The organism is Arthrobacter sp. K410C (genome assembly GCF_059090105.1).
In genome coordinates, this window is sequence record NZ_JBNHFJ010000022.1 from 1 (window position 1) to 42,282 (window position 42,282).

Consider the following 42,282-nt stretch of genomic DNA (forward strand, 5'->3'; position numbering starts at 1 on the left):
CGCGAGCTTGCGAGGGCTGGGAGCCGGTGGATGGGCCCACGCCCGCGAGGGCCCCGGCGCGAGCTTGCGATGGCTGGGAGCCGGTGGATGGGCCCACGCCGGCGAGGGCCCCGGCGCGAGCTTGCGATGGCTGGGAGCCGGTGGGGACTACTTGATCCAGCGCAGGTTGTACTGGTACCGGTGCGGCTGGCCCTTGTTCACGTGGATGCCTGCCGCCACCGAGAAGCAGGTCAGGGCGATCCAGATCAGCGTGGCAATGACGGCGAAGATGTTGCCGATGACGGGGATGAATACCAGGATGTTCGCCACCACGGCCGCAATGGTGGGTGGCAGGCTGAAGTTCAGGGCTTCCTTGGACTCCTGCGCCGTGAACGGCCCGCGGTCGCGGAAGATCAGGAAGATCAGCAGCGCAGGTACGCAACCGAGGATTCCGCCGAAGTGCGCCAGGGTGGCCCATTGCCTGTCCTCGCCTGCCGTCAGGGGCAGCGCGTTCGCCGGGACGCCATGGTATTCGGAGCGGCCTGCGCCGCCCTGGCTGTCCCTGTGATCACGGGTGTTTTCTGCCACAGTCTGTTTCCTTCGAGAGTGCAAATAGTGCGGAATGCCGGTGCTGCCTTGCTGCGGCCGCGGACAGTGCCGCAGGACCTGCAGTACCAAGAATACTGGCTATCCGGGACATGGCTCCCCATTCAGGGCACCGTGAGGAAGTCGATCACTTCCTCAACGCGGCCCAGCAGCGACGCCTCAAGGTCAGCGTAGCTGCGGACGGCACCCAGCAGCTTCTGCCACCCCAGCCCGATGTCCTCCTTCGTGGCGTGCGGCCAGCCGAAGGCCGCCAGCACGCCGGTCTTCCAGTCCTGGCCCCGGGGCACTACGGGCCACTGCTCGATCCCCAGGACAGCGGGCCTGATGGCCTGCCACACATCCACGTACGGGTGGCCCACGATCAGGACGTTCCCCGCGGCGCCGGGGGACGCCATCACGGCGTCGGCAATGCGGGACTCCTTCGAGTCCGGCACCAGGTGGTCCACGAGCACGCCCAGCCGCCGTCCCGGCCCGGGCCGGAAATCGGCCACCGCTCCGGCGAGGTCGTCAATGCCGTGCAGGGGTTCGACGACGATGCCCTCCACTCGAAGGTCGTCTCCCCAGACCTTCTCCACCAGTTCGGCGTCGTGCTTGCCTTCCACCCAGATGCGGCTGGCTTTGGCCACCTGGGCACGCTGGCCCGTGACCCGGACCGAGCCCGACGCCGTCCTGCCGGCTCCGGCGCCGGCAGCGGCACGCGGTGCCGGCGGCATCAGGCGGATGGCCTGGCCCTCCAGGAGGAAGCCGAAGCCGAGCCGGAACGTCCGTGACTTTCCCCGCCGGTCTTCCAGCGCCACCACGTGCATGCCGCCTGACTTTTCCACCCGCGTCACGGCACCAACCCACCCGGACTGCACGTCCTCCAGGACCATGCCGCGTTCAACGGGGACTTCGGGAAGTTGGGTGCGGACGGGGCCGGACATCTCCCGGGGCCCCCAGTTCTGGTAATCCATGGATCGACTCCGCCTAGCGCTAGATCAGTGCCGCCGGAATTTCGCCCGGAGCGGTACCAATGCTAACAACGGGGCGAGTCATAATAGACTGTTAGCACTTAGGCATGTCGAGTGCTAACCCTGATGGTTTTCCCTGATGTTTGTTGCACAGGGTGGCGCTGCCGCCCTGACCCTGGATTGGAGGTGGAGTGTGAGCGAGCCACGCAAACTGGAAGTGCTGCGGGCAATCGTGGAGGACTACGTCCACTCCCGCGAGCCCGTGGGTTCCAAGGCGCTGGTGGAAAGGCATCATCTCGGCGTATCCAGTGCAACAATCCGCAACGACATGGCAGCCCTGGAAGACGAAGGGCTCATCACCGCACCGCACACCAGTGCGGGCAGGATTCCCACGGACAAGGGCTACCGCCTGTTCGTTGACCAGATCTCGGCTGTGAAGCCGCTGTCCCAGGCTGAACGCCGCGCCATCCAGTCGCTGCTCGAAGGCTCCGACGACCTCGATGATGTCCTGGACCGGACCGTCCGGCTGCTGTCGCAACTGACCAACCAGGTGGCGGTGGTCCAGTATCCCCATCTGAGCCGGGCCCTGATCCGCCACATCGAATTCGTCCTGCTGGCACCGCGGAAAGTGCTGGTGGTTTTGATCGCCAACAGCGGCAAGGTGGAGCAGCGGGTCATCGACGTCGGCCAGGACCTCGGTGACGACGCCCTCGCCGCGCTCCGGACCCAGTTCCTCGGTTCCCTCGCCGGAACCCCGCTGGGCCAGTTAGGGCAGTCCCTGCCCGGCGTCGTCTCCGCCGTCGGCCCGGCGCAGCGGCCGGCTGCGCAGGCACTGGCCCACGGGCTGGAGCTCCTGGCGCACAGCAGCCGCGAGGAGCGCATGGTCATGGCGGGCACGGCGAACCTTGCCCGGTCCAACGTGGATTTCCCGCTCAGCATCGGACCTGTCCTGGAAGCCCTGGAGGAACAGGTGGTGATGCTGCGCCTGCTGAGCGAAATGGCGCAGGACCACCGTGGCGTGGCAGTCAGCATCGGGCGTGAGAACCCGTACGACGGCCTTGCCGAAGCTTCCGTGGTGGCCACCGGCTACGGTCCGGACAGCGCAGCGAAAATAGGCGTGCTGGGGCCCACGCGCATGGACTATCCCACCACTATGGCCGCCGTCAGGGCTGTTGCCCGCTACCTATCCCGGATTCTGGGGCCCTGAGCGGGGCGCCGGTTGCCCTGGCAGCCGGTCCGCGGAAGGACACCCCCACTGCATGCAGTCAACAAGGAAGAGATACGAACTTTGAGCAGCCACTACGACGTCCTTGGAGTCTCACCGGAGGCCACCGGAGAAGAAATCAAAAAGGCCTACCGCAAGCTGGCCCGTACCCTGCACCCGGACGTCAACCCGGGCGAGGAGGCCGCTGACCGCTTCAAGGCAGTGACCCATGCGTACGAAGTCCTCTCGGACCCCCAGAAGCGGCGCGTCTACGACACCACCGGCAACGAGAACGGCACGGACAACGGGTTCGGCGGCGGCAGCTACGCCGGGCAGGGCTTCGCATTCCAGGACATCTTCGACACCTTCTTCGGTGCCGGCGGCTCCACCGGTCCGGCCTCACGCGTCCGACGCGGCCAGGACGCCCTCATCAGCGTCCGGATCGACCTCCGTGACGCCGTGTTTGGCGTCAACAAGAAGCTCGAGGTGGATACGGCGGTCACCTGCCCCACCTGCGAAGGCTCCTGCTGCCAGCCCGGCACTCATCCGGAGCGCTGCGACATCTGCGGCGGCAGCGGCCAGGTCCAACGGGCAGTCCGTTCCATCCTCGGCCAGGTCATGACGGCTGCCCCCTGCGGCAGCTGCGAAGGATTCGGCACCGTCATCAGGGATCCCTGCAACGAGTGCAGCGGCCAGGGCCGCATCCGGAGCCGCCGTTCACTGACCATCAAGGTTCCTGCCGGCGTCGCCACCGGAACACGCATCCAGCTGTCCGGGCAGGGTGAGGCGGGACCCGCCGGTGGACCTTCCGGCGACCTCTACGTGGAGATCCGGGTCAACAACGATCCCACTTATGTCCGGGACGGGGACGACCTCCACGCCACCTTGAACATTCCCATGACGGCGGCCGCCCTTGGCACCGAGGTCAGCCTGGAAACCTTCGACGGCACGCAGGAAATCGACGTTAAGCCCGGCACCCAATCCGGTGAAATCATTACGCTTCGCGGTTTGGGCGTCACCCACCTTCGCGGGTATGGCCGTGGCGACCTCAAGGTCCACCTGCAGGTGGAGACTCCCGCCAAGCTCGATGCCGCCCAGGAAGACCTGCTGCGGCAGTTGGCCAAGCTCCGGGGTGAGCAGATCACTGACGGCAAGCTGGCTGCGAGCGGCGGCATGTTCGCCAAGCTTCGGGACCGCCTCGGTAACCTGTAGCGGTGAGCAACCCCGTCTTCTTCACCGCCGCCGGGTCCCTGGATGGAATGTCGCCGGGCGGCCGCTTCGTCCTGGAAGGGGCCGAGGCCAGGCATGCCGTCGCTGTCAAACGGCTTGAACCGGGCGAAGCCGTCGATATTGTCGACGGCGCCGGCACCAGGATGACAGGGCGGGTCGCCGCTGCTGCGCCGGCGGCCCTCGAGGTGGAGTGCGCGTCCGTAACCGTCGAACAGCGGCCGGACGTCCGGCTGGTGCTCGTCCAGGCCCTGGCAAAGGGCGACCGGGACGAGCTGGCCATCGAAACGGCCACCGAGCTGGGGGTCGACGCCGTGATCCCATGGCAGTCCGAGCGGTCCATCGTGCGGTGGAAAGGTGACCGCGCAGCGAAAGCCCACGCCAAATGGCAGTCGGTGGTGACCGCCGCCGCCAAGCAGGCACGGCGGTCCTGGGTGCCGGAGGTCCGCCCCGCCGTCGACACCGCCGCGCTTTCCGCAGCCGTCGAGGCCGCGGACCTGGCGGTCATCCTGCACGAGGACGCCGTCCGTCCGCTGCGCACCGTCCTTGAGGGTTGGCAGGCCGGCGGCGGGGGAGCGGAACACCGCGAGGTGCTCCTGATCGTAGGACCCGAGGGCGGGATCAGTCCCCGCGAAGTCACCCGGCTCTGCGACAAAGGCGCCGTGACCGCACTGCTGGGGCACCACGTCCTGCGGTCATCCACGGCAGGGCCGGCCGCCGTCGTGCTGGCCAGCGACATCCTAGGCCGCTGGACGGCTACCGCACCTTGAAGGCGCGGGTGTCCTCGAACTGGTCCGGACGGCCCCCGGTTCCGGCCTGCGCCACCCGCAGCTCGTAGTCACCGGCCGGCATGGTCAGGGCCAGGGTGAAAACCCCCGCCTGGCCCTGCTCGGGCGAGGCTGTTGTCTCCCCGGTGAGGAAGGGCTCCGTGCTGCCGTTGGTTCCGGACCGCAGGATTTGCCAGCGGAGCTTGCCGCCGGCGGTTGTGCTTCGTCCGGTGATCTTGACGCTGCCTCCGGGTACTTCCACGTTTTCCTGCGGATCGATAATCCAGACGGGCGCCACCAGGCCCGTGCTCCGGGTCATCAGTGCGCCGAGCGGGATGTGGTCGAACGCCAGGTAGTCCGTATGCCCGTCCACCAGGATTCGGACCCGGATCTGCTGCCCGGAGTCGATCAGGCCTGAGCTGGCGGCGGCGGCGGTTGCCGTGTAGACCAACTGCTGGATGGCCCGGGCGGCCATCTCCGCATCGAGGTTGCTGTTGAAGGCGTCCTCGGAGACGTCCACGGTGATGACGTCTTTACCCGAAATGGAGGTGGCGAGCGTGCCGGGGTTCTGCCAGGGCGTGAAGAAGTCGGGGTCGAGCGGCTTGTCCGACATCATGGAGCGCAGGGCCCGCGTCACGGGATTTTCCTGGTCCGGCACGTCCCGGAATTCGCGGTACAGGAAGACGTCGCTGCCGCTGCGGCCAATCCAGTACACCGGTGCCTTGTTCGAGGACTGGGTGGTTTCCAGCGGCGCACTCGTGGACGGCGCCTGTGCCGTGCCGGTGGCGATGGGATCGGTGGCCAGTGTGCCCGTGGGCGTCGGCCCGGCCTCGGCGATGCAGCCTGTCATGACCGGGACAGCTGCCAGGACTCCGGCCAGCAGGAGACCGCGCATGCGGCCCACGGCACGGCCCGCCCTCAGGGGCGCAGCGGATTCCGGCACGTTCGTCCTGTCCTTTCCTAACGTGGAGGGCCGATCCCCGGGCGGCCTGGTCATCCAGTTGCAGCTGGATTTCCAGCATGGCACACCCTGCAGGACCTGCCGGCCGCCAGCCCTCGCCTGCGCCCAACTGAAACGGGAACGATATGAGGCCGATATGAAGTTGATACCTAATGACGGAACTGGGTCATTCTTCGTCCATGCGACCGGTTCCCGTATCCGGCGCCGGCGGCTGCTGGCGTAATATGGAAAGACAATCTGTACCGACCTTGAGGGGACCACAGGCCAGCAGGCCATCACTATGACTGAATCAGCGAACGGAAAGCGCCGGTCCACCGGAGAGGGCAGCAGCGGGGAGTTCCCCCACTCCCTCCCGGGCATCCGGACTGAGGTGGTCCTTTTCGACAACTCCGATCAGATGGTCCAGTCGCTCGGCAGCCACGATGAGGCGCTGCGGTACATCGAGGAGCAGTTTCCGGACGTCAACTTCCACGTCCGCGGCAACGAGCTTTCCATCAGCGGACCCATCCATGACGTACCCCGGATCATGCGGCTGCTCCACGAAGTCCGCGGACTCGTGGCGCGCGGCACCATCATCAGCCCGGCGGTGCTGCAGCAGCTGGTGGCCCTGCTGCGCACCCAATCGTTGCAGAACCCTGTGGAGGTGCTCACCCACGACATCCTCTCCAGCCGCGGCAGGACAATCCGGCCGAAAACCCTGAACCAGAAAACCTACGTTGACGCCATCGACGACAACACGGTGATTTTCGGCATCGGACCTGCCGGCACCGGGAAGACCTACCTGGCCATGGCCAAGGCGGTCCAGGCCCTGCAGCAAAAAGAGGTTACCCGCATCATCCTGACCCGTCCGGCAGTGGAAGCCGGGGAACGCCTGGGGTTCCTGCCCGGGACGCTGAGCGACAAGATCGATCCGTACCTGCGCCCGCTCTACGACGCCCTCCACGACATGATGGACCCGGAGTCCATCCCCCGCTTGATGGCGGCCGGAACGATCGAAGTGGCGCCCCTGGCCTATATGCGCGGGCGCACCCTCAACGACGCGTTCATCATCCTTGATGAGGCGCAGAACACCACGCCCGAACAGATGAAGATGTTCCTGACACGCCTGGGCTTCGGATCCAAGATGGTGGTTACCGGAGACGTCACGCAGGTGGACCTTCCGTTCGGCACCCGGTCCGGGCTCCGAATCGTGGAGGACATCCTGCAGGGCATCGAGGGCGTCAACTTCTCGGTTTTGGATGCCGCCGACGTCGTCCGCCACCGCCTGGTTGGCGACATTGTCAACGCCTACAGCATCTGGGACGACGCCCAGAGGGCCCGCGCCAAACATTCAGCAGTTAAGGAAAAACGGGGGGAACGCGCTTGAGCATCGAGGTGAACAACGAGTCCGGGGTCCAGGTGGACGAAGCGGAACTCGTTGCATTGTCCCGGTACATCTTTGAACAGCTCTACATCCACCCGCAGGCGGAACTGTCCATCCTGTTGGTGGATGAGCCTGCGATGGAAAAGCTCCACCTTGAGCTGATGGACGAACCCGGTTCCACAGATGTCCTGTCCGTGCCCATGGATGAACTCACCCCCGGAACACCTGACCGGCCCACGCCGCAGGGCATGCTGGGCGATATTGCCATATGCCCGCAGGTGGCAAAAGTCCAGGCCAGGAACGCAGGCCACCAGCTCCAGGATGAGATGCTGCTGCTGACAACCCACGGCATCCTCCACCTGCTGGGCTACGACCATGCAGAACCCGAGGAGAAGGCCGAAATGTTCGGGCTCCAGCGGGAACTCCTGTCCGGCTTCACCGGCAAAGAAGCACCCGCCGAGACCACCCAGTGACGCCTCTGCTCCTGGTCGCGATGGCCCTGCTTTTCCTGGGTGTCGCGGCGGTGCTGACGGCCGCCGAAGCCGCTTTCAATTTCCTTCCGCGCCATGACGCGGAGGAAGCGCTCCTTCGGAGCCGGAGCACCGCGATGCGCCGCATCCTTGCCCAGCCGGTTGCCCACATCCGTGCGCTGCGGTTCTGGCGGATCTGGTTCGAAATGGCCTCCGCCGTGGCTGTTGCCGTCCTGCTCTACAGCCTGCTGGACAACATCTGGCTTGCCGGGCTGGCGGCCACGGGCATCATGGCGCTGCTCGGATTCGTCATCGTGGGCGTTTCGCCCCGCCAGCTCGGACGGCTGCACTCCGCGGCCGTGGTCCGGTTCACGGCCCCCACGATCCGGTTCCTGACCTGGATCCTGGGGCCCATCCCTGGTTGGCTCGTGGCCCTGGGCAGCTCGGCCGCGCCCGGCGCGCCCGGCGGTGACGAGGCGTTCTTCAGCGAGCAGGAGTTCCGTGAACTGGTGGAGCGCGCCAGCGAATCGGACATGATTGAGGACACCGAAGCCGAGATGATCCAGTCGGTGTTCGACTTCGGCGACACGCTGGTGCGCGCCGTCATGGTCCCCAGGACGGACATCGTCAGCATCGAATCCGGATCGAGCCTGCACCAGGCCATGTCCCTGTTCCTCCGGTCCGGCTACTCGAGGATTCCCGTGATCGGCGAGGACACGGACCATATTCTCGGCATCATCTACCTGAAGGACGTGGCCGCCGCCGTCCATGGACTCGCCCCGGACGCGGAACCGCCCCTGGTGGACTCGCTGGCCCGCGAGGTCCGGTACGTCCCCGAGTCCAAACCCGTGAGCGACCTGCTGCGCGAACTGCAGAAGGAATCCACCCATGTCGCCATCGTCATCGACGAATACGGCGGCACCGCCGGCCTGGTCACCCTCGAGGACCTGATCGAGGAAATCGTGGGTGAAATTGTGGACGAGTACGACACGGAAAGCGCCGAAGCCGTTGAGCTTGGAGACGGTTCCTACCGGGTCAGCGCACGGATGAGCATCGATGACCTGGGCGAGCTCTTCGACATCGAGCTGGACGACGACGAAGTGGACACCGTGGGCGGCCTCCTTGCCAAGGCGCTGGGCCGCGTCCCCATCGTGGGAAGCCAGGTTGAAGTCCACGGCGTTTCACTCCGGGCCGACCGGCTGGAAGGCCGGCGCAACCGCGTCAGCCACATCATTGCGGCGCCGGTGCCAAGAGTAGACACTGACTTTGAAGACCTCCTCGAAGAGGCGGACACAACCCAGCAGGGAGTTCCACGTGAGCAAGAAAAATAAGGCAGCACCGGAAGACTTCGGAGGCTTCCACGCAGGATTCTCAGTCCTGGTGGGCCGGCCCAATGCCGGAAAGTCCACCCTGACGAACGCCCTGGTGGGGAAGAAAGTGGCCATCACCTCCGCGAAGCCGCAAACCACCCGCCACACCATCCGCGGCATTGTGCACCGGGACGATGCCCAGCTGATCCTGGTGGACACCCCGGGCCTGCACCGCCCGCGTACCCTCCTTGGAAAGCGCCTGAACGACCTCGTCGCGGACACCCTCGCTGAGGTTGACGCCATTGGGTTCTGCCTGCCGGCCAATGAAAAGATCGGCCCCGGCGATAAATTTATCGCCGCCCAGCTGGCGGCGGTGGGCCGCAAGCCGGTCATCGCCATCGTCACCAAGGCGGACCTGGTGGACCGCCAGGCACTGACCGAGCAGCTCCTTGCCGTGGCGGAACTCGGCCGCGAAGTCCTGGGGGAGGAGGGCTGGAAGGACATCGTGCCGGTCTCCGCCACGGACGGTTTCCAGGTGGATACTGTCGCTGACGTCCTGATCAGCCACATGCCGCCGTCGCCTCCGCTGTATCCCGATGGCGAGCTCACGGACGAACCGGAAGCGGTGATGGTCGCCGAACTCATCCGGGAAGCCGCGCTCGAGGGCGTGCGGGACGAGTTGCCCCACTCCCTGGCCGTGGTGGTCGAAGAGATCGTTCCGCGGGAGGACCGGCCTGACGACAACCCGCTCCTGGATGTGCGCGTGAACCTGTATGTGGAGCGCCCTTCGCAGAAGGCCATCATCATCGGCAAGGGCGGCAGCAGGCTTCGCGAGGTGGGCACCAACGCGCGCAAGGGGATCGAGGCGCTGCTCGGCACGCGGATCTACCTCGACCTCCACGTCAAGGTGGCCAAGGACTGGCAGCGCGACCCGAAACAACTGGTCAAACTCGGTTTCTGATCCGGCCTGTGCCGCCGCGGCCGGGCGGACGCCCGGCGTTTTCCCAGACTGGACCACTAAAATGGGCCGGATTTTGAATTTAGAGGAAGGTTCACCACGTGGTTCGAGGCCGCGATATACGCGACAACGAAGCTGATGCGCCAGCGGGAACAGGACCCGTATCCCGGCACGCGCACGATAGCGCCTTAGGGACCGCACGGCATCTTGGCCCACTCCGCGGCATGCCCGTCTGGCTCAAGATCGTCACCGGTGTCCTGTCAGTGGCCATCATCTGCGGCCTGGCTTTCGCCGGATTCTGGTACCTGCGCCTCCACAACAACATTTCCAAGGCGCCCTTGAACGCCGGCGGAGGCAACAGCGAGATGGTCAGCGACGCGACGGGCAGGATGCAGATCCTCATCCTGGGCTCGGACACACGGGACGGCAAGAACGCCGAGTACGGCGAAGCCGACCTTTCCGCGGGGTACGGCAAATCGGACGTCATGATGCTGATGGACATCTCGGAAGACAACAAACGAGTCAGCGTCATTAGTTTCCCGCGCGACCTGCTGGTGGACATTCCCAAGTGCAAGGACGAGAAGACCGGCCAGGAACACCCTGCCCGGAGCGGCATCATGATCAACGAGGCCATGACGGAAGCCGGCATCGGCTGCGCTGTGGACACTGTCAACAAGATCACCGGCCTGGAAGTGGACCATTTCATGATGGCCGACTTCAACGCCGTGAAGGAACTGTCCAACGCTGTGGGCGGCGTGGAAGTCTGCATCAGCGACGCCGTGTACGACCCTGACTCCCGGCTGCGGCTGCCTGCTGGCACCTCGATGGTCCAGGGCGAGCAGGCACTTGCCTTCCTGCGCACCCGGCATGCCTTTGCCGACGGCGGCGACCTGGGCCGCATCAAGGCGCAGCAGGGCTTCCTCTCGTCGCTGACCCGGAAGATCAAGGACGACGGCACCCTGTCCGATCCCGGCAAGATGCTGAAGATCGCCGACGTCGTGACCCAGAACCTGACGGTGGATGAAGGCCTGGCTTCCGTGCCCACCCTGCTGACCATCGGCAACCGGCTCAAGGACATCGATATCAGCAAGGTGGCGTTCGTCGCCGTCCCCACCACACCGGCGGACCTTGATCCGAACAGGCTCCAGATCGCCGAACCAGCCGGCTCCCAGCTCTTCGCTGCGCTCCGGCAGGACGTGGACCTGACCGACCCCACCGCGCCCGCCACGCCAGCGCCCGGCGAAAGTGCACCGCCGTCGGCCGCCCCCACCGAAACGGTTCCGGCGCCGCCACCATACGACAAGGCGCTGCAGCCGGTGACGGTGGCCAACGGCACCGGTGTCCCCGGCCGTGCCCAGGAAATCGTGCAGGCCCTGGTCTCCGGTGGGTTCACGCAGGCCGCCCAGTTCGAAAACGCAGCCGTGGAACAATCCGTGGTCTACTACGGTTCTGACTTCGCCGATGTTGCCGCCGACGTCGCCGCACTGCTGGGCATCCCGGCGGGCCAGCTGGTTCCCGCCCCCGGTGTCTCAGGAGTGCAGGTCTACCTTGGCACGGACTTTACCTCGGGCACCACCTACGGGTCCGGGGCGGGGGCCGCGCTGCCCGACGATATCGTCAACCAGACGGCTGGCGACGCGACATGCCAGCAGGCCAACCCGTACCTGATCGTCCAGGAGTAAATCCTCCATATAACCGAAAGCGGGGCGCCACCCACCAGGGTGGCGCCCCGCTTTCGGCTAGGGCAGCGTCCCGGGAGACCTACCAGATGCTGACCCGCTCCGCAGGCGGCATCCACATGCCGTCCTGTTCAGTGACGTCGAACGCCTCGTGGAACGCGTCCAGGTTTTTCGCAATGGCGTTCGTCCGGAACTCGTTCGGGGAGTGGGGGTCCGTGGCAAGCCGGCGGACGGCCTCTTCCTGCCGGATCACCTGGCGCCAACCGGCCGCCCAGGAGGCGAAGAAGCGCTGCGGGCCGGTGAGGCCGTCCAGGACTTCCGGTTCCCTGCCGTCCAGGCTGATCAGGTACGCCTTGTAGGCGATGGCCAGGCCTGCCAGGTCGCCGATGTTCTCGCCCAGGGTGAGCCGCCCGTTCACGTGATGCCCGGGGGCGGCCGACGGCGACAAGGCATCGTACTGGGCTACCAGCTTGGCCGTGAGCTGTTCGAAGGCCTGCCGGTCCTCGTCCGTCCACCAGTTCCGAAGGGTGCCGCCGCCGTCGAACTGCGAACCCTGGTCATCGAAGCCGTGGCCGATCTCGTGGCCGATCACTGCGCCGATGCCTCCGTAATTAACGGCGTCATCGGCGTCGGCGGTGAAGAACGGCGGCTGCAGGATCGCGGCGGGGAAAACGATCTCGTTCATCATCGGGTGGTAGTAGGCGTTGACCGTCTGCGGGGTCATCAGCCACTTGTTGCGGTCCACCGGCTTGCCCACCTCATCAAGGTGGCGGTCGACGTCGGCGTTGTGCGCCCGCTCCACGTTGCCGAGCAGGTCGGCAGGATCGATCTCCACGGCGGAATAATCGATCCATTCGTCAGGGAAGCCAATCTTTGCCCGGAAGCCTTCGAGCTTCCGCAGTGCCTCGGCCTTCGTGGCCTCACCCATCCAGCCCACCCCCGTGATACTGCGGCGGTAGGCCTCGATCAGGTTGGCGACCAGGGTCTGCATCCGGGCCTTGTGCGTCTCCGGGAAGTGCCGGGCCACATAGATCTGGCCCACGGCCTCGCCCAGGGCAGCCTCCACCACGGCCACTCCGCGCTTCCACCGGTCCTTGTTGCGGGGCGTGCCGCTGATGGTAGTGCCGTAGAACGCGAAATTCGCGTCAACGAAAGCGGACGACAAGTAGGGTGCAGCGGCACTGATCACGCGCATGGCGAGCCATTCCTGCCACACGGACAACGGTTCGGAGTCCAGGAGCCCGGCGGCACCTTCAAAGAAGGGCGGCGTGCTCACCACGATCTCCTGCCGCTTGTCCCCGTCGATGCCCGCCGCCTCAAACCAGGTGGCAAGGTGGGGGAACAGGGCTGACGCTTCATCCGCGCTCTTCAGGTTGTAGGTCTTCTGCGGATTCCGCAGCGTGACGTTGTCCCAGTGGTGTGCCGCGAGCTTCGTTTCGAGCTCCACCACCCGTCCCGCCGCGGCTTCCGCGTCTGCCACGCCGGCAAGGCCGAACATGGTCTGCACATGCGACCGGTACGCGGACACCATGGGCGCGAATTTGTCTTCACGGTAGTAGGACTCGTCCGGAAGCCCCAGGCCGCCCTGGCCGGTGTACAGCAGGACGCGGTCCGGATTCCCGGCGTCGGGGGCCGGGTAGATATAAAAGAGGCCACCCACGTCCGAGCGGAACAGCCGCCCTGCCAGTGCAACGAGGTCGGCGGCGGAGGCAGTGGCGAAGACGTCCGCAATCCGCTGCCGGATGGGTTCCATCCCCTTGGCCTCCACGGTTTCCTCATCCATGAAGCTGCTGTAGAGGCCACCAATCTTGCGCTCGATCCCGCTGGCCGAACCGGCCTTGGCCGCCGCTTCCTCGATGATGTCCCGGACGGCTATCTCGGAACCGTCCCGCAAGGCGGTGAATGTGCCCTCGAGTGGGCGGTCGTCGGGAATTTCGGTGGCCTTCAGCCAGGCGCCGTTGACGTGCTGGTACAGGTCATCCTGCGGCCGGACCGTGTGATCTATGGTGGAAAGGTCGATCCCCGAAATGGGCACTGAAACTCCTTTGCTGCAGGCTCCATATCCGGCTCCAGCGCCGGAGAGGTCTGCATGGTGGACTTTACGGACGGTAGTGCCCTTTCATCTTACGCACGCGTGCTACGCTCAGAATGTGCGTGCAGAGCTCCTTCTCCTTAGCTGCCGCGGCGAGGCCCCAGACGCGATCTAGCGCAAGGCCATCCCTCGCTGCGGAGTTTGTGTTGCCCGGCCACCCTTTCAATGAAGATCTCCAGAAAAGGCCCCACGTAATGCGAAACGCACAAAAGCCCTCAGGAATGCCTGCCCACCGGTACACGCCGTTCCAGGACCTGATCAAAGTCGAACTGCCGGACCGCACCTGGCCGGACAAAGTCATCACGAAGGCTCCGCGCTGGTGCGCAGTTGACCTGCGCGACGGCAACCAGGCCCTGATTGACCCCATGAGCCCGGCACGCAAGATGAAGATGTTCGACCTGCTGGTCCGCATGGGCTACAAGGAAATCGAGGTCGGTTTCCCGTCCGCATCCCAGACTGACTTCGACTTCGTCCGCCAGCTGATCGAGGGCAACCACATCCCGGACGACGTCACCATCCAGGTCCTGACGCAGGCCCGCGAGCACCTGATCGAGCGGACGTACGAATCCCTGGTCGGCGCCAAGCAGGCAATCGTCCACCTGTACAACTCCACCTCGGTCCTGCAGCGCCGCGTGGTGTTCAACCAGGACGAAGACGGCATCCTGGACATCGCGCTGCAGGGTGCGCGGCTGTGCAAGAAGTACGAGGAAACCCTGGGTGATACCCACGTCACCTACGAGTACTCGCCGGAGTCCTTCACGGGAACAGAGCTGGAGTACGCAGTCCGCGTCTGCAACGCCGTCGCCGACGTCTTCGAAGCCTCGGCAGACCGCCAGGTCATCATCAACCTGCCCGCCACCGTGGAAATGGCCACGCCCAACGTGTACGCGGATTCCATCGAGTGGATGAGCCGCCACCTGCACCCCCGCGAGGGCATCATCCTGTCCCTGCACCCGCACAACGACCGCGGCACCGGCGTGGCCGCCGCCGAACTGGGATACATGGCCGGCGCGGACCGTATCGAAGGCTGCCTCTTCGGCAACGGCGAGCGGACCGGCAACGTGGACCTGGTCACCCTGGGCCTGAACCTGCTCGTCCAGGGCATCGACCCGATGATTGACTTCTCCGACATCGACGACATCCGCCGCACCGTGGAGTATTGCAACCAGCTGCCCGTTCCGGAACGGTCCCCGTACGGTGGCGACCTCGTTTTCACGGCGTTCTCCGGCTCCCACCAGGACGCCATCAAGAAGGGCTTCGAGGCCCTGGAACGTGATGCAGCTGCCGCCGGAAAGGACGTGGCGGACTTCACCTGGCAGGTTCCGTACCTGCCCATCGACCCCAAGGACCTGGGCCGCAGCTACGAGGCCGTCATCCGCGTGAACTCCCAGTCCGGCAAGGGCGGCGTGGCCTACCTGCTCAAGAACGAGCACAGCCTGGACCTGCCGCGCCGCGCGCAGATCGAGTTCTCCGGCGTCATCCAGCGGCGCACCGATACCGTGGGCGGCGAGGTGAGCGGCGCCCAGCTGTGGCAGATCTTCCAGGACGAGTACCTGCCCTCCGGCAAGGCTGACGGGCAGTGGGGGCGCTACGCGCTCGGTGCCGTCAAGACCGAAACGGACGACGACGGCGGCATGACCCTGCACGCCTCCCTCACCATCGACGGTGTGCAGGTCAGCCGCACCGGCACCGGAAACGGTCCCATCGCGGCGCTGCTGAGCATCCTGCATGAGGATGGCGTGGATGTCCGCGTCTTGGACTACAGCGAGCACGCACTCTCCGAGGGCGGCAACGCCCTGGCCGCCGCGTATGTCGAGGCGGCAGTGGGGGACCGGGTCCTGTGGGGCGTGGGCATCGATGCCAACACCAGCATGTCCGCTTTGAAGGCTGTCATCTCCGCCGTGAACCGCGCCATCCGGGACGCACAGGCCTGACACCTGCCAGCCGTGCCGCCGGGACATCTGCCCGGCGGCACGGCTGTGCCCGGTGGGATGCGAAGCCAAGAGGATGGGAAGATAAAGCGTGGCCCAACACTCTTTCGCCTCCCGCGCGTACCGGGATGACGCCGTCGTGCTCCGCACGCACAAGCTGGGCGAGGCGGACCGCATCATCACCCTCTTGACCAAGCATCACGGCCAGGTCCGTGCGGTGGCCAAGGGCGTGCGGCGCACCAGCAGCCGGTTCGGGGCGAGGCTGGAACCGTTCATGGTGGCGGATCTGCAGCTGGTCTCGGGGCGCACCCTGGACATCGTCACCCAGGCCGTGGCCAAGGGAGCGTACGGGGGGAGCATCGCGGCCGATTACGGCCGGTACACGGTTGCTGCTGCCATGACCGAAACCGCGGAGAAGCTGACGGACGTGGATGGCGAGTCCGGCACCGCCCAGTACAACCTGCTGGTCGGCGCCCTGGCCGCCCTCAGCCGGGATGAACACGCACCGGGCCTGATCCTCGATTCCTACCTGCTGCGGGCGCTGGCCACGGGCGGCTGGGCGCCCAGCTTCACCGAATGTGCCCGCTGCGGACTGCCTGGCCCCCACACCGCGTTCGCGGCCCCCCTGGGCGGGATGGTCTGCAGCGGTTGCAGGCCTCCCGGCTCACCTGCGCCGGCCCCCGAAACTGTCGTCCTGCTGGCAGCGCTGCTGACGGGCGACTGGGGCACGGCGGATGCATCCCTGCCAGTGCACCGCAAGGAGGCCGCGGGCCTGGTCGCGGCCTACCTGCAGTGGCATCTCGAACGAGTCCTCAAATCCCTCAAACATGTGGAGCGAAGCTGACAGTGGCCCTGGGAAAAAAGAACAACGTATCCCGCAAGCGCACCCACCCGGTGGTGGCGCCGTACCCGCATCCTTCCGGGGCCGTGGCGCCGTCCATTCCGGCGGAATTCATCCCCCGCCACGTCGCCATCGTCATGGACGGCAACGGCCGCTGGGCGAACCAGCGCGGACTGCCGCGCATCGAGGGCCACAAAGCCGGCGAACCGGCGCTGCTGGACGTCATGGCCGGCGCCATCGAACTGGGCATTGAATACGTCAGCGTCTACGCCTTCTCCACGGAGAACTGGCGGCGGTCGCCGGAGGAAGTCCGCTTCCTGATGGGATTCAACAAGGATGTGCTGCGGCGCCAGCGGAACCAGCTGGACGAGTGGGGGGTGCGGGTCCGATGGTCCGGCCGGCGGCCCAGGCTCTGGGGATCTGTCATCCGGGAACTCGAGGAGGCCGAGGAATACACTGCGGCCAACAGCACGTGCACGTTGACCATGTGTGTCAATTACGGCGGCCGCGCGGAAATTACTGATGCGGTGTCCGCCATCGCGGCCGACGTCGCCGCCGGACGGTTGAAGCCTAACGCCATCACCGAACGGACCATCCAGAAGTACCTGGACGAGCCGGACCTGCCGGACGTGGACCTCTTCCTCCGCAGCTCCGGGGAACAGCGTTTGTCCAACTTCATGCTCTGGCAGTCCGCCTATGCCGAGTTTGTCTTCATGGATACGCTGTGGCCCGACGTCGACCGGCGCACGCTATGGGCTGCCGTGGAAGAGTATGCCCGGCGGGACCGCCGCTACGGGGGCGCAGTCGACGCTGCCCGGCCCGTGGACGCCGTAACCCGGGACCAGGCCTGAACACTCAAAGCCCGGGGCGGCCCTCGGCGGGGTAGCCGCTGAGCCGCGCGGGGGAGGGTCCCGGCGCCGGGACGGGGCACCGCACGAGGGTCGCGACGACGTCGCCCTCGTCATCGGGTGCCAGCGGCAGCGTTCGCTGCTGGAACGGGGGGCCAAGGATATCCGCTGTCCACTCGCCGCTGGGTTCCCCGACGGCGTGATGTTCCGCCGTCATGGATGCGGCCCGGGCGGGATTGGCGGAAGGGGAGCGCCGCCATAGGCGGACAGCCAGCGGGCCAGCCTGCCGTAAGCGTCCGCACGCACCGCGGCGGGTGAGAGGAAGACATCGTGCAGCGCGCCGTCGATCCGCTCGATCGTCACCGTCCGGCCGAGCGTGAGGGCCCGGGCGCTGATGGTGTTGACGTCAAGGACCGCGTCCGTGCGGCGCATCTCCTCGGACCAAAAGAGCCCGTTCGCGCTGCCGCGGGAGAGCAGGACCAGGATGGGCACCTCGATGTTCAGCCCGCGCGCCACCTTGGCGTGCCCGGCCAGCACCGCACTGAGCCAGCCGGCGCGGACAGGGAAGGCCATGGGCGGACGGTACCGTTCATCGAGGGGCCATTCGCCTTCAGCCGCGCTGCTGATCGTGCGCCAGTAGAAGCCGCGCTCGGGCAGCCGCAGTACGGCTTCGGGCCGGATCCGGGCCACCGGGCCCACCATGCCGGAGGCTGCCCGCCGCACCAGGCTGTTGCCGTGCATTTCCAGCCAGGGGCTGTTCAGGATCAGGTGCGACACGCTCCCGGGCCGCCTGCTGGCCCACAGCACGGCCACGAGGCCGCCGGTGGAATGACCCATCAGGGTCAACGGCCCCGCCGCACCCTCCCGGCTGATAAGGCGGATGGCCTCTTCAATTTCCGCGTCATAGTCGGCAAGGTCCGATACATAGCCGCCCGGATACTCGGGCCGCAGGCTCCGGCCATGGTTGTGCATATCCAGCGCATAGAAGTCGTAGCCCGCCGTCCACCAAAAGCGTGCCAGGTCCACATTGAAGAAGTAGTCGCTCCAGCCGTGGAGGAAGAGGACGGCGCGGCGCGGCTTCCGGGACTGGCCGGAGCCGTCCCCGGCCGGGCGGAACCGGACCAGCGTGGCCGTCCGTTCAACGCCGTCGGGGCCTGCCGCAGTGAAGGCAAGGGATTCGAACTCCTCACCCAGGATGTCCTGCTGCCAGCCCATGGATTCATGCTAATGCGGGCCGCATCCGCTCCGTGTGATTTTGGAACAGGCTGTCGGAGGCGGAAGACTGGAGGCATGCGCGTTTACCCCACTTTCTTCAGGCTGGCCTTTTCATGGATGGACGCCGAGCGCGCCCACAAAATCGGTTTCAAGGGCATCCGGTTCGCGCATGCCTCCGGGGCCGGCAAAATCCTGCAGAAAGTAACGGCTCCGGCGCCGTCGTTGCAGACCACGGCTTTTGGCGTGACCTTCCCGTCGCCGTTCGGACTCGCCGCCGGCTTCGACAAGGAAGGCCTTGGCATCGAGGCCCTCTCCGAGCTGGGCTTCGGCCACGTGGAAGTGGGTACCATTACCGGGCAGGCCCAGCCCGGCAACGAAAAGCCGCGGCTTTTCCGGCTGGTGCAGGACCGCGCCGTGATCAACCGGATGGGCTTCAATAACGACGGTGCCGCCGCCGTCGCCCCCCGCCTGAAGGCCGCCCGTGCTGCGCTGCAGCGCAGGCACGCAGGCGTCCGTCCCGTCATCGGCGTCAACATCGGCAAGACCAAGGCCGTGGAACTTGCCGACGCCGTGGACGACTACCTGGTCAGTGCCCGCAGCCTGGCTCCTGCCGCCGACTACCTCGTGGTCAATGTCAGCTCCCCGAACACGCCCGGACTGCGGCTGCTCCAGGACGTGGAAACCCTCCGCCCGCTGCTCACCGCGGTAGGGCAGGAAGCAGACCGGGCCGCGGGGCGCCATGTGCCCCTTCTGGTGAAGATTGCTCCGGACCTAAGCGACGAGGATATCGACGACGTCGCCCGCCTGGCGCTGGACCTCAAGCTGGATGGCATCATCGCCACCAACACCACCATTGCCCGGACCGGTCTCAGCAGCCCTGCGGGCGAGGTCGAAAAATGCGGGGCGGGCGGGCTTTCGGGCGCGCCCCTGAAGCAGCGGTCGTTGGAGGTGCTGCGGCGCCTGAAGCAGGCAACGGGGGATGCGCTGACGCTCGTGGCCGTGGGCGGCGTCGAAACGGCACAGGACGTCCAGGACAGGCTTGATGCCGGAGCAACACTCGTCCAGGGCTACACGGCATTCCTCTATGAAGGACCGTTCTGGGCGGCCCGCATCAACCGCGCTTTGGCGAAAAACCGCCGGGCGTAGGGATCACCTTAAAGCGACAAACCCCGGCGGATGATTCCGCCGGGGTTTGCTGTTGCTGCAGCTGGTGCCGTTTGCTCAGGCCGGGTACTGGCCGCGCTTGACCTGGGGCTTGGGAAGGCGCAGTTTGCGGAACTGCAGGGAGCGCATGGAGCCGTACCAGACGGTGCCGCGTTCCACCTCGCCGAATTTTTCCGTGAGCCGCTTACGGAGTTTGCGGGACAGGATGAACACGTCCAGGAATACGGCCAGGAACATGACCCAGAATCCACCCAGGACGTAGATCATCAGGTCGCTCGAAGCAGGCACCACCAGGGATACCAGGACAAAAACCAGGGCTCCGAACATCAGATATTCGCCGAGGCTGAAGCGGGCATCCACGTAATCGCGGGCGAACCGCTTCTGCGGGCCCTTATCCCGCAGGGGGAGGAACCTCTCGTCGCCGGTGTCCAGCGCCTGGCGCATCTTCTGCCGCTGGTCCTGGATCGCCTGGCGCTCGGCGGCCTTGGACGCCTTGCGGTCCTCCGGCACCAGCGGACGCTTGCGCGCCGCTTCCTGCGCCTTGCGGGTGGGGGTTGGGGCTCCCTTGCCACCAACGCTGCCAGGCTGCGCCGCAGCGTCTGCCGCCTGCCGGTCTACTGATTCCTGCGCCGAGGGCGCTTCCTTTTTACGTCCGAACACCAGAACAGAATACCCTTGCAGGCCGGCGCAGGCCGCCCTCCCGGTCTTGGGCTCCCAAGGGCCGGGATGTGACGGGGGTAATGTTTTCGCCATGACTTCATCACCCCAGACTGCTGCATTCAACTCGGCCGGTCCCGTCACCCCGGGCCGGGCAGGACAAAACGTCACGGAAGAACTCCGCGCGTCAATTGATCAGGCCTTTGACCGGACCCTGGCCCGGCTCAAGGAACTCGTCGCCATCCCGGGCATTGCGTGGCCAAGCTTCGAACGGGCGCCGCTGGAACGCAGCGCGGAAGCAGTCGCGGAACTGCTCCGCGCTGCTGGCCTTGAACCGGTGCAGGTCCTCGGTTGCATGAAGGACGACGGCACTCCAGGGGGTCCGGCCGTCGTGGCCCGCCGTCCAGCCGCCGAGGGCAAGCCCACCATCCTGCTCTACGCCCACCACGACGTCCAGCCGGCCGGAGACGAAACGCTTTGGAAGACGCAGCCATTCACCGCAGAGGAGAAGGACGGGCGCCTCTTCGGGCGGGGTGCGGCGGATGACAAAGCGGGCATCATGGCCCACATTGCCGCCTACACCGCCGTTTCCGAGGTCCTCGGTGAGGCGCTGGGCCTCGGCGTCACCTTCTTCTTCGAAGGGGAGGAGGAAGCCGGATCACCCACATTCCGTCAGTTCCTCGAAGCCCACCGGGACCTGCTGCGGGCTGACGTCATCGTCGTCGCCGATTCAAGCAACTGGAAGGTGGGCGTTCCCGCGCTCACCACCAGCCTGCGGGGGCTCGTGGACGGCACCGTTGAAGTGCAGGTACTGGAACACGCGGTGCATTCCGGCATGTACGGCGGTCCTGTGCTGGACGCGCCCACGCTGCTGTCCCGCCTGATCGCGACGTTCCATGATGCCGACGGCAACGTTGCCATCGACGGCCTCGTCGCCACGGACCAGGCCGCAGTGGACCTCCCCGAAGCCGACTACCGCGCCGATGCATCCGTGCTCGACGGCGTCCGGCTCGCCGGATCGGGCAGCATCGCCTCGCGCCTGTGGACGAAGCCGGCCCTGTCGATCATCGGTATCGATGCCCCGGCGGTGGCCGTCGCATCCAACACGCTGCTGCCACGGGCCCGTGCCAAATTCAGCCTTCGGCTCGCCCCCGGCCAGGATCCCGCGGCCGCCATGGACGCGGTGCGCCGGCACGTCGAAGCCAACGCGCCGTTCGGCGCCAGGATCATCTTCACGCCGGGGGAGAGCGGCAACCCCTTCCAGACCGATACCTCCTCGCCGGCCGCACAGGTGGCCATGTGGGCCCTTGGCGAGGCCTGGGGTGTCCCGGCCGTCGAAACCGGCATCGGCGGTTCGATCCCCTTCATCGCGGACCTGCTGGAGCTCTATCCGGACGCGCAGATCCTGGTGACGGGCGTGGAGGATCCGGACTCCCGCGCCCACAGCGCCAACGAATCCCTCCACCTCGGCGACTTCCGGAAAGCCATCCTGGCCGAGGCGCTGATGTTCGTGCGGCTGAACAGCCAGGGATTACGGCGCCGGGGGGACTGAAAGCGGCGCGCGGGGAACAAGAGGCGGCCTTCCATGGTTACGTCAGGAGTTAGAGCTACAAGGCTGTCCCGCGTAGCATGTAGCTATAGCCCGTACCCCAATCCGTAGGGGCTGGCACCGCCAAGGCGGAGCCGCCAGGACCCGTCCTAAGAAGGTAGGCCAATGAGCACCGCAACCAATGAGAACAGCACCGAAACCACCAGCGCTGCCGGCGAGCTGCCGGTTCACGAGGTCAACCTGACCGACGTCGCAGCAGGCAAGGTCCGCAGTCTTCTCGAGCAGGAAGGCCGTACGGATTTGCGCCTTCGGGTTGCAGTGCAGCCCGGCGGCTGCTCAGGACTGATCTACCAGCTTTACTTTGACGAGCGGCTCCTCGACGGAGATGCCGTCCGGGACTTCGACGGCGTCGAGGTTGTCGTGGACAAGATGAGCGTCCCGTACCTCAGCGGCGCAAGCATCGACTTCGAGGACACCATTTCGAAGCAGGGCTTCACCATCGACAACCCCAATGCCGGTGGCTCCTGCGCATGTGGAGACTCCTTCCACTAAGCCGGTTGTGTCGCCCGGTGCCGGCGCCGTGCCCCCTGCCATGAACATTGGTTGGAGGCACGGCGCCGACATGTGGGCGAAACGCCCGGGGGAGCGGTAAGCTCTACACCGAGTAGTAAAACTTTTAGTGTGCCCGGGGCGCCGATGTGCGCCCGGACAACAGCAACAAGTAGGAAGGGCCGTCTGTGAGTTCGCAGAACCGAACCGGCAGCCGACGCAAAACGATCACAACGATCACTGGCTTGGCTATTGCCGGCGCGTTGGTTTTGACCGGATGTTCGCCAGAGGTAGAGAAGGGGTGGCTGCCCACTGAACGTGGCACCACCAGCAACACCGACCGCATAATGGACCTCTGGGTCAACTCATGGATTGCCGCCCTGGTTGTGGGCATCATTACCTGGGGCCTGATCGTTTGGTGCATCGTGGCCTACCGCCGCCGCAAGGGCACCGTCGGGTTCCCGCGGCAGACCAGCTTCAACCTTCCCCTGGAAGTCTTCTACCTCACCATCCCGCTGTTCATGGTCCTGGTGTTCTTCTACTTCACCGACCGCGACCAGCAGGCCATTGACGACCGCTCCCAGCCAGCCGACGTCGTCGTTGACGTCCGCGGCAAGCAGTGGGCGTGGGACTTCAACTACAAGGCCGGGGACGTCATCGAAGAAGACGTCCACGAGGCCGGCGTCCAGGCGCACCTGACCGGCAACACCATCGACAAGGAACAGCTCCCAACCCTGTACTTGCCGGTTAACAAGTCCGTCGACCTGGAGTTGAACGCACGCGACGTCATCCACTCCTTCTGGGTTCCCGCCTTCCTGCAGAAGCGCGACATGATCCCGGGCAAGACCAACTACATCCGGTTTACCCCCACTAAAGAGGGCACCTACGACGGCAAGTGCGCCGAACTCTGCGGCGAGTACCACTCCGAAATGCTGTTCCGCGTGAAGGTGGTGTCCGAGGCCGAATTCCAGGCCCACATGGACGACCTGAAGGCCGCGGGCAACACGGGCCTCCTCGGTGTGGAGTACGACCGCAACCCGAACCTGAACGAAATTAAGTAAGGGGAGCGACGTGGCTACGTACACTCAATCCGCACCCACCGGAGTCCTGCCGGCTCCCGTGGTTCCCAAGTCCAAGGGACGCATCGTCGTCAACTGGATCACCTCCACCGACCACAAGACCATCGGGTACATGTACCTGATCGCGTCCTTCGTGTTCTTCTGCCTGGGTGGCGTGATGGCTCTGCTCATCCGTGCCGAACTTTTCGAGCCCGGCATGCAGATCCTGCAGACCAAGGAACAGTACAACCAGCTGTTCACCATGCACGGCACCGTGATGCTCCTGATGTTCGCAACCCCGCTGTTCGCCGGGTTCGCAAACGTCATCATGCCCCTGCAGATCGGTGCACCCGACGTCGCGTTCCCGCGCCTTAACGCCCTGGCGTTCTGGTTCTTCCTCTTCGGCTCCACTATCGCCGTCTCGGGCTTCATCACCCCGCAGGGTGCCGCCTCCTTCGGCTGGTTCGCCTACGCGCCGCTCTCGAACACCACCTTCAGCCCCGGCATCGGCGGGGACCTGTGGGTCTTCGGCCTGGCGTTGTCCGGCTTCGGCACCATCCTGGGTGCGGTCAACTTCATCACCACCATCATCTGCATGCGCGCCCCCGGCATGACCATGTGGCGCATGCCGATCTTCACCTGGAACACGCTGGTCACGGCCATCCTGGTCCTCATGGCGTTCCCGCCGCTGGCAGCAGCGCTGTTCGCCCTGGGTGCGGACCGCCGCTTCGGTGCCCACATCTTCGACCCGGAGAACGGCGGCGCCGTCCTGTGGCAGCACCTCTTCTGGTTCTTTGGCCACCCCGAGGTGTACATCATCGCCCTGCCGTTCTTCGGAATCGTCTCGGAGATCTTCCCGGTCTTCAGCCGTAAACCGATCTTCGGCTACAAGGGCCTTGTCTACGCCACCATCGCCATCGCCGCCCTGTCTGTCACCGTGTGGGCGCACCACATGTACGTCACCGGTTCGGTCCTGCTGCCGTTCTTCGCGTTCATGACCATGCTGATTGCGGTGCCCACCGGCGTGAAGTTCTTCAACTGGATCGGCACCATGTGGCGCGGATCGCTTACCTTCGAAACGCCCATGCTGTGGAGCATCGGCTTCCTCATCACCTTCCTCTTCGGCGGCCTGACCGGCATCATCCTGGCCTCCCCGCCGCTGGACTTCCACGTCTCCGACTCCTACTTCGTGGTGGCCCACTTCCACTACGTGGTGTTCGGCACCGTGGTGTTTGCGATGTTCGCCGGGTTCTACTTCTGGTGGCCTAAGTTCACGGGCAAGATGCTGAACGAGCGCCTGGGCAAGATCCACTTCTGGCTCCTCTTCCTCGGCTTCCACGGCACCTTCCTCATCCAGCACTGGCTGGGTGTTGAGGGTATGCCCCGCCGCTACGCCGACTACCTGGTGGAGGACAACTTCACCTGGATGAACCAGTTCTCCACGGTTGCCTCCTTCGTCCTGGGTGCCTCGCTTATCCCGTTCTTCTGGAACGTGTACATCACCTGGCGCAACGCCCCGAAGGTTGAAGTGGATGATCCCTGGGGCTTCGGCGCCTCGCTGGAGTGGGCCACGTCCTGCCCGCCGCCGCGGCACAACTTCACGTCGCTGCCGCGCATCCGGTCCGAGCGTCCCGCCCTGGACCTGCACCACCCGGAGCTCCGCCAGGTCCACACCGCTGAGAATCCCGCTCCTGCAGCCCAGGTTCTGGGCAACGCCGACCAGAAGGACACCGCACAGTGAAAATCGAATCCTGGATCTTTGGCGCCGGAGTCTTCTTCTTCGTCCCCGTAGCCCTGGTATACGGCTTCCTGACCAACTGGGGCGAATGGGTCGGCATCCTGGGCATCCTCCTGGTCGGCGGCCTCGCCGGCATGATCGGCGGATACCTCGGTTTCACCGGCAAGCGCGTAGGACTCCGCCCCGAGGACCGCAGCGATGCTGAGATCCACGAGGGCGCCGGCGAGCAGGGCCACTTCAGCCCTTGGAGCTGGTGGCCGCTGGTCCTCGGCCTTGCCTGCGCAGGCGGATTCCTCGGCCTGGCAGTCGGTTGGTGGATCCTCTACATCGCCGCTGGCCTCGCCGTCGTGGCGCTCATCGGCTGGGTTTACGAGTACAGCCGCGGAGACCACGCCCACTAGGCAAGCAGTCTCATAAGAACGACGTCGGGGCCCACCTCAGGTGGGGCCCGACGTCGTTTGTGTTCCAAGCCAGCGACGCGGCTAGGTAGCGGTCAGCCTCGGCGGCTGCTTTGCCGCCCCCTGAGACTCCAGGAGATCGGCAAGGGACCGAAGGACATCGCGGGCCTCCTGATGGCTTGCAGGCCCATCCAGGGCGGTGTCGCTGATGCCCAGTTCCACCTCGCAGCCGTGGTGGAAGTCAGCCGTCATGACTTGGAGCAGCGACCGGGCATCCACGCCGCTGATGCCGGCCTTGGCGATGGTGACAGGCAAGCCGGTGTCGGTAACCGCCCGGACGAAGACGGCAGCGGGACGGGCGTGCAGCCCGACAGAGGCCGTAACCACGGCCTTGTGTGTTGGCAAAGGGGACTCCTTCGTCGCGACGGCCCCATCCGTCGGTACTGATTTTTTTCCTGACCAAATATATCGGCCCATCACAGTCGCCACCCAACCAGCGCTGGAGCCGGACAGAGCTGGTCTAGACCTGACCTAAAATGGAAGGGGAAATTCGACGGCAGGGAGAGACCATGGCGGCGGGCGCTAAGGGCATCAAGGGCGAGATTGACCGCACCAGCGGAACGTCCATCTATATCCAGCTCCGGGAAATCCTGCGGGCCTACATCGCTGAGTCGTGCCCTCCCGGGAGTGCGCTCCCATCCGAACGCGACCTCGCCGAGCGCTTTGGGCTTGCCAGGATGACCGTTCGGCAGGCAATTGACGCGCTGGTCGGCGAAGAGGTCATCGAGCGTGTGGTGGGACTGGGCACGTTTGTCCGCCGGCCCAAAGTGGACCTGCAGGTCAAACTGACTTCGTACAGCGAGGAGATGCAGCGCCGTGGCATGGTCCCGGCGGCAAAGGTGCTGAGTTTCGAACAGATCGGCGCCAGCGCGTTCCTTGCGCGGGAGCTTCAACTCGACGAGGGAACCCCGTTGGTCCGCTTCCGCCGGCTGCTCCTGGCGGACGGGGAACCCATGAGCGTGGATGAAAACTTCATTCCCGCGCACCGTGTTCCCGGCCTCCTGGATGGCGAGCCTCCCACATCCCTGTACAACGTACTCAGCGAGCAGTTCGGGCTGGTGATGGAGTGGGGTGAGGACATGATCGAGGCCACGGCCGCTTCCCCCTCCACGGCCCGGCTCCTCAATGTCGAGGTGGGGTCTCCGCTGCTGAAGATCCAGCGGCACGCGTTCGTGGCGCGGGCGATGGTGGACTACTCCGTGTCCTACTACCGGGCGGACCGGTACAAGCTCTGGGTGCCGCTGCAGCGGCCGGGGGCGCGGCGGGCCCGCAACCACTAGGGCGGCCGCTTCCCAACCCGTGACAGCCCGCAGAGCGGGCTGTGACGGGTTGCTGCAGCTGGGAAACAGAAGAGGCCCGGTCCATGTGGACCGGGCCTCTTCAGTACGTGGAACCTAGTGGGACAGGCTCTTGGCTTCCTCTGGAGCTTCGACCGCTGCGTGGCCGTGGCCGTGTGCGGCCTCAAGCTCGGCAGGGGTTGCCGGGGCAACCCGGTCCTCGAAGAACCACTTGGAGAGGAGCGCGCGGCGCTTCTCCTTCCGGGTCACCACGCCGTGTTCATTCGGAATGGCCGGAATGACTTCCGGTGACTCGAATCCCACCAGCTTGTAGCGCTTGTACTCATCCAGCGGTGCGTGAACCTCGATGAATTCACCGTGGGGCAGACGCACGATGCGGCCCGTCTCACGTCCGTGCAGTGCGATTTCACGGTCCTTGCGCTGGAGTGCCAGGGCAACGCGCTTGGTGACGATGAACGCAATGATCGGCCCGATGAAGAACAGTGCACGCAGCCAGTACGTGACGTCGTTCAGGGAAACACCGAAGTGGGTTGCAATGAGGTCGGATCCAGCTGCTGCCCACATCACGCAGTACCAGACGAAGCCGGCCATGCCGATCGCGGTGCGGGTGGGGGCGTTGCGGGGACGGTCAAGCACGTGGTGCTCACGGTCGTCCTTGGTGACCCAGCGTTCGATCCACGGGTACATGAACATCACGGTGAACAGGATGCCCGCAGGGACGAGGGCCGGCAGCAGGACGTTGAATGAGAAGATGAAGCCGAACCAGTTCTGCTCAACCTGCCAGTCACCGAATGTGCCCGGCATCAGTCGCAGGGCGCCGTCGACGAATCCGATGTACCAGTCAGGCTGGGTACCGGCGGAAACGGGGGAGGGATCGTAGGGTCCGTAGTTCCAGATCGGGTTGATAGTGAAGAATCCGGCCATCAGGGCCAGGACACCGAAGACGATGAAGAAGAACCCACCGGCCTTGGCGGCGTAAACCGGACCCAGGGGGTAGCCCACAACGTTGTTGTCGTTGCGACCCGGGCCGGGGTACTGGGTGTGCTTGTGAATGACCACCATGAACAGGTGCAGCACGATCATGAGCAGGATCAGGGCCGGCACCAGCAGGATGTGCAGCATGTACAGGCGACCAATAACTGCCGTGCCCGGGAACTCGCCGCCGAATAGGAAGAACGAAATGTAGGTACCGATAACCGGAATGGACTTGATGACGCCGTCGATGATCCGCAGGCCGTTGCCGGAGAGCAGGTCATCAGGGAGCGAGTAGCCAGTGAAGCCGGCTGCCATGGCCAGGATGAGCAGGACCCCGCCCACTACCCAGTTCATTTCGCGCGGCCGGCGGAATGCGCCGGTAAAGAACACGCGGAGCATGTGCACGGCAATGGAGGCCACGAAAAGCAGTGCTGCCCAGTGGTGGACCTGGCGCATGAACAAGCCGCCGCGGATATCGAAGGAGATGTTCAGTGAGGAACTGTAGGCCACCGACATCTCGACGCCCTTGAGGGGCACGTAGGAACCCTCGTAGTGCGTCTCCGCCATGGACGGATCAAAGAAGAACGTCAGGAAGGTACCCGAGAGCAGCAGGATGACGAACGAGTAGAGAGCCACCTCACCGAACATGAAGGACCAGTGGTCCGGGAAGACCTTGCGGCCGAACTCCCGAAGGATTCCAGAGCCGCCAACACGTGAGTCGACGAAGTCGGTAAACCGGCCTGTCTTGGTTTTGGCGACGAAAGCGGGCTCAGCTGTTGATGCTGCGCTCATGCATATCACGCTCCCAGTAACTTGGTCCTACGGGTTCTTTGAAGTCGCTGGTAGCGACCAGGTAGCCCTCGTCGTCAACCGCGATGGGCAGCTGGGGGAGAGGCCGGCTGGCGGGGCCGAAGATCACCTTGCACTCCTGCGTGAGGTCAAAGGTGGACTGGTGGCACGGGCACAGCAGGTGGTGCGTCTGCTGCTCGTACAGTGCAACAGGGCAACCCACGTGGGTGCAGATCTTGGAGTAGGCAACGATGCCGTTGTAACCCCAGTCCTCGCGGCCCTCGGAGGGGTTCAGTGAGGCTGGGTCCAGACGCATGAGCAGCACAACGGCCTTGGCCTTTTCGTTGAGCTTGCCCTCGTGGAGTTCGTTCAGCCCTTCCGGAATGACGTGGAATGCCGAACCGATGGTGACGTCCGCAGCCTTGATGGGGGTGCCATCGGGGTCGCGGGCGAGGCGCTTGAGCTTGCCGTCCTGCGGAGCCCACATGGTGTGGGCCAGTTTGTCGTCAGGACGCGGTCCCAGGTCGCCGAAAATTGCGACAGCGGGCCACGGAGCGAGTGCCACAGCGCCCAGCAGGGAGTTGCGGATCAGTGGGCGGCGCTTGATGCCGGTCTCCTCGACGATGTCGTCGACGATGCGGACAGCAGCCTTCCGGTCCTCTTCGTAGCGGATCGCGTGGCGTTCCTCGGAGACCTCGTGATCGGGCATCAGGGCCTTGGCCCAGTGAACGATGCCGGTGCCGATGCCGAGCATCGCGAACGCGGTGCCAAGGCCAAGCAGCATGTTCTGGAGCCGGATGGTGCCGATGGTGGACTCATCGCCACCCAGATCAATGGCGAAGTACGCCACCAGGAAGATCAGGGTTCCAACAACAGAGATGCCAAAAAGTAAGGCGACCTGCCGTTCTGCCCGCTTTGCGGCCTTCGGGTCCGTGTCAGCCAGGCGCAAACGGTGCGGAGGAAGCCCAGGGTCCTGGAACTTCTCCACCTCATTCTGACCAGCCGTAGCTACGGTGCCCGAGTGGTTCGGACTGCCGTCACTATGGTTGCCCATAATTCGCCTCATCCTTCTCTCGTCCCGGCGGTTGCCGGGTTAGTTTCTAATATCAACCTGCTGATTGCAGCAGTAATTCGTTGGCCTTGGCCGGACGTCAGGACGTACGGGACGTCAGCCAGATGGTGAACGCGATGATCACGCCAAGGCCAGCAACCCACACAAACAGGCCTTCTGCAACCGGACCCAAGGACCCGAGTTCTGCGCCGCCGGGGGAGCCGGTGGTTTCGATCTGCTTCAGGAAGGTGATGATGTCGCGCTTGTCTTCGGGAGTGATGTTCGAGTCACTGAATACCGGCATGTTCTGAGGGCCGGTGACCATGGCCTCGTAGATGTGCTTGCCGGAAACGTCAGCCAGGGCGGGAGCAAACTTACCCCTGGTCAGCGCGCCGCCTGCTGCTGCCGCGTTGTGGCACATGGCGCAGTTGACGCGGAAGAGCTCACCACCCTCTGCGGCGTTGCCGCCTTCGTCCAGCAGATGTTCCTCAGGAACCGCCGGGCCGGCTCCCAGGGAAGCCACGTAGGCTGCAAGCTGTCGGGTCTGTTCATCGTTGAACTGGACGGGCTTCTCCAGGGCCTGGGGACCGTTCATCTGCATCGGCATGCGGCCGGTGCCGACCTGGAAGTCCACAGATGCGGCGCCGACACCCACCAGGGAGGGACCATCCTGGGTTCCACTGGCACCGAAGCCGTGGCACGTGGCGCAGTTGGCGTCAAACAGCTTGCCGCCTTCTTCGACGTCGTTCGCGCTGTAGGTGGTGGTGGAAGCCTTGGCCTCGTTGACTGTGGTGGCGACGGCGTACAGCCCACCCGTGAGGAGGAGCCCCATCAGGAGCAGCGCTATTGCTGCAAGTGGGTGACGCCGCTTTTGTGAGAGTGCCTTCACGTGGTGGTTCCTTTAGTCGTTCGTGCGCCGGCTCTGGGAGCCGCTACCTGAAATTCTGCCTCTTGTAGAAAAAGAATCAAAGCTGGCTACTTGAGTACGTAGATGACCAGGAAGAGGCCGATCCACACAACGTCCACGAAGTGCCAGTAGTAAGAGGTGACGATCGCAGAGGTTGCTTCGAAGTGCCCGAACTTCTTCGCGGCAAAAGCCCGGCCCATGATGAGCAGGAAGGCGATGAGCCCGCCGATCACGTGGAGGCCGTGGAAGCCGGTGGTCATGTAGAAGGCAGAGCCATAGGCGTTGGAGGAGAGCGAGACGTGCTCGGAAACGAGCATGGCGTACTCGGTGGCCTGGCCGGCGACGAAGAACGCACCCATAAGGAACGTCAGGAGGAACCATTCGTTCATTCCCCAGCGGGAGAACTGGAATGCACCCCCGGTCCGGCGCGGCTGGAGCCGCTCAGCGGCGAAGACGCCCATCTGGCAAGTGAAGGAACTGGCCACGAGGACGATCGTGTTGGCGAGCGCGAAGGGGAAGTTGAGCTTGGCTGTCTCGTCCGCCCACATTTGCGCGCTGGTGGAGCGCAGGGTGAAGTACATGGCGAAGAGACCGGCGAAGAACATCAACTCGCTGGACAGCCACACGACGGTTCCAACGGAAACCATATTGGGGCGGTTCAGCGTGGGGTGCGCCGGGGTACTGGGGGCATGGGTCGCAGATGTCACATAGACATTATGTCTGTAAAAGTCCGTGCTGCCCAACGCAAACCGCCTTTTCGAGGGACTTTTTCTACAAAGACGCGAATTCGCTGCGAAAAGTTCCCGCGCCCGTTCACATTGGTCAGCCCGCAGCTTCCCTCGATAGCATCAGGAGGTGACTTCACAGGCTTCCGCAGCGTCCGCCAACTCGTGGCCCCGGCTCATCTCGTCCTTGATCAGCGGCAGGGACCTTACGGCGGACAACACGTCCTGGGCGATGGACACCATCATGTCCGGGGAAGCCACTCCGGCGCAGATCGCGGGTTTCCTGGTTGCCCTCAGTGCCAAGGGTGAAACCGTCGAGGAGCTTTCGGGACTCGTGGATGCCATGCTGGCGCACGCCAACCGGGTGTCGATTACCGGCGAAAAGCTGGACATCGTCGGCACCGGTGGTGACCAACTTAACACGGTTAACATTTCCACCATGGCGGCCCTGGTGGCTGCCGGTGCCGGTGCCAAGGTGGTCAAGCACGGCAACCGGGCGGCGTCGTCGTCGTCCGGATCCGCGGACGTGCTGGAGGCGCTCGGGGTCCGCCTGGACCTGTCCATTGAGCAGGTGGCGCGCAATGCTGAAGAGGCAGGAATTACGTTCTGCTTCGCCCAGGTGTTCCACCCGTCGTTCCGCCACACCGCGGTACCTAGGCGGGAGCTGGCGATTCCCACGGCGTTCAACTTCCTGGGCCCGCTCACCAACCCGGCGCAGGTGCAGGCCTCCGCCGTCGGGGTTGCCCATGCCCGGATGGCGCCGCTGGTCGCGGGAGTTCTCGCCCGGCGGGGGAGCCGGGGGCTTGTGTTCCGCGGAAATGACGGACTCGACGAGCTCACCACCACCGGTCCGTCCACGGTGTGGGAAATCCGGGACGGCGCGGTGAACGAACTAGCGTTTTCGCCCCAGGACCTCGGAATCAGCCTGGCCACAGTGGAACAGCTGCGCGGCGGGGACGCGCAGGCTAATGCGGCTGTGGTGCGGGAAGTCCTGGCCGGCAAGGAAGGTCCCGCCCGGGACGCGGTTCTGCTCAACGCGGCGGCCGGGCTCGTGGCCTTCGACCGTCGCGCGGAGGGGCCATTCCTGGACCGGATGCAAAAGGCCTACGCCACGGCCGCAGAATCCATCGATTCCGGTGCCGCCGCTGCAGTGCTCGACAAGTGGGTGGCCCTCACCAGGGCCTAGGCTCCTACTGCTCGAAGCCGAGCGAGAACGCCGCGTCCAGGTCGTGCTGCGAGTAGGCGCGGAACGCGATGTGCGTGGTGGTATGAACCACGGCGGGAACCTTGGAGAGCTTGTCGGCGATGACGTCTGCCAGGTCCTCGTGCCGGCGGACCCGCGCGACGGCGATCAGGTCCCACTCACCCGTCACTGAATAGACCTCGCTGATCCCGTCAATCGCAGAAATCTCCTCTGCTGTCTCGGGAATACGGGAAGCGTCGGTCTTGATCAGAACGAATGCGGTAATCACGTTGAACCCCTCCGGATCAGTTGCGCCGCGGCAGGGCCCGGCAGGCTTGTCAGTGCTGCCAGCCTATTACACCGGCGCGCCGCGCCTGTCCGGCTGGTCCAGGGTTATTTTTTCCGGCGGCGGATGCCGGCGAGGATCAGGCGGTAGCCCACCAGGAGAACGCCAAGGCTCAGCAGCGCCACAATAACGAAGGGGAGTACCACCGTCTGGCCTGTGACGGCCCGCAGCAGCATGCCGCCGACCAGGCTCCCAAGCCACACCGCCAGGCCGCTGCGCACAGACAGCGGATCCCGCCATGCCCGGGCCGCCAGCCATCCAGCTGCCGCCCCTGCCAGGAACGGCCACGCCGTTAGCAGTACGCCGGAGACCACATCTCCGCGCTGGTGCGCGTCACGGCCGATGGCGGCGAAGACCAGGATCAGCACCAGATCCGTTAAAGCGGCTCCCGCCGCCAGGCCGGCCAAGGAAGGCTTTGCTGGCTTCACATTCCGGAAACTCATGGTTCCGACCTTAGCGTCCCGTTCCCGCGGGGGGCGATCCGGATTAGGCTCAAGCCGGAAGGGAGCAAACTATGCCGCGTCGTGTCGGAACCTGCCTTTGGTTCGAGAACCAGGCGGAAGAAGCCGCAAAGTTCTACGTCAGCGTCTTCGACGATTCGAAGATCATCAACGTCTCACGTTTTGGCGAGGGAGGCCCGGGGGCAACGGGTGAGGCAATCGCCGTCGACTTTGAACTGGAAGGGCGTCCGTTCACGGCATTGAACGGGTCCCGGGGGTCCAGCTTCACCGAAGCCGTGTCCTTCGTGGTGGACTGCGAGGACCAGGCGGCCGTGGACCGGTACTGGACGGCGCTGACGGACGGCGGCTCGGAAAGCATGTGCGGCTGGCTGAAGGACCGGTACGGGGTGTCCTGGCAGGTGGTGCCATCCGTCCTTCCATCGCTGATCGCTGGACCGGACCCGGAGGGCTCCCAGCGGGCTATGCAGGCCATGCTGGGTATGCGGAAACTGGACATCGCCGAACTTCAGAAGGCCTACGGCTGACGCCTACCGGGAGCCGACGTGTCCGGGGGAAGCCGGCGTACCAGCCACGACGATTCCCATCGCAGTCCCTTCTCGCCGATGTCAGAACTCTCAACCAGAACATGGGTGATGGTGTAGGCGATGGCGCTGCCGGCGACGCCTCTGACCATTACCGGAGCGGGGTGCAGCATGACAATCGGTAGCCCCGGGGCCTGGAGCAGTGCAGCCTTGATGGCGGCTTCCATGCTTTCTTGATTGACGTACCGGGGGAGCGGGAGCAAATCGGCGCTTTTGCCAGAGTGGTCAGGTGATAGGGGCATGGGATGTCCTGGGGATACGCGGGTGCCTGCGCGCCAAAGCCCACTGCATAAGCTGGCCAATTTTCGGGGCCAATCGACCTCTACCTCCTGCGGATGCTTACCGCAGGAGGTATGCATCCGACGGTAGACCCCCGTGCACTGTTTGGCATCCGTAGCTGGTACTTGATTCCTAGGGGAGGGTTACTTATCTTTTGGGATGCCAGTCCGCGTTTCGGAAGCGGGATACGAGTAACCTGCCGTTATCCGCTGCTTTGGTGCGGCAAATTTGGAGGTTGTGTGAACAAGCCGCTTTGGATCTGCTGCCTGGTGGGGGCTGCAGTCGGCATCACCCTGGGGCTGGCAGTCTTCGACAGCCCGGTTGTGGGCTTCGCGGTGGGCTTGGGACTCGGGGCGATCGTGGGTGCCGGAATCGGTACCAGGCAGGAGTAGCCGGGGCGGATTCCGGTTTCCTTGAAGCAGGTGGCGTTTCGATGCTGCTTTCCATGAAGCGCTGAGTCCGCCGGACCCAAAGGCGGTCCGGGAGAGCGGTGGATCTGATCAACTTGACATAATGTAAATTATCGGCGTTTTGGCGAGCCCGGCGAAAGGGGGCTGAGGCATCTGAGCTTCAGTGCATCCGGAGCCGTCGGTCCAAGCAATTCCGCAGGTCAGCGGCACACACCATTGTCTTAATGTGGGGCCTCGTTAAGAATGGGTCAATGACGGTCTATGTGAGATCACTCGAAACTGCGGTCCCTAAAACCATGCTGGTCCAGTCTGAAGCCCGTGACGTATTTGCCGCCCAGCCGGGCCTCACGAGGTTGGGTTCGCGGCTGGTCAGCACCTGCTTTGACTCGGCCGCCATCGATACGCGGTTCACAGCCGTCGAGGAACTGACCAACGACTTCCGCTCAGACGACCCGCAGTTCTACGACCCGTCGTCGGGCCTTCTACTCAACCCGAGCACCAAGGTCCGCAACGAGATCTTCGCCCGCGAGGCCACCAAGCTGTTCGTGGAAGCCGCCCGGGCAGCCCTGGACTCCGCCCCTGAACTCGATTTACTTGACATAACTCACCTCGTGACCGTCTCCTGCACGGGTTTCTTCAATCCTGGCCCGGACTACAAGATCGTCCGTGAGCTTGGCCTGGATCCGGCAGTCCAGCGCTACCACCTCGGATTCATGGGCTGTTATGCCGCCTTTCCCGCACTCCGCGCTGCCAAACTCTTCTGCGAGGCTGACCCGAACGCCGTGGTCCTGGTGGTGTGCGCCGAGCTGTGCTCGCTGCACGTCCGGACGTCGAACGACCCCGACACCATCATGGGTTCGGCACTGTTTGCTGACGGTGCAGCCGCCGCTGTGGTCACGTCCCGGCCGGACGCGGCGGAAAATGCACTCCTGCAAGTGGACCACTTCGAGACGGTCCTCACGCCGGTTGGCGAGGACTCCATGGCCTGGAACATCGGCGACAACGGCTTCGAGATGGTGCTAGGAAACTACGTCCCGCACATCATTGACGACCACATCGTGGGGGCACTGCAACCACTCCTGGCGCGGGAGCCTGAACTGGCAGCACTCCCCTACACGTCCATCCAGCACTGGGGAATCCATCCGGGCGGGCGGAGCATCCTTGACAAGGTCCAGTCCCGGCTCGGCCTGACGGACCCACAGCTGGTGCCCGCGCGCGAAGTCCTGCGGAACTACGGCAACATGAGCAGCGCCACTGTGCTCTTCGTCCTCAGACACATCCTTCAGCAGGAAGGACAGCCACAGGAGGGTGCCGGCGGCGGCCGCATCTGCTCCATGGCATTCGGGCCCGGCCTCACGGTGGAGACGGCCCTGTTCACGAAATTGCGGCAGGCACCTGCGGACGCCACCGCATTGCAGGGCGTTCGGACCGCTGAGATCCGGCAACCGCTGGAAGCGGAAGCCCCGGTGGCCTGACCGGCGTGGATTTCCTGATGCGGGAGCGCGACACCACGGCAGTGGAGCGGATGGACCTGCCTGACTGCGACCCCCGCCGGCTGGACAACACCTACCGACAGTTCGGCGTCGTCAACCGGGTCCTCAGCGGCTGGCAGCGGCTTTACCGGCGGGAGCTCCGTCCCTTGCTGGCGGCACAACCGATCCGGCTCCTGGACATTGGCTCGGGCGGCGGCGACCTTGCCGTCCTGCTGGCCCGCTGGGCCCGGCGCGACAGGCTCACCCTCACCATCACAGGAATTGATCCCGACCCCCGCGCAGCTTCCTTCGCTCAGAAGAGGCCTTCCGTGCACGGCGTCGAATTCCGGCAGGCGCACAGTGCGGACGAGGTTGCCGTGGGCCGGACGTATGACGTGGTGATCTCCAACCACGTCCTCCACCATCTTCCGGCGGAGGAGCTCCAGGTCTTGCTGGCACACTCGGAGGTGCTCGCTGGGAAAAAGGTCCTGCACAACGACCTCCGCCGAAGCCCCGCAGCCTTCACCCTGTTTGGCGTAGCGGCCCTCCCCTTTGCCGGCTCCTACATCCGCGTGGACGGGCTGACCTCGATCCGCCGAAGCTACACTCCTGCTGAACTTTCCGCCCTCGCTCCCCCGGGCTGGACTGTGGAACGCAGCGCAGCCTTCCACCAGGTCCTCACCTACCGCCAGGGCTGACCATGGCAGTGGATATTGTGGTGGTGGGCGGCGGCCCGGTGGGCCTGTACCTTGCGGCGGCGCTTCTCCAGCAGGGCATCAGTGTCCGGGTGCTTGAGCGGCGGCAGTCGCGGGACCTCCACACGCGCGCCATCGGCATCCATCCGCCGGCGCTCTTTGCCCTGGATGAGGTCGATGTGGCCGCCGCCCTGGTGCGGGAAGGCGTACCGATCCGGACGGGGATGGCGGTCAGCCGGGGAAAGACGTTGGGCGTCATGGCGTTCAACGGCGTCTCGGACACCTTCCCGTTCGTGCTGGCACTGCCCCAGTTCCGGACCGAGCAACTGCTGGAGGAACGCCTCCGTGCCCTGGACAGCGACGCGCTGGTGCGGGGCGTGGAAGCCACGGCGGTGAACGACGACGGCGGCCGCGTCACCATAGAGGTCCAGCGGGCTCCGGGCACCCCGGCAGGAGCCACGTCATTCAGCGCTTCCATGGTGGTGGCTGCAGACGGTGCACGGTCCAGGTTCCGGGATCTCCTGGGCGTTCCGGTACAGAGGAAGACGTATCCGGATCACTACCTGATGGGGGATTTCGCGGATCCCGGCCGGCACGGGGACATGGCGGTCCTCTTCCTGGAGCGCGGCGGGATTGTCGAGTCGTTTCCCCTCCCGGGCGGCGTCCGGCGCTGGGTGGTCCGCCTGGGCCGGCCGGCAGGAGATGCAGGGGCGCCGGACCTTGTAAGAATGGTGGGGCAGCGCACCGGCATCCTGCCCGACGCCGGCACCAACAGCATGCTCAGCGCTTTCAGCGTCCGTTCCACCCTGGCGCTTCAAACAGTAGTGGGACGCACCGTGCTGCTCGGCGACGCCGCCCATGAAATCAGTCCCATCGGAGGCCAGGGCATGAATCTCGGCTGGCTGGACGCCCATGCCCTGGTTCCGCTCCTGCGTGAAGCCCTCGCAGGAGGGCGTACCGATACCGGCTTCGAGCAGTTCGAGGCGGACCGGCGCCGGGCTGCGCTGCTGGCCCGCCGACAGTCAGAGATCAACATGCTGCTGGGGCGCCCGCTGCCGCCGCCCCTGCTGCACCTGCGGAATTCGGCCATCAGGGCCGCAGCGTCAACGCCGGCCGTGAATGCGTGGGTGGCTCGGCGGTTCACCATGCAGGAGGAACGGCTGCACCCCGGCGGCTCCGTCCAGGCTCACCGGAAGTAGCAGTCATAACTGTCCTGGCTGACGATCAAGCCGTCGCTGACTTCGAACACGGACGACGTCCTTGCCCGGATGGTTTCCCCTGCATCCCAATACCGGAGGTCCATCAGCACCGTGGCGGACCAGTCCGCTTCCACGGCTACCCGGCCCTCCTCGCAGGTGGTGCGGCGGACGGCGAACTTCTGGTCCCGCACAACCGTGGCGCTCTGGTCTGCGCCGGCCAGGACCTGAGCCAGCGTCCGCGTGGCCCCCTCGGGAGCCAGCAGGTGCGGGGCCTCAACCAGGACAAACGCATCGGCGAGGAGCGGCTTGATGCCGGCCGCTCCCCCGCCCGATTCCAGCGCCTTGAGGAAACCCAGGACACAGTCGAGGGGCGACGCGCCGGGCAGCGGGGAAATGGCCATGACATCGACAGTAGCAAGCCGCCCGCTTTCCCGGTCCCCAGTAGGCTTTCGTCATGACGCCAAGCACGCCCGGGACCGCCATGAACGACGAACAGATCCGTGAACTTGTGGAGCGTATCCTCTCGGCCGGCATGATGCCGCCCATCGTCCAGACGGGCCATCCGGCCCTGCGCCAGCGCGCGGCCGCCTACAACGGGCAGCTGCCCGCGGAGCAGCTGGCCCGGCTGATCGAGCTCATGCGCCAGGTTATGCACGAGGCGCCCGGGGTGGGGCTGGCGGCGCCCCAGCTTGGCATACCCCTTCAAATTGCGGTCCTCGAAGACCTGTACGACGTCGACCCGGAGGCGGCCGCCCTGCGCAACCGGAGCCCGCTGGAGTTCCTGGCGATCCTTAATCCCCGCTATACGCCGCAGGGCAGCGGAACGGCCGCTTTCTATGAAGGGTGCCTCTCCCTGAACGGGCTCCAGGCCGTGGTGGCCCGCCCGGACAACGTGCTCCTTGACTATGAAACGCCCGACGGCACGGCAGCCCAGCGCGAGTTCACCGGCTGGCAGGCCAGGATCGTGCAGCACGAAACCGACCACCTCAACGGAATCCTCTACATCGACAGGGCCCAGCTGCGGTCATTGAGCAGCAACAGCGAATACGCGGCACATTGGGCTGCGCCCGGAATCAGCAGGGCCCGGGAGGGCCTCGGCTTTGACGACCGGCCGGCTGGCATCAGCATCAGTTGACGGTCCCGGCCGGATGGACCGGCCGCCTAAGATGGTGCAATGCCCCCTGCATCGGACCTTCCCCTTCTTTGCCCGGTCTGCGCGGTTCCGTTGACCTTCGCCGCCTCCCAGCCGCCGAAACCAGGAAGGCTCGCCTGCGCGTCACGGCACAGTTTCGATGCCGCCCGGCAGGGTTACTTCAACCTGCTGGTCGGAAAGGGCACCGCCTTCGAGGCTGATTCCGCCGCGATGGTGGATGCCCGCTTCAACTTCCTTGGCCGGGGCCACTACCGGCCGCTGGCACAAGCCGTGGCGGCCGCCGTCGTACCCGTCCTGTCCGACCGGGCAGCCGTGCTGGACTCGGGCACCGGAACAGGGCACTACCTGCGCGAGCTGCTGGACACCGCCGCCGCCCAGGGCCGGACAGTGGCCGCCGCAGGGCTGGACATTTCCAAATTCGCCCTGCGCCGCGCCGCCCGGCTCAACCCGGAAGCCGTCAACCTGGTCTGGGACATCTGGCAACCGCTGCCGTTGGCGGCCAACTCTGTTGACGCCGTCACGGTAATCTTTGCGCCCCGCAACGCTGCCGAGTTCGCGCGTGTGCTCCGGCCCGGCGGGCGCCTGGTGGTGGTCACCCCGCGCGAGGGCCACCTTGCCGGCATCGCAGCCCTGGCAGGCATGCTCGCCATCGAGGAAGGCAAGGACGCCCGGCTGGCTGCCGCCATGGCGCGGCACTTCGAGGTGGAGGAAAGCTCCGACGTCGACATTCCGCTTGCACTCAACCACCAGGAAGCAGCGGACCTGGCATTCATGGGACCGGCAGGCCATCACACAAGCCGGGATGCCATCGCCGTCCGCCTTGACGGCAACCCGGAGCCCCTCCGGGTCGAGGCGAAGTTCCGGCTGATGGTCTTCCGGCCCAGGCTGCCCGCCGGCACGTAACGACTTGGCCACTATCGCCTCTGCCGTCTGCATGACCCAGCCCACAGGCCGGGGCCCCGGACTAGGATAAGAAGACAGGTACCGAAGGGCCCGCGACGGCGCCCGGTGTCCAAGGGGGCAGCAGTGTTCGAATGGTTGGGGGAAAACTGGTGGGCCCTGTGGCTCACGGCTTTCCTGGCATTTGCAGTGGTCGAGATGATCACGCTTGACCTGTTTTTCATCATGCTCGGCGGTGGTGCCCTGGCTGCCCTGGTAGCCGACTTTGCCGGTGCTGACGGCTGGCTGCAGATCGTGGTTTTCTGCGTGGTGTCCCTGCTCATGATCGCTTTCGTCCGTCCGGTGGCGCTGTCCCACTTGAAGAAGGGCCCCGCAGAGCAGCGTTCCAACGTCGACCGGCTGATCGGCGAGCAGGCAGTGGTGATGGAGGCCGTGACGTCGGACGGCGGCCTGGTAAAAATCGGCGGCGACATCTGGAGCGCGCGTTCTGAGGCCGGGGTTCTTCACGCCGGACAAAAAGTGGTGGTGGCGGCGATCGACGGCGCCACGGCTGTAGTTTCGGTGCCACCCGCCAGCGGCACGTCCTGACACAGCAATATCAATTGGGGAACAAGGGAGACGCATGGAAAACGCAGGAGGAACGGCTTTGGCCGTCGTGCTGGTAGTCCTGATCGTGTTTGTGATCATCGTCCTGGTGCGGGCGGTGCGGATTATTCCGCAGGCCCGGGCCGGCGTGGTGGAGCGGCTCGGCAAATACCAGCGCACCCTGAATCCGGGGCTGACCATCCTCATCCCCTTCGTGGACCGGCTCCTTCCGCTGCTGGACCTCCGCGAGCAGGTGGTGTCGTTCCCGCCCCAGCCAGTGATCACCGAGGACAACCTGGTGGTCTCGATCGACACGGTCGTCTACTTCCAGGTCACCGACCCCCGTGCCGCCACCTACGAAATCGCCAACTACATCCAGGCGGTGGAGCAGCTCACCACCACCACGCTCCGTAACGTGGTGGGCGGATTGAACCTCGAAGAGGCGCTCACGTCGCGTGACCAGATCAACGGCCAGCTCCGCGGCGTCCTGGACGAGGCCACCGGCCGCTGGGGGATCCGCGTTTCGCGCGTTGAACTCAAGGCGATCGATCCGCCCCACTCCATCCAGGACTCGATGGAAAAGCAGATGCGCGCCGAGCGTGACCGACGGGCAGCCATCCTGACGGCCGAGGGTACCAAGCAGTCTGCCATCCTGACGGCAGAGGGCCAGCGGCAGGCTTCCATCCTTGCTGCGGAAGGTGACGCCAAGGCCGCTATCCTTCGCGCCGACGGTGAGGCCCAGGCCATCCAGAAGGTCTTCGATGCCATCCACCGCGGCAACCCGGACCAGAAACTGCTGGCCTACCAGTACCTGCAGACCCTGCCGAAGCTCGCGGAAGGCACCTCCAACAAGCTGTGGATCATCCCAAGTGAAGTCGGCGAAGCCCTCAAGGGAATCGGGAACGCGCTGGGCGGAACCAATCCGGATCCGGGGGCAGCGGGCGGCCTTTTCGACGAAGTGGGAGCGAAGTCCACCGAACCATAAGCAGTACGGCTGACGGGAAGGGACCTGCCCTGCGCGGGTCCCTTCCCTGTTTTGGTTCCCGCGGCATGGCCCACGTATAATTGGGTATTTGTCCGGCAGGAGCAGTCCGCTGGAACAACAAAGCTTCGCAATGCGTTGAATCCTATGATGCAGCGCAGAGCAAACAGTAGCCCGGTGGTGCTTCATCGCCACCGGCAGGCGCGGGGTCCTGCCCCGCGAACCGAGAAGAGGGAGAAATCATGAGCGATCGCAGCCTGCGGGGTATGCGCCTTGGTGCGCAGAGCATGGAGACCGAGTCCGGGGTTGAGCCGGCTCCGCGCCAGCGCGTCGAGTACCGTTGCGAGGACGGCGAACAGGTTTTCGTTACCTTCTCCTCCGAAGCCGAGATTCCGCCGGTATGGGTTTCCAAGACCGGCAAGGAAGCCCTTCTGGTTGACGGCGAACGCCCGGACACCAGCAACGACAAAGCTGTCCGGACCCACTGGGACATGCTGCTGGAACGCCGTTCCCTGCCCGAGCTTGAGCAGATCCTTGAGGACCGCTTGACCATCCTCCGTGAACGCCGTGGAGAACGCCGCTCCGCTTAGGACCATTCAAAAGGGGGCCGTTCCTCAACTTGAACTGGTCCCCGAAAGTTGGACTGGGTAAGTAAGAGCCTAAGCCGCGAGGGCCTGAGCACGGTATTGCACCGGGCTCAGGCCCTCGAGCTTTGTC

Annotated in this window: 45 protein-coding genes; 29 read left to right on the forward strand and 16 right to left on the reverse strand. The window is 65.3% G+C overall.

Annotated features, from left to right (window positions below; genetic code table 11):
• Positions 1-147: 147 nt before the first annotated feature.
• Both AC5RU7_RS19205 and AC5RU7_RS19210 read right to left on the reverse strand, forming a co-directional pair.
• Positions 148-567, reverse strand: coding sequence for a DUF4870 domain-containing protein (locus AC5RU7_RS19205; RefSeq protein ID WP_009358804.1), 420 nt, complete (start codon positions 565-567; stop codon positions 148-150).
• A 122-nt stretch (positions 568-689) separates the two neighbouring features.
• A complete protein-coding gene (locus AC5RU7_RS19210; protein ID WP_494053589.1) occupies positions 690-1,538 on the reverse strand; it encodes a DUF3097 domain-containing protein in 849 nt (282 codons plus the stop codon).
• Between the two features lie 190 nt (positions 1,539-1,728).
• Between AC5RU7_RS19210 and hrcA the strand changes: the two genes are divergently transcribed.
• From hrcA to AC5RU7_RS19225, 3 genes are all read left to right on the forward strand, one after another.
• Entirely contained in the window at positions 1,729-2,742 is a 1,014-nt protein-coding gene (gene hrcA, locus AC5RU7_RS19215; RefSeq protein WP_494009227.1) for a heat-inducible transcriptional repressor HrcA, read from the forward strand.
• A gap of 81 nt (positions 2,743-2,823) precedes the next feature.
• The gene (gene dnaJ / locus AC5RU7_RS19220; RefSeq protein ID WP_494053590.1) at positions 2,824-3,951 is read left to right on the forward strand and encodes a molecular chaperone DnaJ; all 1,128 of its coding nucleotides are present in this window, start codon (positions 2,824-2,826) and stop codon (positions 3,949-3,951) included.
• 2 nt (positions 3,952-3,953) lie between these two features.
• Positions 3,954-4,736: a 16S rRNA (uracil(1498)-N(3))-methyltransferase gene (locus AC5RU7_RS19225; protein ID WP_494053591.1), complete on the forward strand. Its 783-nt coding sequence runs from the start codon at positions 3,954-3,956 to the stop codon at positions 4,734-4,736.
• Here AC5RU7_RS19225 and AC5RU7_RS19230 read toward each other — a convergent pair.
• The gene (locus tag AC5RU7_RS19230; protein WP_494053592.1) at positions 4,723-5,676 is read right to left on the reverse strand and encodes a GerMN domain-containing protein; all 954 of its coding nucleotides are present in this window, start codon (positions 5,674-5,676) and stop codon (positions 4,723-4,725) included. The two genes, AC5RU7_RS19225 and AC5RU7_RS19230, sit on opposite strands and share 14 nt — an antisense overlap.
• A 298-nt stretch (positions 5,677-5,974) precedes the next feature.
• Here AC5RU7_RS19230 and AC5RU7_RS19235 point away from each other — a divergent pair, with 298 nt between their 5' ends.
• The 5 genes from AC5RU7_RS19235 (at position 5,975) to AC5RU7_RS19255 (ending at position 11,477) form a co-directional block, all read left to right on the forward strand.
• Positions 5,975-7,060, forward strand: coding sequence for a PhoH family protein (locus AC5RU7_RS19235; RefSeq protein ID WP_494009223.1), 1,086 nt, complete (start codon positions 5,975-5,977; stop codon positions 7,058-7,060).
• Positions 7,057-7,530 (forward strand): rRNA maturation RNase YbeY, encoded by a 474-nt coding sequence (gene ybeY / locus AC5RU7_RS19240; protein ID WP_009358798.1) that lies wholly within the window; start codon positions 7,057-7,059, stop codon positions 7,528-7,530. The genes AC5RU7_RS19235 and ybeY overlap by 4 nt, the downstream gene beginning before the upstream one ends.
• The gene (locus AC5RU7_RS19245) at positions 7,527-8,858 is read left to right on the forward strand and encodes a hemolysin family protein (RefSeq protein ID WP_494053593.1); all 1,332 of its coding nucleotides are present in this window, start codon (positions 7,527-7,529) and stop codon (positions 8,856-8,858) included. The genes ybeY and AC5RU7_RS19245 overlap by 4 nt, the downstream gene beginning before the upstream one ends.
• The gene (gene era, locus AC5RU7_RS19250) at positions 8,842-9,798 is read left to right on the forward strand and encodes a GTPase Era (protein ID WP_494053594.1); all 957 of its coding nucleotides are present in this window, start codon (positions 8,842-8,844) and stop codon (positions 9,796-9,798) included. The genes AC5RU7_RS19245 and era overlap by 17 nt, the downstream gene beginning before the upstream one ends.
• A 221-nt stretch (positions 9,799-10,019) precedes the next feature.
• Positions 10,020-11,477, forward strand: coding sequence for an LCP family protein (locus AC5RU7_RS19255; RefSeq protein ID WP_494053595.1), 1,458 nt, complete (start codon positions 10,020-10,022; stop codon positions 11,475-11,477).
• Positions 11,478-11,556: 79 nt separating this feature from the next.
• On the opposite strand, the gene AC5RU7_RS19260 is transcribed toward AC5RU7_RS19255, so the two are convergent.
• Complete coding sequence (locus AC5RU7_RS19260; protein WP_494053596.1) at positions 11,557-13,509, reverse strand: M13 family metallopeptidase; 1,953 nt, start codon at positions 13,507-13,509, stop codon at positions 11,557-11,559.
• A gap of 251 nt (positions 13,510-13,760) precedes the next feature.
• Between AC5RU7_RS19260 and leuA the strand changes: the two genes are divergently transcribed.
• From leuA to AC5RU7_RS19275, 3 genes are all read left to right on the forward strand, one after another.
• Positions 13,761-15,500: a 2-isopropylmalate synthase gene (leuA, locus tag AC5RU7_RS19265; RefSeq protein ID WP_494009217.1), complete on the forward strand. Its 1,740-nt coding sequence runs from the start codon at positions 13,761-13,763 to the stop codon at positions 15,498-15,500.
• 88 nt (positions 15,501-15,588) lie between these two features.
• Positions 15,589-16,341 (forward strand): DNA repair protein RecO, encoded by a 753-nt coding sequence (gene recO / locus AC5RU7_RS19270; protein WP_494009216.1) that lies wholly within the window; start codon positions 15,589-15,591, stop codon positions 16,339-16,341.
• Positions 16,342-16,343: 2 nt separating this feature from the next.
• Positions 16,344-17,189 (forward strand): isoprenyl transferase, encoded by an 846-nt coding sequence (locus AC5RU7_RS19275; RefSeq protein WP_494009215.1) that lies wholly within the window; start codon positions 16,344-16,346, stop codon positions 17,187-17,189.
• Positions 17,190-17,193: 4 nt separating this feature from the next.
• Here the strand turns inward: AC5RU7_RS19275 and AC5RU7_RS19280 are convergent, their stop codons facing one another.
• Both AC5RU7_RS19280 and AC5RU7_RS19285 read right to left on the reverse strand, forming a co-directional pair.
• The gene (locus AC5RU7_RS19280) at positions 17,194-17,403 is read right to left on the reverse strand and encodes a hypothetical protein (protein ID WP_494053597.1); all 210 of its coding nucleotides are present in this window, start codon (positions 17,401-17,403) and stop codon (positions 17,194-17,196) included.
• Positions 17,400-18,401 (reverse strand): alpha/beta hydrolase, encoded by a 1,002-nt coding sequence (locus AC5RU7_RS19285; RefSeq protein WP_494053598.1) that lies wholly within the window; start codon positions 18,399-18,401, stop codon positions 17,400-17,402. Before AC5RU7_RS19285 ends, AC5RU7_RS19280 begins: the two co-directional genes overlap by 4 nt.
• 75 nt (positions 18,402-18,476) lie before the next feature.
• Between AC5RU7_RS19285 and AC5RU7_RS19290 the strand changes: the two genes are divergently transcribed.
• Complete coding sequence (locus AC5RU7_RS19290; protein WP_494053599.1) at positions 18,477-19,547, forward strand: quinone-dependent dihydroorotate dehydrogenase; 1,071 nt, start codon at positions 18,477-18,479, stop codon at positions 19,545-19,547.
• Positions 19,548-19,622: 75 nt separating this feature from the next.
• Here the strand turns inward: AC5RU7_RS19290 and AC5RU7_RS19295 are convergent, their stop codons facing one another.
• A complete protein-coding gene (locus AC5RU7_RS19295) occupies positions 19,623-20,225 on the reverse strand; it encodes a DUF3043 domain-containing protein (RefSeq protein WP_494053600.1) in 603 nt (200 codons plus the stop codon).
• A 91-nt stretch (positions 20,226-20,316) separates the two neighbouring features.
• On the opposite strand from AC5RU7_RS19295, the gene AC5RU7_RS19300 reads away from it, so the two are divergent.
• The 5 genes from AC5RU7_RS19300 (at position 20,317) to AC5RU7_RS19320 (ending at position 25,517) form a co-directional block, all read left to right on the forward strand.
• On the forward strand, positions 20,317-21,774 hold the full coding sequence (locus AC5RU7_RS19300; protein ID WP_494053601.1) for a dipeptidase: 1,458 nt from the start codon (positions 20,317-20,319) through the stop codon (positions 21,772-21,774).
• Between the two features lie 162 nt (positions 21,775-21,936).
• Positions 21,937-22,323 (forward strand): HesB/IscA family protein, encoded by a 387-nt coding sequence (locus tag AC5RU7_RS19305; protein ID WP_009359026.1) that lies wholly within the window; start codon positions 21,937-21,939, stop codon positions 22,321-22,323.
• A 185-nt stretch (positions 22,324-22,508) separates the two neighbouring features.
• On the forward strand, positions 22,509-23,381 hold the full coding sequence (ctaC, locus tag AC5RU7_RS19310; protein WP_494053602.1) for an aa3-type cytochrome oxidase subunit II: 873 nt from the start codon (positions 22,509-22,511) through the stop codon (positions 23,379-23,381).
• A gap of 10 nt (positions 23,382-23,391) precedes the next feature.
• Positions 23,392-25,119: an aa3-type cytochrome oxidase subunit I gene (gene ctaD, locus AC5RU7_RS19315; RefSeq protein ID WP_494009209.1), complete on the forward strand. Its 1,728-nt coding sequence runs from the start codon at positions 23,392-23,394 to the stop codon at positions 25,117-25,119.
• Entirely contained in the window at positions 25,116-25,517 is a 402-nt protein-coding gene (locus AC5RU7_RS19320; RefSeq protein ID WP_133347118.1) for a cytochrome c oxidase subunit 4, read from the forward strand. Before ctaD ends, AC5RU7_RS19320 begins: the two co-directional genes overlap by 4 nt.
• A gap of 81 nt (positions 25,518-25,598) precedes the next feature.
• On the opposite strand, the gene AC5RU7_RS19325 is transcribed toward AC5RU7_RS19320, so the two are convergent.
• Entirely contained in the window at positions 25,599-25,919 is a 321-nt protein-coding gene (locus AC5RU7_RS19325; protein ID WP_494053603.1) for an HPr family phosphocarrier protein, read from the reverse strand.
• A gap of 164 nt (positions 25,920-26,083) precedes the next feature.
• Between AC5RU7_RS19325 and AC5RU7_RS19330 the strand changes: the two genes are divergently transcribed.
• Positions 26,084-26,854 carry a GntR family transcriptional regulator gene (locus AC5RU7_RS19330; RefSeq protein ID WP_494053604.1) on the forward strand — a complete coding sequence of 257 codons (771 nt, stop codon included), beginning with the start codon at positions 26,084-26,086 and terminating at the stop codon, positions 26,852-26,854.
• Positions 26,855-26,968: 114 nt separating this feature from the next.
• On the opposite strand, the gene qcrB is transcribed toward AC5RU7_RS19330, so the two are convergent.
• The 4 genes from qcrB to ctaE form a co-directional block, all read right to left on the reverse strand.
• Entirely contained in the window at positions 26,969-28,639 is a 1,671-nt protein-coding gene (qcrB, locus tag AC5RU7_RS19335) for a cytochrome bc1 complex cytochrome b subunit (protein WP_494053605.1), read from the reverse strand.
• Positions 28,617-29,690 carry a cytochrome bc1 complex Rieske iron-sulfur subunit gene (gene qcrA / locus AC5RU7_RS19340; RefSeq protein WP_494009205.1) on the reverse strand — a complete coding sequence of 358 codons (1,074 nt, stop codon included), beginning with the start codon at positions 29,688-29,690 and terminating at the stop codon, positions 28,617-28,619. The genes qcrB and qcrA overlap by 23 nt, the downstream gene beginning before the upstream one ends.
• Before the next feature lie 97 nt (positions 29,691-29,787).
• Entirely contained in the window at positions 29,788-30,576 is a 789-nt protein-coding gene (gene qcrC, locus AC5RU7_RS19345; protein ID WP_494053606.1) for a cytochrome bc1 complex diheme cytochrome c subunit, read from the reverse strand.
• A gap of 86 nt (positions 30,577-30,662) precedes the next feature.
• Positions 30,663-31,301, reverse strand: a complete 639-nt coding sequence (ctaE, locus tag AC5RU7_RS19350; RefSeq protein ID WP_200859184.1) for an aa3-type cytochrome oxidase subunit III — start codon at positions 31,299-31,301, stop codon at positions 30,663-30,665.
• A gap of 148 nt (positions 31,302-31,449) precedes the next feature.
• Here ctaE and trpD point away from each other — a divergent pair, with 148 nt between their 5' ends.
• Positions 31,450-32,505, forward strand: coding sequence for an anthranilate phosphoribosyltransferase (gene trpD / locus AC5RU7_RS19355; protein WP_494053607.1), 1,056 nt, complete (start codon positions 31,450-31,452; stop codon positions 32,503-32,505).
• A gap of 4 nt (positions 32,506-32,509) precedes the next feature.
• Here trpD and AC5RU7_RS19360 read toward each other — a convergent pair whose 3' ends face one another.
• Together AC5RU7_RS19360 and AC5RU7_RS19365 are read right to left on the reverse strand one after the other, a co-directional pair.
• Positions 32,510-32,791 (reverse strand): Lrp/AsnC family transcriptional regulator, encoded by a 282-nt coding sequence (locus tag AC5RU7_RS19360; RefSeq protein ID WP_009359036.1) that lies wholly within the window; start codon positions 32,789-32,791, stop codon positions 32,510-32,512.
• A gap of 104 nt (positions 32,792-32,895) precedes the next feature.
• Entirely contained in the window at positions 32,896-33,291 is a 396-nt protein-coding gene (locus AC5RU7_RS19365) for a DUF3054 domain-containing protein (RefSeq protein ID WP_494053608.1), read from the reverse strand.
• A 71-nt stretch (positions 33,292-33,362) separates the two neighbouring features.
• Here AC5RU7_RS19365 and AC5RU7_RS19370 point away from each other — a divergent pair, with 71 nt between their 5' ends.
• Positions 33,363-33,833: a VOC family protein gene (locus AC5RU7_RS19370; RefSeq protein ID WP_494053609.1), complete on the forward strand. Its 471-nt coding sequence runs from the start codon at positions 33,363-33,365 to the stop codon at positions 33,831-33,833.
• Here AC5RU7_RS19370 and AC5RU7_RS19375 read toward each other — a convergent pair.
• Positions 33,824-34,057: a hypothetical protein gene (locus tag AC5RU7_RS19375; protein ID WP_494053610.1), complete on the reverse strand. Its 234-nt coding sequence runs from the start codon at positions 34,055-34,057 to the stop codon at positions 33,824-33,826. The genes AC5RU7_RS19370 and AC5RU7_RS19375 overlap by 10 nt on opposite strands.
• A 351-nt stretch (positions 34,058-34,408) precedes the next feature.
• Between AC5RU7_RS19375 and AC5RU7_RS19380 the strand changes: the two genes are divergently transcribed.
• The 4 genes from AC5RU7_RS19380 (at position 34,409) to AC5RU7_RS19395 (ending at position 37,945) form a co-directional block, all read left to right on the forward strand.
• Positions 34,409-34,561 carry a hypothetical protein gene (locus AC5RU7_RS19380; protein WP_494009198.1) on the forward strand — a complete coding sequence of 51 codons (153 nt, stop codon included), beginning with the start codon at positions 34,409-34,411 and terminating at the stop codon, positions 34,559-34,561.
• Between the two features lie 269 nt (positions 34,562-34,830).
• Entirely contained in the window at positions 34,831-36,054 is a 1,224-nt protein-coding gene (locus tag AC5RU7_RS19385) for a type III polyketide synthase (protein ID WP_494053611.1), read from the forward strand.
• A 17-nt stretch (positions 36,055-36,071) separates the two neighbouring features.
• The gene (locus tag AC5RU7_RS19390) at positions 36,072-36,749 is read left to right on the forward strand and encodes a class I SAM-dependent methyltransferase (protein ID WP_494053618.1); all 678 of its coding nucleotides are present in this window, start codon (positions 36,072-36,074) and stop codon (positions 36,747-36,749) included.
• Between the two features lie 2 nt (positions 36,750-36,751).
• Positions 36,752-37,945: an FAD-dependent oxidoreductase gene (locus AC5RU7_RS19395; protein WP_494053612.1), complete on the forward strand. Its 1,194-nt coding sequence runs from the start codon at positions 36,752-36,754 to the stop codon at positions 37,943-37,945.
• On the opposite strand, the gene AC5RU7_RS19400 is transcribed toward AC5RU7_RS19395, so the two are convergent.
• Entirely contained in the window at positions 37,933-38,346 is a 414-nt protein-coding gene (locus tag AC5RU7_RS19400) for a nuclear transport factor 2 family protein (protein ID WP_494053613.1), read from the reverse strand. The two genes, AC5RU7_RS19395 and AC5RU7_RS19400, sit on opposite strands and share 13 nt — an antisense overlap.
• A 53-nt stretch (positions 38,347-38,399) precedes the next feature.
• Here AC5RU7_RS19400 and AC5RU7_RS19405 point away from each other — a divergent pair, with 53 nt between their 5' ends.
• The 5 genes from AC5RU7_RS19405 to AC5RU7_RS19425 all read left to right on the forward strand — a co-directional run bounded on the left by AC5RU7_RS19405 (position 38,400) and on the right by AC5RU7_RS19425 (position 42,155).
• Entirely contained in the window at positions 38,400-39,080 is a 681-nt protein-coding gene (locus AC5RU7_RS19405) for a peptide deformylase (RefSeq protein ID WP_494053614.1), read from the forward strand.
• Positions 39,081-39,119: 39 nt separating this feature from the next.
• Positions 39,120-40,001, forward strand: a complete 882-nt coding sequence (locus tag AC5RU7_RS19410; protein ID WP_494053615.1) for a putative RNA methyltransferase — start codon at positions 39,120-39,122, stop codon at positions 39,999-40,001.
• Between the two features lie 123 nt (positions 40,002-40,124).
• Positions 40,125-40,586 carry an NfeD family protein gene (locus AC5RU7_RS19415; RefSeq protein WP_494053616.1) on the forward strand — a complete coding sequence of 154 codons (462 nt, stop codon included), beginning with the start codon at positions 40,125-40,127 and terminating at the stop codon, positions 40,584-40,586.
• A 34-nt stretch (positions 40,587-40,620) separates the two neighbouring features.
• Positions 40,621-41,568 carry an SPFH domain-containing protein gene (locus AC5RU7_RS19420; RefSeq protein WP_494053617.1) on the forward strand — a complete coding sequence of 316 codons (948 nt, stop codon included), beginning with the start codon at positions 40,621-40,623 and terminating at the stop codon, positions 41,566-41,568.
• Positions 41,569-41,807: 239 nt separating this feature from the next.
• Entirely contained in the window at positions 41,808-42,155 is a 348-nt protein-coding gene (locus AC5RU7_RS19425) for an RNA polymerase-binding protein RbpA (RefSeq protein WP_013600997.1), read from the forward strand.
• Positions 42,156-42,282 lie beyond the last annotated feature (127 nt).

Excerpts from the sequence above, each read along its gene's own strand:
- AC5RU7_RS19210 (WP_494053589.1), bottom strand. The coding sequence starts at position 1,538 with ATGGATTACCAGAACTGGGGGCCCCGGGAGATGTCCGGCCCCGTCCGC.
- AC5RU7_RS19235 (WP_494009223.1), top strand. The coding sequence starts at position 5,975 with ATGACTGAATCAGCGAACGGAAAGCGCCGGTCCACCGGAGAGGGCAGC.
- AC5RU7_RS19255 (WP_494053595.1), top strand. The coding sequence starts at position 10,020 with ATGCCCGTCTGGCTCAAGATCGTCACCGGTGTCCTGTCAGTGGCCATC.
- leuA (WP_494009217.1), top strand. The coding sequence starts at position 13,761 with ATGCGAAACGCACAAAAGCCCTCAGGAATGCCTGCCCACCGGTACACG.
- AC5RU7_RS19280 (WP_494053597.1), bottom strand. The coding sequence starts at position 17,403 with ATGACGGCGGAACATCACGCCGTCGGGGAACCCAGCGGCGAGTGGACA.
- AC5RU7_RS19285 (WP_494053598.1), bottom strand. The coding sequence starts at position 18,401 with ATGGGCTGGCAGCAGGACATCCTGGGTGAGGAGTTCGAATCCCTTGCC.
- AC5RU7_RS19290 (WP_494053599.1), top strand. The coding sequence starts at position 18,477 with ATGCGCGTTTACCCCACTTTCTTCAGGCTGGCCTTTTCATGGATGGAC.
- AC5RU7_RS19300 (WP_494053601.1), top strand. The coding sequence starts at position 20,317 with ATGACTTCATCACCCCAGACTGCTGCATTCAACTCGGCCGGTCCCGTC.
- AC5RU7_RS19305 (WP_009359026.1), top strand. The coding sequence starts at position 21,937 with ATGAGCACCGCAACCAATGAGAACAGCACCGAAACCACCAGCGCTGCC.
- AC5RU7_RS19330 (WP_494053604.1), top strand. The coding sequence starts at position 26,084 with ATGGCGGCGGGCGCTAAGGGCATCAAGGGCGAGATTGACCGCACCAGC.
- qcrB (WP_494053605.1), bottom strand. The coding sequence starts at position 28,639 with ATGAGCGCAGCATCAACAGCTGAGCCCGCTTTCGTCGCCAAAACCAAG.
- qcrA (WP_494009205.1), bottom strand. The coding sequence starts at position 29,690 with ATGGGCAACCATAGTGACGGCAGTCCGAACCACTCGGGCACCGTAGCT.
- AC5RU7_RS19365 (WP_494053608.1), bottom strand. The coding sequence starts at position 33,291 with ATGAGTTTCCGGAATGTGAAGCCAGCAAAGCCTTCCTTGGCCGGCCTG.
- AC5RU7_RS19370 (WP_494053609.1), top strand. The coding sequence starts at position 33,363 with ATGCCGCGTCGTGTCGGAACCTGCCTTTGGTTCGAGAACCAGGCGGAA.
- AC5RU7_RS19375 (WP_494053610.1), bottom strand. The coding sequence starts at position 34,057 with ATGGAAGCCGCCATCAAGGCTGCACTGCTCCAGGCCCCGGGGCTACCG.
- AC5RU7_RS19385 (WP_494053611.1), top strand. The coding sequence starts at position 34,831 with ATGACGGTCTATGTGAGATCACTCGAAACTGCGGTCCCTAAAACCATG.
- AC5RU7_RS19390 (WP_494053618.1), top strand. The coding sequence starts at position 36,072 with ATGCGGGAGCGCGACACCACGGCAGTGGAGCGGATGGACCTGCCTGAC.
- AC5RU7_RS19395 (WP_494053612.1), top strand. The coding sequence starts at position 36,752 with ATGGCAGTGGATATTGTGGTGGTGGGCGGCGGCCCGGTGGGCCTGTAC.
- AC5RU7_RS19400 (WP_494053613.1), bottom strand. The coding sequence starts at position 38,346 with ATGGCCATTTCCCCGCTGCCCGGCGCGTCGCCCCTCGACTGTGTCCTG.
- AC5RU7_RS19405 (WP_494053614.1), top strand. The coding sequence starts at position 38,400 with ATGACGCCAAGCACGCCCGGGACCGCCATGAACGACGAACAGATCCGT.
- AC5RU7_RS19410 (WP_494053615.1), top strand. The coding sequence starts at position 39,120 with ATGCCCCCTGCATCGGACCTTCCCCTTCTTTGCCCGGTCTGCGCGGTT.
- AC5RU7_RS19420 (WP_494053617.1), top strand. The coding sequence starts at position 40,621 with ATGGAAAACGCAGGAGGAACGGCTTTGGCCGTCGTGCTGGTAGTCCTG.
- AC5RU7_RS19425 (WP_013600997.1), top strand. The coding sequence starts at position 41,808 with ATGAGCGATCGCAGCCTGCGGGGTATGCGCCTTGGTGCGCAGAGCATG.